This window comes from Mycetocola sp. CAN_C7, from assembly GCF_015752285.1.
Taxonomy (GTDB): Bacteria; Actinomycetota; Actinomycetes; order Actinomycetales; family Microbacteriaceae; genus Mycetocola_A.
In genome coordinates this window covers 626,040-681,653 of the sequence record NZ_JADOUY010000001.1, presented here as the reverse complement: position 1 = coordinate 681,653, position 55,614 = coordinate 626,040, and the positions used below count along the sequence as shown (strand labels likewise).

Sequence of the window (55,614 nt, the reverse complement as noted above, 5' to 3'; positions counted from 1 at the left end):
GAGGATGACGAGAAGAACCATCGACGCGGCACTCGCGTAGCCGATGTCACCGTTCTGGAATCCGGAACGGTAGATGTACTGCACGAGAAGGTTGTTCTCGGTGCCGGGTCCACCGTTGTTGAGGGCCTGGATCATCGCGAATTCCTTGATCGCTCCGAGTGTGGAGAGCAGGATGACGATGAACGAGGTCGGAGCGATGCTCGGGAGCGTGATGCTCTTGAACCGCTGCCACGAACCAGCGCCGTCGAGCTCGGCGGCCTCGTAGTACTCCTTCGGCACGTTCTTGATCGCGGCGATGAAGAGCAGCATGTTGAAAGCGGTTCCTGCCCATGCGCCCGCGAAGACGACGACGAGCAGCGACAGGTTGGGGTCGGACTGCCAGGGGATCCGTCCCCCGCCCGCGCTCTGCACGAGGAAGTTCACGAGACCGAAGTTCTCGCCGAACAACCAGCGCCAGATCACTCCGACGACGATGGGCGAGAGCAGCCACGGAATGAAGAAGATCACCCGTGCCGCTGTCTTGCCCTTGGTGAACTTGCTGACCAGCAGGCTCGCGATGGCGAGGGCCAGCACGTAGGTCAGCGGAACCGACATCGCAGCGTAGAAGAAGGTCCGGCTGAATGCGGCGAAGAAGTTGGAGTCGGCGAAGAGCTCCGTGTAGTTGGCCAGCCCGATGAAGTCGGGGTCGCCGATGCCGGTGTAGTCCGTGAACGAGTAGATGAGGCCGATCGCCCCAGGCCACACGAAGAACAGAGCGAACAGCACCACGTTCGCCGAGATGAGGATCAGCGGCGCGATGCGGTAGCGGTTGTGGCCGGATCGCCGCCGCCGGGGCGCCACGACTTTCGTCGGGGCGCCCACGGTCTGGCTCAACACGTGTTACTCGCCTCCGACCTGATCGTTGTATCCGGCGAGGATGTTCTCCAGCGTCGTCTCAGCATCCTGCTGGTCGTTGATGAAGGCGCCCATCTGGGTGACGGTCGGGTCTTCAGAGAGCGACTTGTCGTTGAGCGCCCAGCCGATCTGCGCGACGCCGAACGAGCTCGAGATGGGGTCGGCCAGCTCGATCTCCTGGTTGTAGAGCTCGAAGCCGGCGATCGCTGTCTCGGACTCGAACGGGTAGGTCACGTCGAGCCCGGTCTCCACAGGGAGGAATCCGTTGGTCTCGACGAGCACCGTGTAGTTCTCGGGCGTGTACATCCAGTCGAGGAAGTCGTATGCGGCTTCACCGCTGGCATCCGAGTTCTCGAAGGCGACGGCGAGTCCACCGAAGTTGAGGTCGGTTGCGTGCACCGGCTGCGCCGGCGACGGCACCGCTGCCCACTCGAAGTCAGTGATCGTGCTTGCGAAGTCGGCGATCTGCCAGACACCGGAGTAGTACGCGGCGACCTGTCCGCTCTTGAACAGAGCGTTGGGGTCTGCGCCGCTGGTCCAGACCGACTTCGGCATGGTGACGTCGTCGTTCATTTCCTTGAAGTACTCGTAGATTCCGACGGTCTCATCGTTGGTGGAGAAGACTCCCTCGTCGTTGGCCTGGATGGCGTTGCCGCCCATCTGGTACTGCAGTGCGCGCAGGCGAGACGGTGAGGCGTCGAATGTGAGGTTGTACTCAGCGCTCGTGGCTTCACGAACCTGGTCTGTCGCGTCGAGGAACTCGTCCCACGTCCAGGTTTCGTTCGGGTCGGTGGGGAACGACACACCGGCCTCGTCGAAGAGTGACTTGTTGATGAACATGCCGGATGCCGTGACGTCGGTCGGGATGGTGAGGACCTTGCCGTCGTCATCCTTCGCGACAACGCTCTCGTCGATGTTGTAGTCGGGGTTCGAGGCGATCCCGTCGAGGTCGACAAGAGCATCGGTCCAGATGGGGTCGAGAGCGGGAACACTCGCGATGTCCGGCAGCGAGTTTGCCTGGGCGGCGCTCCGCAACTTCGTGGCGTAGCCGTCGTACGGCAGGTTGACGACCTCGACCGCGACGCCGGTCTCTTCCTCGTACATCTCGACGAGCTTGTCGTAACCGGCCTGCTGCTCGGCGCTTGACGAGATCCACAGCGTGAGCTCGTCAGCGCTTCCTGCGTCTGCGCCGGAGCACCCGGCGAGGCTGACGATCGTTGCGGCACCGATGACCAGCGCTGACGCGCGCCGCACTCGACCGTTGTGACCTGGGAGTTTTTTCATCTTTGAGTCCTCCTGAAGCGGAACCGGCAATCATCATGACTGCTGGATAGGGCGCACGGTCCGTCGTGAGGAAGACTGCTCATCCTCGAAACGTCTATACGTCCTAACATTATTACAAGGCCTTCTCTCGAATCGCAAGCGATTTGGGAAAGCGTTCTCCATAGCCTAAAACAACGGATGTGACGGTTGGGCCGGGAGAGGGCCGGAATGTCGTGGGATTACGCCGGAGATACCCCGTACGGGGCTGGATCCATTCTCACAGTTCCGCCCGAACTGTAATATTGTTGTTACATACGGTCCAGCCGATTCAAGGGGGAAATGTGGCTCAAGCGGAACAGGCGCTGCCAGAAGAGCTGTTCCTCGACATCGACAGGTCGGGGCCGATACCGCTCTACTATCAGGTGGCCTCGAGCCTCGAACGCGCAATCACCGACGGAACACTCCCGCCGGGCTCGCGTCTCGAGAACGAGGTCGCGCTCGGTGAGCGCTTGGGCCTGTCACGCCCGACAATTCGTCGGGCCATCCAGGAACTCGTCGACAAGGGTCTTCTCGTCCGTCGCCGCGGGGTGGGAACCCAGGTGGTCCATGGCCGGGTCACTCGCAACGTCGAATTCACGAGCCTGTTCGAAGACCTCGAGCGGAGTGGCCAGTCGCCGCAGACCCAGTTGCTCTCGGCTGAGAAGCGCGTCGCCGACGAAGCCGCCGCTGAGCTCCTCGGCATCGAGGTCGGTAGCCCGACCCTCTTCATCCGTCGCCTGCGACTCGCCGACGGAGTTCCGCTGGCGCTGCTCGAGAACACGCTCCCGGAGCCGTTCGCGAACATCGACACCGACAGCCTCACCCGCCACGGCCTCTACAAGATCCTGCGCAGCAAGGGTGTCAACATGCGTGTCGCCAAGCAGACCATCGGCGCCCGCCAGGCGACTGCGGAGGAGGCCCGTCTGCTCGACATGCCGGAGCGCTCGGCGGTGCTGACGATGAATCGCACGGCATTCGACAACTCTGGCCGGGCCGTCGAATTCGGGCGGCACTGCTACCGCCCCGATCTCTACTCGTTCGAGATCACCCTCGTCGACCGCTGATCCTCCCAGTCGGGTGAGCGGTGGCGACCGCCGTCAGTTCGCCAGCGACCGCAGGTAGCTCATCGATGTCGCGACGTCGCCGATCGGGCCGCCGTCCTCTGCCGGCTGCTCGGTCAGGATGGTGTCCTGCTCGAGCACGTACCAGCCGTCGTAGCCGGCCTGGGTGAGCACGTCGACGATCGTCGCGAAGTCGACATCTCCGGTACCGAGCGGCACGTAGATGCCCTGTCTCACGGCATCCGTGTAGGAGATCTCGCCCGACCGCACCCGCTCGGCAATCGCCTTCGACACGTCCTTGGCGTGCACGTGGGTGATGCGCTCGGGGTGCTCACGCGCCAGCTCCACCGGGTCGGTACCGCCGATGAGAAGGTGCCCGGTGTCGAGGCACAGCGGAACCTTCGAGCCGGCGAGAACACGAGACACATCGTCGCGGGTCTCGACGAGGGTTCCGACGTGGGGGTGGAGGGTGGGGCGGATGCCACGGCTCACCGCGAGGTCGACCAGGCGATCGAGATTGGTGAACAGTGTCTGCCACTGCTCATCTGTGAGCGTGGGGCGGGCGTCATATCCGTCAGAACCTGTCGCTGCGGCAAGAACGAGGGTGTCGCCGCCGGCCGCTTCGAAGGCGTCGAGCTCTCGGCTGACTCCGGGAACCGGGTCATGGTCGGGGTCGTGCAGCAGCACGGGAACGAATGCTCCGACCGCCTGCAGACCGGCCTCGCGCAGCATCGCGCTGCGTTCGAGCGGCTCCTCGGGAAGCCAGCCCTGCGGGCCGAACTCGGTGGCACCGAGTCCCAGCTCGCGCATTTCGCGCAGAACGCGGTCTGGTGCCAGCTGGACGCCCCAGTCAGGCACCTCGCACACGCCCCAGCTGATCGGAGCTCCGGCGATCCTCATGAGCGTGCCCCCGCCCCGACGGTCGCGACATCGATGGCGACTCGAGCTCCCTGGGTGGCGCTCGCGGTCGCTGCATCGGCCAGCAGGAGTGCGGCGCGCCCGTCGGCGAGGCCGGGAAGAGGAGTAGTCCCGGCCGTGATCGACGTGATGAAGTGATCGAGCTCCGCTCGGTACGCGGCGGCGTATCTGGTGAGGAAGAAGTTCTGGAACTGGCGGCTCGTCGAGCCCGCCTGGGAGTTGAACACGACAGAGGTCTCGCGGTGGTTCGCGGTCTCGAGCGAACCCAGTGGTCCGAATGCCTCGAGCCGCTGGTCGTAGCCGGTTGCGCAGAAGCGGGAGTTCACGATGGTCGCGATCGCTCCGTCAGCCGTCCGGAGGGTCGTGACCGCTCCGTCGAAGTCGCCGAACTCTTCGAGGGCGGGGTCCGAGCGCTGGCCGAACGCTTCGACCTCGACGAAGTCGCCGAGCACAGCGCGCGCCAGGTCGAGGTCGTGGATCGCCATGTCACGGAAGATGCCACCGGACTGGGCGATGTACGACAGGGGCGGCCCGGCGGGGTCGCGGCTGATGATGGTGAGCTGACGCACCGGCCCGACCTCACCGTTTCTGGCCCGCTCGATCAGTTCGTTAACGCCGGGATCGAAGCGCCGGTTGAATCCGACCATGACCCGGTTGCCAGCTGCGCCCACGCTGGCGATGCACTCGTCGACACGTGCGAGGCTGAGGTCCACCGGCTTCTCGACGAGCACGGCTTTGCCCGCCGCAACAGCAGCGAGGATGTGCTCGACGTGGAACGGGGTGGGCGAACCGACGATGACCGCATCGATGCCGTCAGCGAAAGCATCCGCGATGTCTGTCGACGACCGGGCACCGAACGGCTCGGCGAGTCGATCGGCTGCACCGGGGACCGGGTCGACGACGACGCCGAGTCGTGCGCCGGGGTGGCCGGCGACGTTGGCGGCATGGACGTTGCCGATCCGGCCGGCGCCGATGAGGGCGAAGGTAAGCATGGGTGCCTTTCTGGGTGGAGCGACGAGGGTCAGCCGAGGAGGGGGCGTTGTTTGGCCCGCTGCTCGACATAGACGGATCGAGCCGCCTGGGTGCTGTCGAGTTCGGACACTTCGGCGACAGGAACATCCCACCAGCCGGCTCCGTCAGGACCGTAGAGCAGTGGGTCGGACTGCACATGGATCACCGTGGTGGTGGGTGATGCCTTCGCGCGGGTGACGGCGTCGAACAGTCGACCAGTGACATCCGGCCCCGGTTCCACATCGAGAACGTCGATGCCGTAGCTGCGGGCGTTGGCGGCGAGGTCGATCGGGAGGACGGTGTGCCCATCGAAGCTCTGCGTGTCGGGGTCGTATGAGCGGTATTTCGTTCCGAATCGTTCGGAGCCGACGGTTTCGGACAGGTGCCCGATCGACGCGAAGCCGTGGTTCTGGATGAGCACAACGATGATCTTGAGCCCCTCGGCCACAGCGGTGACGAGTTCGCTGTGCATCATCAGATACGAGCCGTCGCCCACCATCACGAGAACGTCGCGGTCGGGAGCCGCACGGCGAACACCCATCCCACCGGGGATTTCGTACCCCATGCATGAGTATGCGTACTCGACGTGATAGCCGAGGGCATCCCGCACCCGCCAGAGTTTGTGCAGGTCACCCGGGAGCGATCCCGCAGCCTGTACGACCACATCGCGCGGGTCGCTTGCGGCGTGCACCGCTCCGATGATCTCGGACTGCCCAGGAAGCTCGCGTCCTGTTGGGTGCAGGGCGGTGTCGACGACGGCATCCCATTCGGATGACCAGCGGCGCAGCTGGTCGGCGTATCCGTCCGAGATGCGGTGGCGACCGAGCGCGGCGGCCATGGCGTCGATCGTCTCGCGGGCGTCAGCGACCACCGGTAGCGCACTGCCGTGCTTGTAGGCATCGAACGGGGCGACGTTGACGTTGACGAAACGCACATCCGGGTTCTGGAACGCCGTGCGGCTCGCGGTGGTGAAGTCGCTGTAGCGGGTGCCGATTCCGATGATCAGGTCGGCCTGCTCGGCCGCATGGTTGGCCGCTGTTGTTCCTGTCGCTCCGACTCCACCCAGGTACTGGGCGTGATCCCAGGGCATCGCGCCCCCTCCGGCCTGGGTCGTTGCGACCGGGATGCCGGTGAGTTCCGCTAACAGACGGAGCTTGTCTTCTGCGGCGGAATACAGAACGCCGCCTCCGGCCACGATGAGCGGAGCCTTCGCGCCGAGGATCGCTGCCATCGCGCGATCGAGTGCCCCGCGTTCCGGGAGCGGGCGGCGCAGGTGCCATTCGCGGTCGGCGAGGAACTCGAGGGGGACGTCGAGCGCTTCGGCCTGAACATCTTCGGGCAGGGAGATCGTCACCGCACCGGTTTCAGCGGGGTCCGTGAGTACCCGCATCGCCGAGAGGGCGACCGAGTAGAGCTGCTCGGGCCGCTGAACGCGATCGAAGAAGCGCGAGAGCGGGCGGAATGCATCGTTCACGGTGAGACCGATGTCGTGCGGGAGCTCGAGTTGTTGCAGCACCGGGTCTGCGACGCGGGTCGCGAACGTGTCGCTCGGCAGTAGCAGGGCAGGCAGACGGTTGGTCGTCGCGAGGGCAGCGCCGGTGAGCATGTTGGTGGCGCCGGGCCCGACGGATGCCGCGCTGGCCATCGTTCCGAGACGGCGGCGCATGCGGGCGTAGCCGACGGACTGGTGCACCATGGCCTGTTCGTTTCGGGCCTGGTAATACGGCATCAGGCCGGGCTCCTGCGTGTTCAGCTGCTTGAGCGCCTGCCCGACCCCGGCGACGTTGCCGTGGCCGAAGATCCCGAAGGTTCCGGCGATGGTGCGTTCACGGTGGTCGCCGTCGACGGTCCACTGGTGGGCGAGAAACTCGATGAGCGCCTGGCTCACTGTCATGCGCTTCGTGGTCACTGCAGTCCTCCCGGTGCGGGTTCGGTTCGTTCGTACGGAAGCCGGGCATCGAACTCCTGCCCCTCCCAGGTGTCGCGGACCCAGCCGTGGGCGGGGTCGTCCGAGATGCTCCAGACCCGCTCGGGATCCGGACCGGCCATCACGTTGAGATAGTAGAGGTCGTACCCGGGCGCTGCGGCGCACGGGCCGTGCCAGCCGTGCGGAACCAGGCCGATGTCTCCTGTGCGAACCTCGGCGAGCGTGTCGATCGCGCCGGCATCCGACGAGTAAGCCCGCAGATAGCCGAAGGGGTCGGCGGACTCGGGTGCCTGCAGTCCGCGTGAGACCGCGGTCTCGAAGTAGTAGATCTCCTCGAGCCGTGACTCCTCGCCTGCGACGAGCGTGTCGTGTTTGTGCGGCGGGTACGACGACCAGTTCTCGGCGGGGGTGATGACCTCGCACACGATGAACCGGTCGGCGTCGAGGGCCTGAGGGGTCCCGAAGTTGTGCACCTGGCGACTGGACCGACCGGCCCCGCGCAGCTCGACCGGGACCTCGGGTCGACGGATGTGTCGAGCCGGCTTGGCTACGGTGGCCGGTGCTTCTGCGACGGCGACCCGCCCGACACCGCTGAGGACGGCTCGCGAGTCGACCGGGAGGTAGAGAACATCGGTGGGGCCATCGAACACCGATGCCCTGCCTTCGAGTTCGGTGACGATCTCAGGCGCGTCGGCCGTCGTCGAGTGGCTGACGGTGAACGACCCGGCGAGCGGAACGATCAGGCGCTCGACACCGGGCTCGCTGAGCAGGCGCTCGTCACCGGCAGCGAGCTCAGCCACCCGGATCCCCGTGTGGGTCCAGCCAGGAAGTGTGTCGTCGACCACGGACTCCCAGCCGTCGCGAGAGAGCGCACCTCTCGTAAAGAACCACTCATTGCGTTCCTGCACGCCAGCCTCCATCGGTCTCGTACCGTGCTCTAGTTCTGGGGGAACCCGAGGTTGATTCCACCATGGCTCGGGTCGAGCCAGCGCGACGTGACCGCCTTCTGCTGGGTGAAGAAGCGAACTCCCTCTGCTCCGTGCGCCTTGGTGTCGCCGAACAGGGAGTCCTTCCAGCCGCCGAAGCTGAAGGTGGCGACCGGAACGGGGATCGGAACGTTGATGCCGATCATGCCGACCTCGATCTCGTTCTGGAACCGGCGTGCGGCACCACCGTCGTTGGTGAAGATCGCGGTTCCGTTGCCGAAGGCGCCGGAGTTGATCAGCTCGACACCCGCGTCGTAGCTGGGCACCCGCACGACCGCGAGGACCGGACCGAAGATCTCCTCTGTGTATGCCTTCGATGTCGTCGGCACGTTGTCGAGCAGCGTTGGGCCGAGCCAGAATCCGTTCTCATTCCCGTCCACCGTGATACCCCGGCCGTCGACGACGATCGTCGCCCCGTCGGCCTGTGCGATTTCGATGTACGACGCCACCTTGTCGCGGTGCTGCTCGGTGATGAGCGGTCCCATGTCGCAGGAGCGGCGACCGTCGCCGATGGTGAGTGCCGACATCCGTTCGGTGATCTTCTCGATCAGCGGGTCGGCGACCGGTTCGACGGCGACCACGACCGAGATGGCCATGCACCGCTCACCGGCTGACCCGAAACCGGCGTTGATGGCGCTGTCTGCGACGAGGTCGAGGTCGGCGTCCGGGAGCACGAGCATGTGGTTCTTGGCCCCACCGAGTGCCTGGACGCGCTTGCCGTGTGAGGTTCCCGTCTCGTAGACGTAGCGGGCGATCGGGGTCGATCCGACGAAGGAAATGGCCTTCACATCCGGGTGGGTGAGGAGGCCGTCGACGGCCTCCTTGTCGCCGTGCAGCACGGTGAAGACACCATCTGGGAGTCCGGCTTCCTTCCACAGCTCGGCGAGCCAGAGAGCCGCAGACGGGTCCTTCTCGCTCGGTTTGAGGATGACGGTGTTACCGGCGGCGATGGCTATGGGGAAGAACCACATCGGCACCATGGCCGGAAAGTTGAACGGGCTGATGATGCCGACGACACCGAGGGGCTGGCGCAGGGAGTAGACGTCGATGCCGGTCGAGACCTGCTCGGAGTACTCGCCCTTGAGGTGGTGCGCGAGGCCGGTCGCGAACTCGACGACCTCCTGGCCACGGCTGATCTCGCCGAGGGCATCGGAGAGCACCTTGCCGTGCTCTGCCGTGATGATCTCGGCCAGTTCGCCCTTGCGTGAGTCGAGCAACTCGCGGAACCTGAAGAGCACCGCCTGGCGCCGGGTCAGTGACAGGTCGCGCCAGGCCGGGTATGCGGCCTTGGCCGAGGCGACGGCGGCGTCGATCGTGGCGGCGTTCGCGAGCGACACCTTTTTCGTGACCGCGCCGAGCGCTGGGTCGAAGACGGGCGCGGTGCGCTCGTTCGAACCGAGGTGTTCTGCACCAGCGATCCAGTGCGGAACGACGGGCAGGCTTGAGTTGGAGGTGTTCGTCATCTGAGCTGTTCTTTCGTTTCGGTTCTGGATCACTGAAGAGCGGGGGAGAGGGCGCGGCCGTGCACGAGCTGGGCAGCCTGGTCGACCGCGGATGCAACGTCGCCGTCCTGCGGGTACACGAGGGTGCGTCCGACGACGAGTCCGCGCACCCCGGGAAGGGCGAGCGCATGCTGCCACCTGGTGAATGTCGCATCCGGTGCGCCTTGCGGGTCGCCGCCGAGCAGCAGGGTCGGCATGGTGGTCGACGCCATCACGCGTTCCATCTCGTCGACGACCGGCAGTTTCATCCAGGTGTACGCAGATGAGTTGCCCAACCCGGATGCCACCGAAACCGACCGGATGACGGCCTGCGGGCTGAGGTCGTTGAGAACGCGGCCGTCGCGTCTGGCGCTGAGGAACGGCTCGAGCATGATCGGCACCTTGGCGAGCGCTGCCTCATCGACCGCCCGCGCGGTGGATTCGATCGTGGCGACCGAACCGGCATCCTCGAGATCGATGCGCAACAGCGTCTTGGCGAAGTCGAGGCCGTCGCGTTTGATCGCGTCGATGTCATAGGCGGTGAAACGGTCGTCCATCTCGAAGCTCGCGCCGCTCAGCCCGCCGCGGTTCATCGACCCGACGACGATCTTGTCGTCGAGCACCCCGAGCGTGGCGAGGTCGTCGACGATGTCCGGGGTGGCGAGCAGCCCGTCGACGCCGGGGCGGGACAGGGCGAGCGCGAGCCGGTCGAGCAGGTCATAGCGGTCGGCCATGGCCATCTGGTCGCTGCGCACTCCGAGGGCTCCCCGCGCCGGGTGGTCGGCCGCGATGATGAAGAGGCGTCCGTCTTCGGCGAGGAGCGAGTCCCGGCGCCGGCGGTTGCGGAGCGCGATGCGCACGTCTTCCGGTCGATGCGCCCTGGTGTCGCGCAACGCCTCGAACTGGCCCGCCGTGAGAAGGCGCCCGTCTCTAAGCTGTGACATTGGTGGTTCCCTGCAGTAGGTGTTCGACCTCGGCGGTCGTCGGCATTGCTGTGGAGCACTCGCGGCGTGATGCGACGAGAGCACCGGCGGCGTTGGCGAAGCTCAGGATGCGTTCCAGGTCCCAGCCCTCGACGAGGCCGTGGCACAGGGCGCCGCCGAAGCCGTCGCCTGCCCCCAGGCCGTTGATGACATCGATGGGGAACGGCGGAACTTCGACGGACTGGTCGCGGGTCTTGGCCAGCACGCCCTTTGGCCCCTGTTTCACGATCGCCAGGTCGAGCCCGCGGTCCAGCAGCGCGTCAGCGGCCCGGTGCGGGTCGCTCTCGCCGACGGCGACCTCACACTCTTCACGGTTGCCCACTGCGACAGTCACCTGGTCCAGCGCCAGCGAGACCTGCTCGCGGGCGTCCTCGACCGACGCCCAGAACATGGGTCGGTAGTCGAGGTCGAGGATCGTCAGCGGGCGTCGGGCGCGAGCGGCCCACGCGGAGTGATGCGCGCTGCGGCTGGGTTCCTCGGAGAGACCGGTGACCGTCGACCAGTAGATGGTCGCGTCGCGGATGGCATCCAGGTCGAGTGATTCCGACGTAATGGTCAGATCGGGGGCCTTGGGCTTGCGGTAGAAGTACAGCGGAAAATCGTCTGGAGGAAAGATCTCGCAGAAGGTCACCGGAGTGGGGAACTCGTCGTTCACGGCGACATACCGGTTGCTGACGCCAAGCCTGTCCAGTTCGCGTCGGACGTAGCGGCCGAACGGGTCGTCTCCCACGGCGGAGATCAGTGCGGCCGAACGTCCGTGCCTGGCGGCGGCCACGGTGACGTTGGCGGCACTTCCCCCGAGGTACTTGCCGAACGTGTCCACATCCTCGAGTCCGACACCGTCCTGCAGCGGATAGAGATCGACGCCGACGCGACCGATCGCGATCAGATCCTGACGTGCTTGGTGCTCATTCATGGGTCCCGAACCGAATCCTTCCAGCGGGTCCACCCCCGACATTGGAGTTAATGTTAGGACAATGCTACATGGATGATCCGACGGATTGCTACCGGCGCCGAGCTCGTCGGCCTCCGGCCTAAGGCCTTAGCGCGAAGACTCGAGAATGGCGCGAACGCCACCATGGACCTGAGACGCCTGCGGCGACTCGCCCATCGCAGCTGCCTGAGAAGCACCGTCAAGGAGCCACGACACCCACCTGGTGAGTTCGAGCGCCGGAACGTCCTCACGAATTTCTCCGCGCTGTTGACCCGTCTCGACGTTCCGGGCGAGAAACTCGGTCACCAGACCCGACTCTGTCTCGAGAGCTGCTGCGACCCGCGGTTCTGACTCAACTCCTGCGAGGCCGGCGACGAAGATGGGGTAAGAATCCTCTCCCATCTCGGCTGCGACGGCGGTCGCGTAGCTCATCACCGCCGCGAGCCCCGATGCCGCCTGCTCTGTGTTCGTCAGGTGGGTTCGAAGATCCTCACATCCCGATTCGAGAACAGCAACGAGCGCCTCGAGCTTGCTCCCGAAGTAGTGGAAGAACGTGCCCGAAGAGATGCCCGCTTCGCGACATATCCCTGCGGTGGTCGACCGCTGGTAGCCATGCGTCGCGAACTGTCCTGAGGCTGCTCTGACAATGGCCGAGCGCTTCGACTCGTATTTCTCGCGATCGACTGGACGGGACATGGCACCCAGCCTAGTGCTTTACTAGAGCACTTGCTCTAGAGTGGGTGCTCTATGAACGATGAGCACGGTTCCCATGCCCGAAGTCGTCGGCCCGGCGGTTCGGTCGCTCGGCGATCCCGGATGCTCGGAGTGATCGCGCTGGGGGGTATCGCCATCGCTTACTCGCCCATGTGGCTGCCGAGGTTGCGCGACATACTCGGTATCGACCTCGGGATGGCGGGTCCTGCGTCATCGATCTTCTGGAACGTGCTCGCGGCCGTCAGCCTCGTGGGCTACATGTTCCTCGTCGAACGCCGCCCACTGTCGTCCATCGGCCTGCGGAAGCCATGCGCAAAGGACGTGGAATGGGCTCTCTACCTGTTCGGCGCGTACATGGCATGGCAGTGGATCATCATCACGTTCTTCCCACCTGCTCCTGACCCGGGCACGGAGACCATCACCTCTCTGCCCCTCGCAGCAGTCCTCGGGATCATCGTTTCGGCGGCCGTATTCGAGGAGATCCTGTATCGGGGGTACCCGATCGAGCGCCTCAGCGAACTGACCGGGCGACGCTGGATCGCCTACGCGGTGACCGTCCCGCTGTTCGTCTCGCCGCACCTCGTGTTTTTCGGTCCTCAATGGCTGTGGACAGCAGGCGTCGGAACGATCGCCATCTACGTCCTCTATGCAAAGACCCGGAACCTGCCTGCCTGCATGCTCCTTCACCTGTGCGTCAACCTCCCGATCCTCATCCCGACCATCGCCCACCACATCAGCGCGACCAGCTGACATCGCGAACTCCAGATCAGCAGAGAGGTTCCTGGGTAAAGGCGGGCATCCGCGGCTCCCCGAAGGTGGGGTGCCCAAACCCCAGTTGAGGGGCTGGAAACTCGATCGACGACCGACAGAATCGAAGGATGTCCGATTCACAGCAGCCATACACCCCCCAGTCAGTCCCATCTTCGCCACCGGTAACCCCGCCGCCGGGATACGGATCCGAGCCGTCGCCGTACGGCCCTCCCGGCGCGTACCCGCCGTCGAACCAGTTCCCGCCGACGCCGCCGGCCAGGCCGGGAAACGGTCTGGGCATCGCAGCCCTGATCGTCGGAATCTTCGCGTTCATCGGCGCTTTCATCCCCTTTGTCAACTACGTTTCCGGCTTCCTCGCCGTGGTCGGCATCATTCTGGGCATCATCGCGATCACGCGCAAGAACAAGCCGAAGAAGGCCGGGGTCGCCGGCCTGATCGTCTCCGCCGTCGCACTCATCCTGTCGATCGTCCTCGCCTTTGCCTACACGGCCGGCTTCGTGGCAGCCGTCGATGAGGCGCTTCCTCAGTCGAGCATCCAGGAAACCGACGACGCAGCACCGGCCGAAGAAGCTGACGAAGCCGAGACCGAGGCATCCGCTGAGGTCGGCACGCGCGAGAACCCGGCACCGATCGGCACCACCGTCGAGATCACGACAGCGGGCGCACCGACCTACGAGGTGACGCTCGGCGCCCCGACGCTCGACGCAACGGATGTCATCCTCGCCGAGAACCAGTTCACCGAGGCGCCGCCGGAGGGCTTCCAGTACGCACTTCTGCCCGTGACGGTGACGTACACCGGCACGGAGACCGGTACACCCTGGATCGACCTGCAGATCACCTACGTTTCTGCCGCGGGCACGACCCACACCCAGTCCGATGCGCTCGCCGTCGCTCCGTCGCCGACGTTCATGGAGATCAACGAGCTCTACCCCGACGCGAGCGGTACGGGAAACATCGTCATCGCCATCCCCACAGCGGATGCCGCGGCGGGCTCCTGGACGGTTGAGCCGCTCTTCCTCGGCGACACGTTCTTCTTCGCCGCCGAGTAGTCACCCAGCGCCGCACGGCGCGTCATCGGACACAAATGGTCGTCGATCGCGTCGTTCGACGACCATTTGTGTCCCTTGAACAACCGCGCTCGGTTCCGCCCGCGCTCTACGCCCCAGCCAGCTGCTCTTCGACGACCTGCGGCGCAGCATCCGCCGCGAACGCCCCCCGGTATCGGGCCGCCGGATGCCGCTCGTTGAGTCGCGGCGACCCGAACAGCTTCTGCCTCAACGGGCCATCCGCATACGACGATTGCGCGAGCCCTCGCTCACGCAGCACCGGGAGCACCCGGTCGGCGAACTCCTCGAACGATCCGGGGATCACCCAGTTGATGACGTTGATGCCGTCGACCCCCGCGGCCTGCCAGACCTCGATCTGGTCGGCGATCGACTCGGGGGTTCCGACCAGCCGCGTGTTCCTCGCCTGCAGGATCCCGAGGTCACCGACGACCGGCTCCCGGTCGGTGATGTATCGCGACGTCCACTCGAGGAATCCGCGAGCGCCGTTCGTGTCGACATCCTTCAGCGGAGTCGACGGGTCGTACACCCGCCCGTCCTTGTCGACGACGGCCATGTGGGCGAGATACCCGTCGACGCTCACGTACTTTTCGTACTCGACAGCCTTGGCCCGTGCCTCTTCCTCGGTGTCGCCGATCACGAAGCTCAGCCCCTGGAAGAACTTGATGTCGTCAGCATTGCGACCGTACGAGACGGCGAGAGCCCGCGTCTCGGCGATCTGTTCGGCGGCGACGGCCGGACTCGGCGCGATAATGAACACGGCCTCAGCATTCCGGGCGGCGAATCCCCGACCGGATGCCGACGAGCCGGCCTGGTAGAGCACCGGGGTTCGCTGCGGTGACGGCGACGGAAGGTGCGGGCCCTCCACGCTGTACCGCTTGCCCCTGTGGTGGATCTTGTGGATCTTCGACGGATCCGAGAACGACGACCCTTTCTTGTCCTTGAGCAGAGCGCCCTCGTCCCACGACCCCTCCCACAGTTTGTAGGTCACGTCGACGTACTCCTCGGCCCACTCGTAGCGTTCGGTGTGGTCGGTGAGCTGCGACTGCCCGAAGTTGCGCGCGCCGTTGTTCTGCATGCCCGTGACGACGTTCCAGGCGATCCGGCCGTTCGAGATGTGGTCGAGGGTCGACACCTGGCGCGCGAAGTGGAACGGATGGCTCTGAACGACATTCGACGTCAGTGCGAGACCGATGTGCTCGGTGTTCACGGCCAGGGCGCTGAGCAGCACGGTCGGGTCGTTGCTGGGAATCTGCAATCCCTCGCGCGCGTAGACGTCGAAGTCGGCATCCGAATCCCCGTACAGCCCGCTGACGTCGGCGAAGAACATCGCATCGAACTTCGCCTCCTCGAGCAGCTTCGCCAGGTGGATCCAGGTCTGCACGTCGTTGAACTCGGTCTGCTGCGCATCAGGTCGGCGCCACTGTCCGTGATGGATGTGCGAACCGGTGTTCATCACGAACGCGTTGAAGTGAAGGGGCGTGGGCATGGTGATCTTCCGATCAGTCGAGAGTGGGCAATGACGAGACGAGCTGCTGCGTGTACGGATGCTGCGGGCGATTGAAGACGTCGTCGGCGGTTCCGCGTTCGACCACGGCGCCGTCCTTCATGACGAGCACCCGGTCGCTGATGTGGCTGATCACTCCCAGGTCGTGGGAGATGAACAGGTAGCTCAGGCCGATCTGCTTCTGCAGTTCGACGAGCAGGTCGAGGATCTGCGCCTGGATCGAGACGTCGAGCGCCGAGACGGCCTCGTCGAGCACGATCACCGACGGCGACGGCGCCAGCGCCCGGGCGATCGCCACCCGCTGCCGCTGCCCGCCCGAGAGCTGCAGCGGAAAGCGCGGCAGGATGTCATCCGTCAGCCCCACCTGCCGGATCAGTTCCCGCACCCGCGTCTTCTTCTCTGCGGTGCTGCGCGGCTCTTCGTCGGTGACGGCATCGAGCAGGATGCGCTCGGTGTTCCAGCGCGGATCGAACGAACTCAGCGGGTCCTGGTAGACCACCGAGATGCGTTTGCGGAGCGAGCGCCGCGAGGACTCGCGGATCGACGACCACTCACGGCCGAGCAGAGTGACCGACCCTTCGTCGGCATCCGTCAGTGCAAGGGCGATGCGCGCGGTCGTGCTCTTGCCCGATCCGGACTCGCCGACGATGCCGAGCGTCGTGCCCTGCTCGAGCTCGAACGACACGTCGTTCACCGCCGTCGAGAGGCTGCCGTCCGGCGACCGGAATCGTTTCACGAGGTTCTTCGCCTCGAGCACAGGTCCGGTATAGTCGGCGAACTCCTCAGCGAAACGCGCCGGGTGTGCTGTGGCGACGATGTCGAGTTGGGGTCCGAGCCGTCGCCCGCGAGTGTGTTCGCCTGGCACAGCCCCGATGAGGCTCTTCGTGTACTCGTGTTCCGGAGCGGTGAGAACCTGCTGGGCGGACCCGCTCTCGACGACAACGCCGCCCTTCATCACGAGGATGTGATCGGCGAGGTGCGCCACCACTGACAGGTCGTGGCTGATGAGGATGATCGAGACGCCGCGCCTCTTCGTGTCGGTGAGAAGAGAGAGCACCTGCGCCTGCACGGTGACATCGAGGGCTGTCGTCGGTTCGTCTGCGACGATGATCTCGGGGTCGAGGGCGAGAGCGGATGCGATGAGCGCACGCTGGCGAAGACCACCGGAGAGCTCGTCGGGACGTTGCCGCGCACGCAACGCGGGGAGGGGAACGCCGACCGAGTCGAGCAGTTCGATCACCTTGCGTTTGCGGCTCGCCCGATCGCCCCAGCCGTGCAGCTTGAGCGCCTCTTCGATCTCCTTGCCGACCGGGCGGAGCGGGTCGAGCGAGACGAGAGCATCCTGAAGGATGAAGCCGATCCGGCGCCCGCGGATCTCACGCCAACGCTTCGCCCCCACCGAGGTGAGGTCTTCACCGTCGAGACTGATCCTCGACGAGTCGACGGTGGCGTTCCGGCCGGTCAGCCCCACGATCGAGCGCGCGGTGACGCTCTTGCCCGAACCCGATTCACCGACGATCGCGATGCACTGGCCGCCGTGAAGGTCGAAGGAAACACCTCGAACGACCTCGTGGAACTCGCCGCCGCGGGTGAAGCCGACGTTCAGGTTGTGGACGGACAGGCGTGGCGCGTCCGTGTGCACTGAACCGGTGGCATCCGTTCGGTTGTTTGTGAGCAGGTCGGTCATTTTTCGCCCTTCTCGAGTGAAGCCTGGATGTGCTTACCGAGGGTGGTCGCCGCGATCGCCAGGGCCACGATGACGAGGCCGGGGATGACGGTGAGCCACGGCGCCTGCGTGATGTAGAGACGGCCGGCGTCGAGCAGGGCGCCCCACTCCGGCGACGGCGGTGCCACGCCGAGGCCGAGGAACGCGAGGCTCGATGCCCACACGATCGATTGGCCGACCGACAGCGCGATGATCGCCACGAGCGGCCGGATGGCATTCGGGATGATGTGGGAACGAAGGATGCGACCGCGACTGTGACCGAGAGCCGTCGCGGCTTCGACGTAACCGGAGTTCTTCGCGGTGAGGATCTGTCCGCGGATCATCCGGGCGTAGCCGGGAGACGTGCCCACGCCGACGGCGAAGACCTGAGAGAACGCGGATGGTCCGATCACGGCGACGAGGAGAAGCGCGAGCAGCAGAGTCGGGAAGGCGAAGAGCACCTCGATGACCCGGTTCACAGTTCCCGCAACGTACTTGCCGGCGAGAGCCGCGAGCGAGCCGAGGATCAGCGCAATGGTGAGGCTCGCCGCGGTCGCTCCGATGCCGATGAGCAGCGATTCGCGGGTGCCCCAGATGACGCGACTGTAGAGGTCACGGCCCGACTCGTCGGTGCCGAACCAGTGCGCCAGCGACGGCGGCTGAAGTGAGTTCGCAAGGTCGAGCGCGTAGGGGTCGTGGGTGGCGAGCACCTGCGGTGCGATCAACGCGACCACGAAGAAGAGCAGGGCGGCCAGGGCGGTGCCCAGCCCCCACGGCACCACAGATTTTTTGCGTGACCGCGCGGCCGGCGGAGTGACGGGAACTTTCTGTTGCAGGGTCATGAGTTCTTCAACCTCGGGTCGATGAGCACGTACACGAGGTCGACGATCAGGTTCGCGACGACGTAGAGGGCGGCGATGAGCACGACCACCCCGGTGACGATGGGGAGATCCTGGGTAGAGACCGCGGTGACGAGCACCCGGCCGATCCCGGCCCGGGAGAAGACCGTTTCGACGACGACGGCTCCGGAGATGGTGGCGCCGAGTGCCCAGCCTGAGAGGGTCACGGCGGGCAGCACCGAATGCCGTAGCACGTGGTGCAGCCGCACTCCGAGATCGCTCATTCCACGCATCCGTGCGGTGAGAACGAATGGCTGCTCGAGCGAGTTCTCGAACTCGGTGCGGGTGGCCTGGCTCATGAACCCGGCGAGTGGGATGGCGAGGGTGAGTGCCGGGAGAAGGAGCCCGGCCGGGCTCGAGCCGCTGATCACCGGGAACCAGCCGAGGCTCAGCGAGAAGACGAGCAGCAGCAGGATGGCGAGCCAGTAGTGCGGGAGTCCGGCTGTGGTCGTGTCGACGATGGCGCCGAACGAGCTGAGCTTCGGCCCACGCCCGGCGGTGAGGATGATCCAGACGACCATGATCAGCCACGACAGCCCGATGGCTGTGAGGGTCAGGACGAGTGTCGGGCCGATCTGCTCGAGAATGATCGTGGCCACCGGGCGGTACTGCTGGTATGACATTCCGAGGTTGCCGGTGAGCAGGGCCCGAATGTAATCGAAGTACTGCACGACGAGCGGGTTGAGCAGACCGTACTGCTCGTTGATCTGCGCGAGTTCCTCCGGAGTGCGCTGAATGGCCTGCCCGGCGCGGGTGTTGAGGATGACGGTGGCCCGATCCCCCGGCAGTGCCGCCTGGGCGAGGAACGCGGCAGTCGCGGCGCCCCACAACACGATCACCGCACCAACGAGTTTCTCGCCGATACGACGGGCGAGGAGCCGGTTGCGCGATGCCCGCCTGGCCGCCGACGCCTGAGCGTCAGCGGCCGCGGTGGTCGCGGCATCCGCCACGGGCTTATTCGACGAAGTAAGCGTCATGGAACACCGGTCCTCCCTGTGCGTTCTCCTGCCACACGCCCTTGAGGTACGGCGACACGGCGAGGCTCGACAGGCGGTCGTAGAGACCGATCGCCAGCGCGTGGTCGGCGATGTACTCCTGGGCTTCGGCGTAGAGCCCGTTCTGCTTGTCGATGTCAGGCTCGGAGTTGGCGGCGAGGATGAGGTCCTCGAGCACCGGGTCGTTGTAGAACGCCGAGTTGTTGAAGTTCGGGCTCTCCGGCAGGTTCTGGCGCCAATTGATGTGCAGGATGCCGGCGGTCACCGCGGTCCAGTAGCCTGCGGCGATGTCGCGTTCCTCCGGCGTCGAATACGCACCGGCGAAGAACTCGCTCTGCGGAACGGGGATGAGTTCGACCTTGAAGCCGGCTTCCTTCGCCTGCTCCTGCACACCCTGCAGGATGGATGCTCCCTCGGCGTTGACGATCGTCCCGGCGCCGTACGGCAGCACGACGTCGAGCGTCTCGCCGTCTTTCGTGCGGTACCCGTCAGCATCCGTTTCGGTCCAGCCGGCGGCGTCGAGCAGATCGTTGGCCTGATCGATGTCGTAACTGTAGGCATCCGCCGCTTTCTGGCTGTAGCCAGGAGTCGACTGGCTGACGCCGCCGTTGCCCTCGTAGGGGATGACGCCCTTGCCGATGGTCTCGACGAGGGTTTCGCGGTCGAGGCTGTACGCGAAGGCCTTGCGCACGTTCTCGTCGACGAACGGACCCTCGACGGTGTTGAAGCTCAACTGCTGGGGACGGCCTGGTGTCACATACTTGGCGAGCTCGAAGCCTTCGGACTCGAGACCGGCCCATTCGATTGCCGGAACGTCGTAGAGCGCGTCGACCTCGTCTGCGCGGAGTGCCGAGGTGCGGGTGGTTCCGTCGGCGACGAAACGCCAGTTGATCTGCTCGACGTTGGCCGGGCCCTCGTGCTTCGCGTTCGCTGGCCACGAAGTGTAATCGTCGTTGCGGGTGAGCACGATGTTCTCGCCGCGGTTCCATTCCTTCACGACGAAGGCGCCTGAGCCGATCGGGGCCTCGCAGTTCTCCTCGTCCGTGCGGGTCTCGAGCGCTTCCTTCGACTGGATGGCGAAGTAGCTCTGCGAGAGGTTGTCGGCGAGGCGCGGGTACGGGGCGGTCAGGTGCACGGCGAGGGTCTGCTCGTCGATCGCTTCAGCAGACTCGTAGTAGCCCTCGAGCCAGACCTGTGCCGTGGAATTGCCGCCCTCGAGCCAGTAGTCGAAGTTGTAGGCGACGGCCTCGGCGGTGAGCGGAGTGCCGTCGGTGAACTCGACGTCGTCCTTGAGGGTGAAGGTCCAGGTGAGTCCGTCGTCTGATGCGCTCCACTCGTCGGCGAGCCACGGCACCACTGTGCCGTCTTCGTCGAGGGAGGTGAGGTTGTCGAGCACCTGGTAGCTGAGGTACGCCTGCTCGATCCAGCCGCCGAAGACGCACGCCGGCTCCTGCTGGTGGGCGTACTCGATGGTGCCGCCGTCGACCCGCTTGGCATCGTCGGCTGGACCGCTCGCGCCGCCGGCGCATGCGGTCAGTGCCATCGTGGCGAGCACGCCTGCTGCGGCGACGGACAGAAGCTTTGCGGGGTTTCGTAACATGCGAAAACAGCTCTCGTGTGACAGGGAAAAGGCGCCGAATCTGCGGAATCGCGGCGATCACCGGTTGGTAGTGAGCGACTCTATGGGCGCACCGGATGCCGGCAACAGGGCGCAGGTCACACTTCGTAGCCTGAGCCGTAATGTGGCGTCACACGGGTCGCAGATGTGCCGCCGATCGCTCGCGGCCAGCCCGATCGCGCTCGTCGGCGACCGGGCTCGGACGGAAATGGTCGTTCGGGGCCTGCGACGACACAATGGGTCGTTGGACGCGCGCAACGACAGAAACGGTCACACATCCCGCGAAACCTCAGCCGTTTCTGTCGTCGCTCGCGCGGCATCCGGCCCCGTTGCGACCAAGCAAACGGATGCCACGGTTTCCGTCACCGCGAACGCAACGACCTCAGGGCGTCACCACTCGGCGTCGCCACCGACCCAACGCGTCGGCGGGTTGTGGCCTGCGCACAGCCACTCGATCTCGTCGGCCTTGATCCGCTCGCGGAGCAGCCGCTCGGTGGTGCGCGCCGTCGGCTTGTCGCTGATGAACGGCCGCATGACGAACTGCTTCATGTTGCCCTGCTTTGTGACGGTGACCGCGTCACCGGTGAAGAGAACGTCGTGCCATCGAAAGGCGACGTGACCGGGGGTATGTCCGGGCGCGGGAAAGGCGAGCAGGCCAGGGAAGATGTCGAGTGTTCCGGTGATCTCAACGACACCGACCGGGTACTCGGAGCGCGCGACGCGGTTGACGAAGCGTCGCACCAGAGTGGGCGGGGCAACGTCGCCGCGGAGGATGGCGGCATCCGCTGTGCTGATCCAGACCGGAACGTCGAGCGCACGCTGCAACTGCGCGACGACCTGGGCATGGTCGAAGTCATAGTGGGTGAGCAGGATGTCGGTGATCGAGCCGGTGCGTCGCTCGGCATCGCGGATTTCGACGATGAGACGGTCGTACCCGGAGGCCATGCCCGGGTCGATGACGGCAGTGCGGCCGTCACCGCTGACGACGTACCCGTTGGCACCCGTCGACTTCTCGAGCTGGAACACATTCTCGGCGATCTTGCGCATGGTGTGGCCTCTCTGCTGCCCGTGTAGTAGACCACGCCTGATGAGTGGCGGTCGAGGGCTTGCACTCGAGGCTCGAGCTCGGTGGTCCTCGTGCGAGCTGCCGCTACCGGTCCCGTCCTTCGGCGGCTTTTTCCGCGACAAGTGACGCTTCGATCCCGTCGAGGATGATGCCCAGCCCGAACGCGAACTCGTTGCCATACGCGTAACCAGGCTGCAGGATGAGTTCGGTCGCCATCCTCGCGAGATGTGGATTCGCGCCGGCCATCATCTCCTGTTGCGCGAGAACGTTCTCAGTCACGGCGCCGATATCCCCCGACTCATCCAGCGGCAGTGACGACTCCTGCAGGGCGAATCCGTGCACGTAGCTGTCGACCAGCGACATGGTGTGGGCCGCAAGCGGAATCGAGAATTCGGCGGCGACGAGGCATCCGATCGTGGCGTTCAGGTAGTGCAGAGTCGCCGGGGTGTTGCGCGCATCGATCTCGGAGATGGCCCACGGATGCCGCTTCAACACGCTTCGCGCCGATTCGGACCGCTCTCGCATCGCCGGCTTCCACTCGGCATCCGCAGCGGGAACGGCCATCTCGCTGACGACCAGTCCGACCATGCCGTCGAGCAGCTCGTCTTTGTTCTTCACGTGGTAATACAGCGACATCGCCTCGACGCCGAGTTCGCCTGCCAGTTTGCGCATGCTTAGCGACGCAATGCCGCCGGCGTCGGCGAGCGCCACCGCGACTCTGATCGCCCTCTCCTGCGTCACGGGTTCTCGGGTCGGCGACGTCGTCTTCGTCGTTACCGAACGTGTCACCACATCCTCCGCTCGTGCCTCGGGTCGATTACCGGTGGAACACTCTAGACAGTACCTTACGGCGTATGGTAGCTTCTCCGCATCACCTTACAGCGTATGGTGGTCACCACTTTCAAAGGAAACGATCATGACCGGCACGCTCATCACAGCCCACGACTGGACCCAGGCCGACATGCCAGACCTGACCGGCAAGACCATCGTCGTCACCGGCGGCAACAGCGGTATCGGTCTCGAAGCTGCCCGTGCCTTTGCCGCGCACGGCGGCCACGTCGTGCTCGCCGTGCGCAACGAGCAAAAGGGACAGGATGCCGCGGCCACGATTCCCGGTTCGACCGAGGTCCGGCACCTCGACCTGGCCGACCTGGTCTCGATCCACCGGTTCGCCTCGTCCTGGTCGGGCGAGATCCACATCCTCGTCAACAACGCCGGAGTCATGGTGCCACCCCTCACCCGCACAGCTGACGGCTTCGAGTTGCAATTCGGCACGAACCACCTCGGTCACTTCGCCCTCACGAACCTGCTTCTGCCGCAGATCACCGGCCGCGTCGTCACGGTCGCGAGCAGCGTGCACCGTTCGGGTCGGATCGATTTCGATGACCTCAACTTCGATTCCCGTCGCTACGGCGGCGGTTCGGCCGGTTACGCGCAGTCGAAGCTCGCGAACCTGCTGTTCACCCTCGAACTGCAACGGCGTCTGAGCGAAGCGGGGTCGAGCGTTCTCGCCACGGCGGCGCACCCCGGCATGGCGGCCACGAACCTCAACTCGAGTTCGACCAATGTGGCGCTCAAGGTCTTTGCCAGAATCGTCGTCGCCCTGTTCGCCCAGAAGGCGGTCGACGGTGCCGCCCCGACCCTGTTCGCCGCCACGGCACAGATGCCCGCCGCTGGCTACGCCGGGCCGAGCAAGCGTGGCGGGTTCGCCGGTTCGCCCGTGCTCGTCGACCGCTCAGCCGATGCCTCCGATCCGGTCGTGGCCGCTCGCCTCTGGACGGCATCCGAGGACCTCACCGGCATCAGATTTCCCTTGTAGCCGCCCAGACCGGGTTCTCGGCCGTCGTCTAGTGATCCTTCCGCGGGCGGCCGTCAGTGCGACCGAACGGGCTGCCGCAACACAGTTCTGAGCTTGCTCGGCTCGGTTCGACGAGGGTCGCTGAGGTAGATCTCGTGGTGGTCCCCAGCGAAGGTGAGCCCGTGAGCGGGCAGGTACTCGTGGTGGAGCCGGTCAAGGGTCGGAGCCTCATCGTCGTATGCACCGATGTGCAGGATCTGCACGCACGTGCCTTCGTCGAGTGTGAAGAGGCGCACGCGCTGCGCTGCGGCGACGCCCTTCGTCGTGGTCACCGTCGTGACGGCATCCGTCACCAGGTCGGTGGTGATCCAGTCGGGTTGGTTGATGAGAAGCGTCCAGTCCCACGCATCTTTGTCGCCGGTCGTGAATGCCATCATGTCGTCTGCACGCCAGAGGCCTTCGAGCGGGCCGACGACGAAATCGCGGCCGAGCTGTTTCTTGCTCGTGAACTTGACCGAGTACGCGACGGGGTAGAGGGCCTCGAGCGCCGCGGCGTACTCGGGCGAGGTATTCGGGTTGCCGTGCCCGTCGATCGCGAGGTACTGCATCCGTGGCACGTCGACGACCGTGAAGTCCTGCGCCGACGGGGCATAGAGCGCTTTGTGGGCCGTCTTGACGTCGTACTTCTCAGTGGTCATGTGGGAACCGCCTTCTCGGCTAGTCAGCTCAGCTGTAACTGACCGCGACCATCAGCGCTCCTGCGCCGATTTTGAGTACACCGTCGATGGCCCAGAAAAGCCGCAGGTCAAACGATGTTGCGCGCAGTCCGATCCAGGCGTTGACCATGCAGACGATCGCCAGCAGGGCGCAGATCGGACCGTGGCTGAGACCGAGGATGAGAAAGTGGGCGCCGACGATGAAGAGCATCCACATCCAGAACGGACGGGAGTCGATGTCTGGGAACTTTCGCACAACGACGCTGACGAGGTAGCCCTCCACGAGGAACGCGATGCCGAGAACCACCCATTGCCAGATCTCCGGCCGCACGCCGTCGTCGAAGATCAGCCGGGTTGCACCGCCGACCGCCATGATCAGGATGCCGACGGCGGCCCCCGCGATCAGCCAGGTGACCCGCCACTTGCGGCCACGGAACGAGCCGACGAGAATGCCGAACCCGATCGCGACGAGCAATGCGCCGCCGCCGCGCATCAAAGGGAAGAGTTCGGGCATGTCGGTGAAGAGGGTCACCCGCCTGAGTCTGTCAGCGACAGTGCGCGATCGGAAGAGTGCTGGCCCGCTCCCCTCCGGAGTCTTGTGGTCACTCCCACTGGGGCCTGCCTCGGGCATCCCGACCAATCTCCTCGCGAGTGGATGCTGTCGGCCGAGACACCTACGCCGCCCGCGAAGCCGCCACGTGCACGACCAATTCCTGCACATGTGGGGTGTCGTCTTTCTTCAGTTGACGGTCTGATTCGGAGCGCTTTTCGCGTTCATGTCGAGATCGGGGTGTTGAGCGGCAATGTGCCTGCGGATACCGCTTGGCCAATGTGGCCAACATTGACGCATCCCGCACAACCCGCAAGGCTGGACCTTCGCCATATGGGGGTAAACACACATGAACATGAGCCAGGCATTCAACATCTTCCCGATCATCTTCATCGGGGTGCTCGTTCTCATTGCGCTCGTTATCGTCTTCATCATCGTGTCCGCCGCGCGCAACGCCAAGAAGGTGAAAGACGCTGGCCACGACCCGTTCACCCTCCAGACTGACCTGGCCACCCGCGCCATGGACAGCGAGCTTCTTCGCCCCGCAGCCGCCTCTCGCACCACCGAAGAACGCCTCCGCGAACTCGAAACACTCCGTGCCGCCGGCTCCATCACCGCCGAGGAGCACGCCGCCGCCCGCGCCGACATCCTCCGCGGCATTTGACCATCCGCACGGTCAGGCCAGGCCGGGTCACAGCCCTCGCCCTGGCATCCGTTCTCGGGGTCTCGGGATGCTCCGCATCACCCGCACCGCCCCGCGCGACACCCACCTCATCACCGAGCGAGTCGGCGATCGCGCCAAATGTCGCCGCACTCGAGGCCGATCTCAGCGTCCTCGAAGACGAGTACGACGCGACGATCGGGCTCAGCGTGATCGACACCTCTGACGGCTCGACCCTCGGGCATCGCGCCGGCACCCGCTTCGGCTACGCGTCGACCATCAAGGTTCTGGCCGCAGCCGCCCTGCTCGACCAGACGACCCCGGCCGAGCTCGACCAGCTGATCACCTGGACCGAGACGGATGTCACGAACGCCGGCTACTCGCCCGTCACCGGCGAACACGTGGCAACGGGCCTGACTCTCGGCCAGCTGGCCGAGGCGACCGTGCGCACGAGCGACAACGCCGCCCTCAACCTGGTGCTCGGCCAGCTCGGCGGCCCGACCGGGCTCGACGGCATCCTCGAGGCCAACGGCGACGACGTGACCGACGTCGTGCACGAGGAGCCCGCCCTCAACATCCTCACACCCGGCGGCACAGCCGACACCTCCACCCCGCTCGCATTCAGCGGGATGCTCGCGAAGATCGTCTCCGGCGACTACCTCGACGAGTCCGACCAGGCGACTCTTCTCGACTGGATGAGCGGCAACGCCACCGGGAACGCCCTCATCCGCGCCGGTGCACCCGATGGGTGGGATGTGGACGACAAGTCCGGAGGCGCCGGTGCGATCCGCAACGACATCGCTGTCGTGACGCCGCCAGACGGCATCCCGGTGATTCTCACCATCTTCACGACGCGCAACGACCCGGCAGTCGAGTACGACGATGCGCTCGTTGCCGAGACGGCGAGGCTCGCGCTGGCGGCGATTGCCGAGGGGCGCTGACCTCGTCGGAGCGTCGAGGGATCTCGACAAGACCGATCACGGGGCGCGCCCGATCAGCGGAGAGCCCTCGATCAGCGTTGCTCTGGAATGTGCGACGGAGCCTCCGACCCGGCACCAGTGAAGTCGTCACACCTCACGAGCTGGGTGCCGATGCGCTCCAGCGTGCACGACAGAGACGGCGTCGATCCGTTCGCCGGCCGGCCCGGATCCTGCAGTGCCACCGCGGGGCTGACACCCGCGCCGAGAATGATGAGCGCCGCAGCGACGGATGCCGCGAAGCGAGTGATCGATCGTGCCTGAGTCATGAGATGCCTCCGAGCGAAGAAGTTGAGCGAGCGGCTGGGTACGGATGCCACATTCCTCGCCAACGACCTCCAGCCACACCCGGGAGGACCCCTCAGAAACCGTCGATATACCCTCAGACCCCCCTGCCGATCGCTCATCATCGGTGGCACACTGAGCCGCATGACCGCGCACCGGGGGGTGACCGGCCCCGTTCTCGTCGGTCGCGACCAGGAGCTGGGTCTTGTCGACGCGCTGATCGCCGGTGCGGCCGGAGGTGAATCGGCCACACTCCTCATCTCAGGCGAAGCCGGCATGGGAAAGACCGTCCTGGTGCAGGATGCCTGCACCCGCGTCACCGACGACACGGTCGTTCTGACGGGAGCGTGCCTTCCGATGGCCTCCGTCGCCGTGCCGTTTCTCCCGCTCCGGTCATCGCTCCGCGGAGCACCTCCGCTGCCGGGGCACCCCTTCCCCGACCTGTCGACGCCAGACGACACAGCCGTCGTTCGGTTCAACGACTGGCTCGACGATCTCTGCCGCAGCCGCCCCGTGGTGCTGGTCGTCGACGATCTCCACTGGGCCGATCGGAGCACCCTCGACCTGCTGATGTACGCCATCGCCGGGCCGGGCAACCGCCGACTGGCCGTCATCGGCACGATCAGGACTGAGTATCTCAGCGACGACCACCGCCTGTCCCGCTGGCTCGCAGACGTGCGCCGCCTGCCACACGTGAATGAACTCGAGCTCCACGCCCTCGACTCTTTCGCCACCGAGGCTCAAATCGCCGACCTCCTCGGCGGAGCTCCGCACCAGTCACTCGTCCACGACGTCTACGCCCACACCGACGGAAACCCCTACCTCACGCGTCTCGTCGTCGCCGGGCTGCCAGAGAACGCCCGCCACATCGCATCCGATCTTCCAGCTGACCTGCGCTCGGCGGTCCTGCAGTCGTGGCACCTGCTGAGTCCGCCGACCCGCGACCTGACCCGTATCCTCGCGATAAAGGGCGGCCCGGCCTCGGCTCACGAACTCGACGAGCTCATCGATGACCCGGCCGTGGCATCCCTTCTGGCCGAAGCCGTTCACGTCGGCCTTCTCGATGTGACAGGTGATCGGTACTGGTTCCACCACCCGCTCACCGCCGAAGTTCTCGAGCAGAGTCTCACCGTCGACCAGCGCCGAGACCAGCACGCCACGTTCGCGCGGCTTTACGAAGAGCAGGTGCCGGATGCCGCCACCGCCCCCCTCGAGATTCTCGTTGCGATCGCAGACCACCGGTTTCATGCCGCGCAGCCTGCTGAGGCCTACCGGTGGACCCTGCTCGCGTCGATGCGCGTGGCGGAACACGGGAGTTCGATGGAGCTGCTCCGGCTGCTGCAGAGAGCGATCCTTCTGCGAGACGAACTGTCCGACGCAGACGAAACCAGGAGCGAGCTCCTGCACGCGCTCCGCTCTGCCGCTTTCGATGCCGGCGCCCATGAGGTCGAGCTCTCGGCGATCGACGAGCTCCTCGCCGAGACCGATGAAACCACCCATCCTCTCCTCGCGGCCGAACTGATCCTGCGTCGCATGCACTTGCGATTCTCCACAGGCAGGAGCTTCCTGTCTGTCGACGACGCTCTCCATGCGCTCCGTCTCGCCTCAGCCGACGAACGGAGTTGGCAGTTCGCCTTCTCCCTCGCCGAATTCGCTCACGTCGGCTTCTGGCAGAATCACCCGGAAGCCGCCCCTTCTGCGGATCGCGCCCTCGCGCTCGCCCGGGCGTGCGGTCATCCACGGGCGCTCGCATACGCCCTCTGTGCCAAAGCGATGGTCGAGGTCAAGGATGGCCACGGTGCGCCGGCACTCGCACTCGCCAGCGAAGCCATCGCCCCTGCCATTGAGTCCGGCGACTATTGGGCGTTCACTCACGCCTCCCATTGGGAGTCGAATGCGATGGAGTACTGGGCGTCACGCACCTGCTCTGAACACCTGCGGATGCGCCGGGAACAGCTGGTCGAACTGGGGGCGCCACAAACGTATATCTCGTGGCTGTCGGCATCCGAGGCTTCGGGCTGGCTGGCCATCGGCGAGTGGCGAGAATGCCTGCAGCGTCTCCGTGTGGCGCTCGGATCAGACCCCGGGGCGTTCGCCGACGTCAACGCCCGGCTGACGGCGGCGCGACTCGCCGCTCTTCAAGGGCGCGCCCGTGACGCGCAGGCACACCTGGCCCGTGCCGATGAACTGTTCGCCGAGACCACGTCGTTTCTCACCTTCGAATTCGATGCCGTGAGAGCGGAAGTCTGCCTGGCTCTTGATGACCCGGTCGCCGCGTTCGACGCGGCCATGGCCGGCGTTCTCTCGCCAGGGATTCCACCCACGATGTGCGAATGGCTGGTCCCGCTGGCCGCGCGCTCCCTGACCGACCAGGCACAACGCGCAGAGAACTCACGAACGGATGCCGCCGGCATCCGTTACATGCTCGGCAAGCTCGGCGAAGATCACCCGCGCATCATCCGCGACTTCGGTGAATACACGGAACTGTCTGAGCGTCAGGTACTCGCGTTGCAAAATCTCTACGACGCGGAACTCGGCCGAGGGCTGCAGGAATCGACGAATGCCACGCAATGGTTGACGGCGGTTGAGCGATGTCGCGAGGCGGAATTGCCGTGGGAGGAGGCGTACTCGGCCTGGCGGGCGGCTGAGTCGTTGCTCACCCACGGAACCCGACATCGTGACCAGGCAGCCGCCGTGATGCGCGCCGGGGTCGAGCGCGCGGAGGAGTTGCAGGCGATTCCCGTGTTGTCTGCCCTTCGCAACCTGGCGAACAGCGCGCGGATCTCTCTCGCGCCGGTGCCGCACGCCTCGTCCGAGCATCCGGTTTTGCCTGGTCTGACCGCGCGGGAGCGAGAGATCCTCGGCCATCTCGTCGCCGGGCGCACCTACGGTCAGATCGCCCGGGCGCTGACGATCAGCGAGAAGACGGTGAGTTCGCATATCTCGAACATGCTGCGAAAGACCGGCGCGACGAATCGCGTGGACCTGTCGCGACTCGCGACGCAGGCGCAGCGGCATTCGTAGCGCTTGCGCCACCCCGCGTCAGGCGACCGGGTTACGCCGCCACCAGCACCCGCGCCCGCCCCACCGTCACGGCGAGCGCCGCGGCGGCGAGGCTCAACACGGCCACGATGACCACGCCGATCTCGAGTGCCAGCTGCAGACCGGATGCCGTCGCGAGCGCACCCAGGAACAGCGCGATCGCTCCCTGCAAGAAGTAGGCGACGAGGTAGACGCTCGAAATCGTTCCGGCGCGGTGATGCGAGGGCGCGGTTGCGTTGATGAGGCCGAGCCCACCGGAGAAGAGCGAGCTGTAGCCCACTCCGGTCACAACGCCTGCGGCGATGAACAGCAGGAGCGAGTGTTCCATCGACGCGAGCAGCAGCAGCCCGACTCCGAGCAGCGTCGCGACGCCACCGGCAACCACGATCACGTCAGACCGCCAGCGGCGCACAACGAGCGCGCTGGCTCCGATCACGACGGCGTTGAGCGAGATCACCGCACCGTTGACAAGCGCGTTATCCGAACCGATGAGCGCCTGCGCGATGTCGACGCCGAGCGACAGGATCAACGCGCCGAGCGCAAAAGCTCCAGACACGGCCGCTGCCGCAATCGCGAAGCTGCCCCGCAGCCCATGGGGAACAGCAAGCGGTGGCGGGCGCCACCGACCGGCGGCATCCGTTGCCGATCGCCGCGGCAAGAACCAGGCGAACACAGCGACCCCGGCAACAACGACAGACAGAACCCAGAAGTTGAGCTGCGTCGGGATCGGACCGTACTCGATGAGCACCCCGCCGACGAGCGTGGCGAGCGCAAGACCGGCGGCCGTCGACGCGGTCGTGATCGAACTCGCCCGCTTCTCCTGGCCTCGGGCGCTGAACTCCACCATCGCCGCGGTGGCCGGGCTCATCGACAGACCAACGCCGATGCCCATCAGCACACGGCCGGCGAAGATCCAGCCGACGTTCGGGGCGAGCGCAAAGAGCAGCACGCCGGCGAGTGAGGCCGCGAGACCGTAGAGGATGGCCCGCCTCCGCCCGATGTAGTCGGAGAGATTGCCGAACACCACGAGCACGACGACGAGCACCAGCGGATACACGGCGAAGACCGCCGTCGTCACGGCAGGGGTGAGGTTCCACTCAGAGGCGTACAGCGGGTAACTGACGGTCGGCGCCGCGCTCGTCCAGAGCGCGATCGCGACGACGGCCGCTGCGACCCAGAAGCTGGCCCGGCGCGAGAGTGCGTGCATAAGATTCTGCCTTCGAAAAGAATGTAACGGATGCGTCGTTACCAGAGTGTAACGCATGATGCGTTACACTCGAGTCATGGCATCCGATCTCCTCGACTTTCGCCTCGACGGCGGTGCGACCTGGCTCAACCTGCTCGCGACGCGCGGCAGGCCGTTCGCGGCGCATCCGATCGAGCGACTCACCGATGCCGCTCGTCTCGCCGAGTGGCTCGAGGCCGTCGACCTGAATCCCGCTGCCGCACCGACCGACGCAGATCTTGCCGCCACCCGTGCGCTCAGGGAAGCACTACGGGTGCTCGCGCTCGCCGTCACCTCGGACGACGCAGGCGGAGACGCGACGACTCTCGAGCGGTTCCTCACGCCGCCGCCGGCACCAACCGTCATCGACGGCGAACTTCGGATGCCGCAACCCGCCACCACCACGGACGCCCTGTCGCGCATCGCCTGGGAAGGCGCACTGCACCTCGCCGGCCCCGAGCGCCGGAACCTCCACGAGTGCGCGGCCGAGGGCTGCCGCTATGTGTTCGCCGACCCCAGTGGCCGCCGCCGCTACTGCCCGTCGGCTGCGTGCGCGACGCGCGAACGGGTGCGTGCGCACCGGGCGAGGCAGAAAGCATCCGTCACCGCGGCTGACTGATCGGGTCAGACCCGCCGCCCGCTGATCGGGTCTACCCGTCGTACGCGGCCCTCAGCCCGGCGATCTCGATCTTGGTCATGCCGAGCAGCGCCTGCATCACCCGGCCGGCCTTTTCGGGATCCGGGTCGCTCATCAGCTCGCCGAGCACCGGCGGAACGATCTGCCACGAGAGCCCGTACTTGTCTTTCAGCCAGCCGCACATGCTGGGCTCGCCGCCGCCGGCTGTGAGGGCATCCCAGAGTCGGTCGATCTCGCCTTGCTCGTCTGCGGCGAGCGCGAACGACGTCGCCTCGGTGAAGGTGACGTCGGGCCCGCCGTTGATCGCCCGGAATGCGAGGCCATCGAGCACGAAGTCGACAGCGATCGCGGTGCCCGCCGGGAAGGGCGCACCCTCGCCATAGCGCGAGACGTCACTGATCGCCGAGTTCTCGAACACCGACACGTAGAAGGTCGCGGCCTCCTCAGCCTCACTCTTGAACAACAGGCACGGGACGATCTTCTGCATGGTGCACTCCTTCGTGCGTCGTGTCTCTTCGATTTCCTGGGCGACGGATGCCAGCGGCATACGTCGCCATGCTACTCACGCCGGTCGGTGGCGTACAGGGCTCTGGTTCGCAGGAGATGGCACGGGTCTCGACAAGCTCGACCAGCGTGAGATGCGTCGGCGCGGGAGAAGGAGATATGCGCGAGATGAGGATGAGACGTGGGTCTCGGTCCTTATCTGGGGGCTTTCTCCTTGTCTCGGGTTGGTCGCGGCACCCGATTCGCAGGAGACGCCCCTAGACCGCCACCACGACCTTGCCGAGCGGCTGACCCGCGTGCAGGTACTCGATCGCCTCGCCGGCCTGCTCGAGCGGAAACACCCGGTCGACCGGAGGGGTGACGCGTCCGTCTGCCAGCAGCTCGCGCAGGGCTTCGAGAGCATCCTGGTCCTCAGACGACGTCAGTCCGATGATCCTCTGCGGCACGAACAGCGAGATGAGCGGCGCCGCGAGTGACCGACCGAACCCGCCGAGCAGTGCACCACCGCCCTCGCCGCCGACGATGACCAGCGTTCCCCGCCTGCGCATCACCCGCCGCAGCCGCGAGAGCGGGTTGCGCCCGGCGGTGTCGATCACCACGTCGTACGCGTCTGTGCCGACGGTGAAGTCCTCCTTCGTCCGGTCGATGACCCGGGATGCCCCGAGCGACGCGACGAAATCCACCTTGGCCGTGCTGCACACCCCGGTCACCTCTGCGCCGAGAGCCACGGCGATCTGCACCGCGAACGACCCGACACCACCGCCGGCCCCGAGCACGAGCACCTTCTCACCTGCCCGCACCCGACCGGCATCCCGCACCGCGTGCAGGGCGGTGCAACCGGAGACGGGCGAAACCGCCGCCTGCTCGAAACTGAGGTTCGTCGGCTTGAGCACGAGGCGTTCCTCGGGAACGCGAGTGAACTCGGCAAAGCTGCCCCGAAGCGTCGTGCCGAAGACCTCGTCGCCGACGGCGAACCGGGTCACACCGGTGCCGACCTCGGTGACTTCACCGGCGACATCCCGCCCGGCGACGCGCTGCCGTGGACCGCGCAGCCCGAAGAACAGTCGCAGCAGCAGGGGCTTCCCCGCCGTCGTATGCCAGACGCCCGCGTCGACTCCAGCCGCGCGCACTCGCACCATCACCTCGTGCTCGCTCACGACGGGTGGGTCGACGCGCTCGATGTGGAGCACATCGGCTCCTCCGTACCTGTTCTGCACCACTGCTCTCATGATCACTCCTCGGTGATTGTGGGTGCCTGGTACTGAAAGACCGCGTCGAGGGGCACCCCGAAGACTCGCGCGATTTCGAATGCCATCTCGAGCGACGGCGAGTACTTGCCCTGTTCGATGGCGATGATGGTCTGACGGGTGACACCGATGTGGTCGGCGAGTTCGGCCTGGGTCATCTCGCCGTTGTCGAATCGCAGGCGACGGATGTCATTCGTCACCCGCGTCGCCGCCTTCGACCTCACCATGTCGGAAGCCCCCTGCGGTAGGCGATGACCCGGGCGATCGAGCCCAGGAACGCCGACAGCACGAACGCGAGGTAGACGGCATTGGCGATCCAGAAGTACGGGGCCTCGACCATCGCGAGAATCAGGGCGGTGACGGCTCCGATCACCACGAACGACTGCCCGACCGAGTCACCGAACCGGGTGATCTCGCGGTCTCGTTGGTCCTTCTTGCCGGCGTCCTTCGGTGAGAACATCCCGGCGATGATCGTGAATACGATGCCGCCGACGATCCCCCCTCCGATCGTCCACAACATCGTGGTCACCCACGCAGTCTCGAGCAGCGGCACGGATGCCGCCTGCACGGCCACGATCGCGGCGTACGTCGCGTACCCCGCTATCGACACCACCAGCAGGACCCACGCGCTTTTCTCTTCGGATGACATCCGAACTCCTCGTCGTCGTGTGTAAAGAAAACCTTACATTCGCAATGTAAAGAAAACTTGACTTAGTGTCAAGGGGTATTGACTCGATCGGCGGTTGAATCGTGGGAATGTTCTCAGGGTGGGAACAACGACGAATGCCCGGGCGTCACACTGGGGGACGCGCGGTCGCCGCGCAGAAAGAAGGTCACATGCCTCGATTCATTCAGTACACCGAGTTCGGCGGACCAGATGTGCTTCAGCTCCTGACCGTCGACAAGCCGCAGGCGGGGCCGGGCGAGGTCGTCATCCGGGTCAAGGCCGCCGGGCTCAATCCCGTCGACTTCAAGATCTTCCGGGGCCCTGCCGCCGAGATCTACGGCGCCACCCTTCCGTCCGGCGTCGGCAACGACTTCTCCGGCATCATCGAGCAGGTCGGGGAGGGCGTGACCACCTGGGCTGTCGGAGACGAGGTGCTCGGCGGCGCGCGCAACCATGCACTTACGGACTTCATCGTGATGCCGGCCGACGGCATCCTCGTTCGCAAACCGGCCGGACTCTCGTTCGAGGTGGCCGCAGCGCTCACCGTCGTCGGGCGCACCGCCTGAACCACCGTCGAGCACTTCACACTGACGGATGCCGACACCGTGCTGATCAGCGCAGCCGCAGGTGGCGTCGGAGTGCTGGCGTCACAGCTCGCCGTGCGCACCGGCGCGACGGTCATCGGTACAGCAAGCCCCGCAAACCATGAGTTTCTGCGCTCGCTCGGTGTCACCCCCGTCGCACACGGCGATGGAATGGTCGAGCGCCTGCGCGAGGCCGCTCCTCGCGGTTACACCGCCGTCCTCGACAACCACGGGCCGGACACCATCGAGGCCGCGCTCGAACTCGGCGTTCCGATCGAGCGCATCAACACGATCGCCACGTACGGACCGGCAGACCGGGGCGCGAGCCACATCGGCGGTGCCCAGGCGAACAGCGACGACCTGTTGCACGTGGCCGAATTGCTGGCATCCGGCGAGCTACAGCTGCCGATCAGCGAGATCTACCCGCTCGAGCGGGCCGCCGAGGCTTACGAGCAGCTCGAAGAGGGCCACGTGCGCGGCAAGATCGTGCTCGTCACGGACTGAAACCTACCTCGCGAGTTGCTGGGTTTGCAGGGGTCGGGTCGCGCCCTGACCCCTGCAAACCCAGCAACTCGCGTAGAGGAGTCAGCCGAGGTGCGCGAGCGACGCCCGGAGCGCCTCCGCTGAACGGTGCAGCAGGTCGACCTCGACGTCGTCCATCGGAACAGTTAGAGTGCGCTCCACCCCGCGGGCGCCCACGATTGACGGAACGCTCAGCGCGACCCCGTCGATGCCGCGGTACCCGTGCAGCATGCTCGACACCGGCAGGATCGCCCGCTCGTTGCGCAGGACCGCCTCGACGATGCGTGCGCCCGAGAGTCCGATCGCGTAGTTCGTCGCGCCCTTGCCCTCGATGATCTTGTAGGCGGCGTGCACGACATCCGAGGTGAGTGATTCGAGCCGCTCCCGTGGAAAGAGCAACGTTCCTGCCTCGTCTGTCCAGTCCTTGAGCGGGGTCTGGCCGATCGTGGCATCCGACCACAGGGCGAACTCACTGTCGCCGTGCTCGCCCACGATGAGGGCGTGCACGTTCTGCGGGGCCACTCCGGCCGACTCCGCCAGCAACCAGCGGAGCCGTGCCGAATCGAGCACCGTCCCCGACGAGAACAGGCGGCCGGGCGGCAGGTCCACCAGGTCGTCTGCGATCGCGGTGAGCACGTCGCACGGGTTGGTGACGAGCACGAACACGGCATGCGGGGCGAGCTCGACCAGGCGCGGCAGCAGCTTCTCGAGGATGCGCGCATTCGTGCCGGCGAGGTCGAGGCGCGTCTGCCCCGGCTCCTGCTTTGCGCCCGCGGTGATGACGACGACATCCGAATCGGCAACGACCTCGATGTCGCCCCCGCCGGTGATGCGCGACGACCCGGTGAACGGCGTGCCGTGCGCGAGGTCGAGCACCTCGGCTTCAGCCCGCGACGCGTTGAGGTCGTAGAGCGTCACCTCGCGCGCCGAGTTGCGGATCAACGCCGCATACGCCAGCGACGATCCCACGCTTCCTGCACCGATGACCGACAGTTTCGTGTTGCGCACAGGACTCATGGCCCCATTATTGCGGTGCGCGACGCCGCGGGCATCCGTTGTGGTCGGATGCGTTCGCGCGCGAAGGCATCCGTTCCGGACGAGAGTTCCCGGCACACCGGATGCCCTCGACCGCTTCGGGTGCTTTCGGCCAGCGGATGCCGCACGCGGTCGACGGATGCCGACGGCCGCACGGTCCGCCGACGGCTAGCACGCGCCCAGCACGAGACAAGGTAGAAGGCCCCGGGTAAGGACGGAATGTGAGTTCCGATCCTTACCCGGGGCCGATGTCCTTGTCTCAGGAGAGTATCCGGGTGTTACTCCGCAGCGGCTGGAGCGGTAGCAGCTGCCGGAGCTGCACGAGCGTCGGTGCCGGCCGACCCCGCGGCATCCGTCGATGCACCGGCGGCAGCCGAGCGGCCGCCAACGAATCCGTTGAGCAGCGACGCGAGATCGATACCCGTGGAGTCCTTGAGCAGCTGGGTGACCTCGGTGACGTTGCCGACGACCTGCTTCGACAGGTGCGATGCCCCGTCGGTTGAGATGACCGTGAGGTTGTCGATCGCTCCGTACGGTGCGGCGAGCTGCTTGGCGATCTCGGGCAGGATCTCGATGGCACGCTGCTGCAGCAGTGCCTCGGACTCGTCCCGAAGCGCTGCGACGCGCAGCTCGGTGGCCCGGGCCTCAGCTTCACCCTTGGCGAAGATGGCGGCGGCCTCGGCCTCACCCTCAGCGCGGGTTGCCTCGGACTCGGCGATACGACGGTCACGGTCGGCCTTGGCCTCAGCGACGACCTGGGACGCGTGCGCCTCGGCGATCTGACGGATGCGGTACGACTCGGCATCCGCGGTCTTGCGCACGTCGGCGTTGAGCTGCTGCTCACGCAGGGCGGTCTCGCGCTGGGCGGTGACCTCGCGCTGCTGCAGGATGCCCTGCTGTGCGAACGCCTCGGCGAGCGGCTTCGCTGCCTCGGCTTCGGCGAGCGCCTTGTCGGTCTCGCTCTTGATCGACGCGTTCTTCAGCGACAGTTCACGGTTGGCGTCTGCGATCGCTTCAGCGGCCTCGATGCGGGCCTGCTCGGATGCCCGGGCAGACACCGATTCGGCGATCTCAGCGGCCTGGCGCACGCGAGCCTGCTCCGGACGACCGAGGTCGGTGATGTAGCCCTTGTCGTCGGCGATCTCCTTGATCTGGAACGTGTCGACGTCGAGACCCTGGTTGAGCAGCGAGGTCCGTGCTGCTTCGATGACCTGCTCGGCGAGGCCGGCCCGGTCGCGGATGATCTCCTCGACCGTGAGGTTACCGATCGATGAACGCAACGAACCCGAGAGCACCTCCTGGGTGAACGGTTCGATGTGCTGGTCCTGCCCGAGGAATCGCTGGGCGGCCGAACGGATGGCCCCATCGCTGTCGCCGACCTTGACGACGGCGACGGCCTCGATGCGGATCGTCACGCCGTTGCGCGTCTGCGCCACCACCTGGATGCCGATGGCGCGCGAGCGCAGCGACATCGAGAACTGCTTCTGCAGGAACGGGATGACGAAGACACCGCCACCCTGCACCACCTTCTGCCCCGTCAGATCGGTGATCGTGCGGCCGTCAGCCCCGACGGACTTGCGCGCACGACGACCGGTGACGATGATCGCTTCATCGGGCTGCGCGATCTTGTAGCGCCCCTGGATGAAGCCGATGATCACGAGCAGCAGGACGATCCCCACCACTACCGCGACGATGACCGGGCTGACGATGATTCCTAGCAGTTCCATGATTCCCCTCGTGCCGGCGGTCCTGTCGGCGCCCCCAGCCTATCGGTGGCACATTTCGAGGAGGGAAAGTCGGATGCCCCGCTTTCGGGAGGAAAAACCGCAGGTCCGTCTGCGTATAGACGTTGAACGTCCATTCTCGTCCCGACGTTCACCGGGAGGGCCTGCGGTCAGCGCCGAGGGTTCGGCGGCGCCTGCTGCACACCGATGAAGAACCAGGCGAGGGCCCCGAGGAACGGGGCGACGACGACGATGAGCACCCAGATCGCCTTGGCCGTCGCGTCGAGCAGCGAGCGGGAGATCTGCGTGAGTGCGATGATCCAGAGCGTGAGCGCCCCGGCGAAGATCGCCAGCCACAGCAGAACGAACAGAATGTGCCAGCCGCCGAGCCCCGTTGTCATGGCGCCACGTTAGCAGCAGGCGTCAGGCGGTGATGGTCATCTCCGCGACGAGACCGTCGTCGACCGTGAAGCTGAAATGACTTTGGCCATTGAATCCACCGCCACCGACGATCGTGGTCACGGTGGAGAAGACGCCGGTCGTGATCTCGGCGGCGACATCGAGGGTGACGTCGACGCCGATGAACTCGGCATCCGACCACGCCCTGATCGCGTCGCGGCCGGTGAAGACACGACCCCAGTCGTTGACGACGCCGTCGGGGGCGAAGGTATCGAGGAATCCGTCGGTGTCGCCGGAGTTCGCAGCGGCGATCAATCTCGCCACCGGCTCTGGAAGCGTGGAAGCCATGTCGGTTCCTCTCTCACGTGTTGCTGCCACTCACGTTAGACCTGAACGAGCATGCGGTAAATAGTGGTCTGAACCCCGCTACCCTGTTGCGGGGGTTGATGATGACTGGGGAACGAGACGGCACTCTGCTGGGGTCGATACGACGGGCGTTGGCGCTCGTGGACATCGTGGCGAATGCCAGCCGGCCGATGCCGGTGAAGGCTCTCGCGCAGGCATCGGGTCTCACTCTCGGCACGACGTACAACATCGTCCGTACCCTCATCCATGAGGGCTACCTCTGGAACGAAGCCGACGGGCTCGTGCTCGGCCGTCGGTTCCCGAGCCTCCGCGCACAGGAGGCAGACGGCGTGTTCCTCGCCCGCGTGCGCACGGCACTGCACCAGGTGACCGCCGACCTCGGAGCCACCGCGTATCTCTCGCGCTTCACCGACGGTGAGGTCCACCTCGTCGACATCGTCGATGCGGCAAACAGTCCGCGGGTCGAGGTGTGGGTCGGCGTCGACAACAGTGCACACGCCTCCGCGCTCGGCAAGCGCATCCTCGGCGAGCTCGATTCTGAGAATCGCCTCGAGTACCTGTCGCGGCATCCGCTCGACCAGCTCACCCCGAACACCATCCTCGACCAGCCCACCCTGCTGAGGCAGCTCGATGAACACACCCAGGTCTCCGTCGACCAGGAGGAGTACATGCTCGGCTTCAACTGCCTCGCCGTACCCGTGCGCGCGCCGGGCGTGGTCGCGTCCCTCGCCGTCTCTGCACTCGCCGATGACACACCGGACGACCTGCCCGCCGTACTCCAGCGTCTGAAGTCCTCTGCCGCGAGGCTGTCGCTCCAACTCGGGGCCGACCGCCTCGCGTGACCGTGTTTCAGTATCTGAAATCACCGCCCTAGCTACCCGCGATCTCCCCGGCTAGCGTCAAGTTGCAGCCTGTGCACATCGCGTTTACGCGGCGGCGCATTCGATGCGTCGGCGACCTGCACTGGCTCGCCTTTCCGGGGGGAATAAGAGGATGTCGCGATTGACGCACGCCGCGACATCGACCGGGGCGAGGGGGTGCCCACTGCGCGTGGGTGCCCCCTCATCCCGGCACGCGGATGCCGTCGACCCTGACAACAGGTGAGTCGGCACCGCGGCAGGCTGCTCGTAGAGGAACGGATGCTCCTCCGCGGCGCAGCACATCAGCGCGCCAGGATGTCGGCGAGTCCGTCTCAGCGCAGCAACGAGGCAGCGAGCTGCGTGAAGATGACGGTCAGCAGCGGGGGAGCGACCGCGATGGCCGTCACGCCGATCGCCGCGATCGAGCCGAGCGACCACAGGCTTCGTCTGGTGGCCGCCGTGCGTACTTCGTGGTCGATGTTCATGAACCGGGCCATGGCATCCGCGTTCGGGGCCGACGGAACGGTGCGCCAGGTTCCCGGATCGTCGATGACATCGACGACCCGCTCGACTTCGTCCGGGGTGAGAACGACGGGCCGTTTGAGCAGCCAGCGGCGCAGACGTCGCGCGTCGAGCACCGCGACGAGGTCCGGCCACTCCTTCACCACGATCGATGAGGCACCGTGGACAGCGACGACCGCTCGCGCCCGGCCGTCGAGGCCGAGCCGTTTGTGCACGAGCTTGGTCACCCGGGCGGCCTCGAACTCGGCGTTGCGGATGTGCGGCTGCCGCTGCCCCGAGACCATGAACGTGCGGTTGGCGACCCAGATCGGCTTGCCGCGATGGTGCTTCGTGTTGATGGTGAAGACCCCGCCGGGGCCGACGACGAGGTGATCGATGTCGGCTTCCTTCGTGCCGACGGGGAGCGCATGAAAGACGGTCCAACCAGCCGGAAGCGCGTCGAGCATCCGCCCGACGGCGAGCTCGCCCTGGGCACCGAGGTACCACGCCGTTCCGCTGCCGCTGAGAGGCGAACGGCCGAGCACGCGTGCGACGCGACTCCGCGGAACCAGGTGGGTCTGGTCGCCGATGAGTTCTTCGATCACGGACTGCGCGGCAAAGCGTTGACGCATGCTCGTTGCGGTGGCGGTCACGGGGCTCCTCTGTAACTTTTTTTCGACATTAGCGACCGTCCCGTGCGCGGTCGCCTCCCCAGAAAGGGCATGAGGATCCGTCGCTATTTCGAACGGATGCCGCGCAGCGCCACCAAGCGGAAACACGCGAGAACGCCCCGCAGAAGTGGACTCCTGCCGGGCGTTCTGGGGGTATTCAGACCGAGACGTCGCCGATCAGGTACACCCGCACGCCGAGCTCAGCGAACAGCGCCGCCTTGGCGATCAGCGCCCTGTCGGCCGACGCGGCATCGGGCGCGTAGACGACCTGCGCGTGGTTGGCCTTGTGGCGAGCCATGTACTGGTCGCGGGTCACACCGCGCAGCACGACGTGGGCGATCGGCCACTCCGGGTTCGTGGCCTGCTTGCGCCGTTCCGTCTCGGCTGCAGGCAGTTCGACGACGCTTGCACGTCCGATGTCGAGGTTGAGCACGCCGTCGGCGATGTAGACGCGGGACCAGACGATCTCGCCAGGCTTCGACACACCGTTGATGGTGCTGCCGCCAGCGGGGAAGAACACCGGGTCCTGCCGCCAGCCCTCGGCGTGATCGTATCCGCCGAGGTGCGACGCGGGTACGGATCCGGAGATCTCGTACACCCAGACGAATTCGCCGTCGAACTCCTCACCCCAGCGCACGTCGTGGAGGGTGTTGTCTGGCACGAGGCCCATCGCACGCCAGACCCGGTCGGTGATGAGAGCATCCACAGCGACGCCCTCGTCTGCCTCATTGAAGTGCGGGAATGCCTTGCCGTCGTGCAGCACACGTGAGCCGTCGCGGCTGGTGACCGGCGGGCGCTCGGTCGCGTTGAGCAGGCCCTCGGCCAGGTCGCTTGCGGGCACCAGGTCCTTCAGACCCTGCTGGTACTGGATGCCGACGGCATCCAACCCGAAGTCGTCGCTGATGCGCAGCGCGGCGATGTACATCTTGTACTGCCAGGTGAGCTGCTCTTCGGTGAGTTCGGTGGCGTCATCCGTGCCGACCCTGAAGGTCATGCCGGCCTTGATCAGCCACTCGCCGACGGCGGCGGCATCCGTTTCGCTGACGGTGAGCATCTCGGCGTAGAGGGCGCTCTGTGAGAGTCGCTCCTTGTAGATGCCGAGGGTGTTGAGCAGCTCGTCGTCGAAGATGGCGTTGTACATGCCCATGCAGCCCTCGTCGAAGACCCCGATGATGGCCTTTTCGGTTGTGAGCTGGCGGGCGAGGGCGACGCCGAGTTCCTTCTCAGGCGAGTCGGGCAGAGCGGGCAGCGGCCGCACGTGGGATGCGTCGTGGCTGATCGAGCCGGTCTCGACCCAGCTGCGGATGCCGTCGAGGAACCACTCGTCGGTGAAGTCGACGCTCCAGATCGTGGAGTAGTCGGTGCCCATCTTGGTCAGGCCGGCGTTGAGGCCGAGCAGGCCGACGAGTCCGGGCCAGTCTGGAGCGAAGTTCGCGACGGTGAGGATGGGGCCGCGGTGGGTGCGCAGGCCGGCGAGCACGTGGTGGCTGTACTGCCACACGGCCTCAGCGACGATGAGCGGTGCGGTCGGCGGGATGTTCCGGAAGACGTCGAGTCCCATCCGCTGACTACGGATGAAGCCGTGGCCAAGCTCGGGGTCGATCGGGTTGCCGCGCTGCACGGTCCAGCCGATGCCGGCGAACGCCTTCTCGAGGTCGCGTTCCATCGCCTCCTGCACGGGCCAGCCGGCCGTGTTGGCCGACTCGCGGAGGTCTCCGCTCGAGATGAGGTAGGCGGTCTTCGGTTCGGCGACCGCCTCTGCTGACGTGGCCGGAAGGCTGTAGGTGGACATCATTGGCTCCTTGGACGTACGAAAGACGGTCTCTCTCAGAGTCTCAGAAATCGATTTCATGCGCAAGCGGTCGAGGCTCGGGCGGGGCTCGCTGGGCCGTGGCATCCGGTGTTCTGCCGCAAATTCAGGAGATTCTGCCGACACGCCGCGGTGAGAGCGCTCCCGAACGGCGTGTCGCACACGATCTCCTGAATTTGGAGTCTTCTCCTGAATTTGGAGTCCGCCAGATTGCGCGCCGGACGGATGCCGCGGGTCAGTCCGCGTCTCGGGTCGCGGCAGTCGTTGCGGCGGTCAGCACCCCGGGCAGCACGACGGTGCGGGCAGGTTCGGTCGCGCCATCGATCCGCGAGACGAGCATCGACACCGCCGTGGTGCCGAGGTCGTGCGTCGGCAGATGCACGAGGGTGATCAGCCCGGGCGAGAGGGTGGTGAACGGCAGGCCTCCGATCACGCCGACCCCGAACGCCGGCGGAGTGAGCCCTCGCTCGTTCAGCACCTGCAGCGCGCCGACCCCCATGAGGTTGTTCGTGGCGACGACGGCATCCGGTGCGTCGGGCAGGTCCAGTAACTCGGCCATCGCTGCCCGCCCGCCGTCGACGCGGTGGTTCGCGATCTTCAGGTACGGATCCGCGTCGTACGCACCGCGCGACTCGACCGTCTCGCGCCAGCCGCCGGCCCGTTCGATGGCTGTGACGACCGATTCGGGGCCGGCGATGCAGGCGATGCGCGTGTAGCCGGCATCGAAGAGCGATCCGGTGACGGATGCCCCGGCCGGCCGGTTGTCGATCATCACGTGATCGACATCGAACGCGGTGGTGCGGTCGACGGTGACCACCGGACGCCCCTGGCCGACCATGATGCTGAGATCGCTCGAGTCCGACGCGGGAACGAGCACGACCCCTGCCATGTTCTCCGAGATCGCGATCTGCAGGTATCGGGCTTCCTTCACCGGGTCGTCATCGGTGTTGCAGAGCACGACCGAGTACCCGGACGACTGCGCTCGATCCTCGACCCCACGGGCCAGCGCCGTGAAGAACGGGTTCTGGATGTCGGGGATGATCAGGGCGATGACCTCGGAACTCTGCCGGCGCAACGTGCGGGCTGTGCGGTTCGGAGTGAACGACAGGCTCGCGGCGGCATCGCGGACCCGCTGGGCACGATCATCCGACACGGTCCGACCGTTGAACACACGCGAGACCGTCGCCGGTGAGACACCGGCCAGGGCGGCGACGTCGTAGATCGTGGCCATCGTGCCCTCTCGTCGGGCCGGCGGGAGAACCGGTGCGTTCTTACGCTAGCGCCCGTCGTGGCCGGAAGGGCGGCATCCGTTCTCCCGACTTCATCACTCGACGAAGCGGATGCCGTTCTGCAGCCGGGTGCGCAGGTCGAAGAGTTCGTTGCCGCCGGCGCGTGACAGGTCGGGGAGCCCGGCACGGAGAAAGCCCGGGAGGAACGACTCACGAATCGCGAGCGTCACGGCGCCACGGCTGCTGCCGAGTTGCACGTACGGCGCCTCGAGTGCGGCGTCAGGCAGCACGATGGCGAGTCCGGTGAACTTCACCCGGAGCGCCCGGCTGAGCACTTTGGCTCGTGCAGAGAGTTCGTGCATCGGGCGGTCGCCGCCCAGCGCTTCGCCGATGAGCTCGCCGCGTTTGACCTTGACGGCATCGCCGTAGTCCTCGGAGAGGAGCGCGAAGAGGCCGGTGGGGCCGAGCACGATGTGGTCGATCTTCTCGTCGGGTGCCCCGGTGGCGACGTCGTGCCAGATCGTGAAGCCCAGCCCGAGCTCGGCAAGGTTCTTGGCGGTGGCTTCTTCGGCGAGCGCGTCTGCGAGCAGGTGCCTGAGTTCGCGCGGCGCCGTGCGCACGAGGGTCGGATCATACGGGTCGGCGTCGACGCCGCGGCCCGCCCACTCCCGCATGAGGCGCAGGTAGCGTTCGCGACGCCAGCCACCCGGATGCCCGTACGAGCGCGATCGGGGCCGGGAGTCGGTCTTCGGCTTCGACGCGGATGCCGCCCACGTGTGTTGTTCAGGAGCGGGCTCCCCGGCGGAGCGGCCACGGTCGTATGCGGCCCGGCCCTCGGCGGTTCCGATGCGTTCCCAGGCCAGTTGCACCGCGGTGAATCGGGCGGCGTTTCCCCCGGTGTCCGGGTGTGTCTCACGCATGAGCCGACGGTAGGCGCGGCGGAGGTCGTCCTGGCCGGCCGACGGGCTCACGCCGAGCACCTCGTATGGCGTCGCCGAGATCGGGCTGTCTGGCATCCGCTCGCTTTCGGGTTGGAAGTTACTGCAGTATCCGACGATACCGAGGAAATCTGGGAGGCTGCGGCGACCCGGCGCTCCTGTGCCCTGGCTCTTCAGCCCCGCTTCAGCGCCCAACAGGCAGAATGGCGGGGGAGGTGATCGGCATGCGAATTCTCGTAGTCGAAGACGAGGCGCGGTTGGCCGACGGCCTGCGCCGCGGGCTCGAGGCCGAGGGCTTCGCTGTCGACGTCGCCCCGAGCGGAACCGACGGGCTCTGGCTCGCACGGGAGAACCAGTACTCCGTCATCCTGCTCGACATCATGCTGCCGGGCATGAGCGGGTACCGCGTCTGTGAGACCCTGCGTGCGGAAAAGAACTGGACGCCCATCCTCATGCTCACCGCAAAGGATGGGGAGTGGGACCAGGTCGAAGCGCTCGACACCGGCGCAGACGACTACCTCACCAAGCCGTTCTCGTTCGCGATCCTGCTGGCTCGGGTGCGTGCACTGCTCCGCCGTGGTGCTGCCGAGCGCCCGGTCGTGCTCGAGGCGGGGGATATCCGCGTCGACCCTGCATCGCGCAAGGTCTGGCGAGGTGACACGCCGATCGACCTCACCTCGCGGGAGTTCGCCGTGCTCGAGTTCCTCATCCGCAACCTCGGCACGGTCGTCTCCAAACGCGCCGTGCTCGACGCCGTGTGGGACTTCGATTTCGAGGGCGACCCCAACATCGTCGAGGTGTACGTGCGGCACTTGCGCAACAAACTCGACCGTCCGTTCGGTCGTGAGGCGATCGAGACCCTCAGGGGCGCCGGCTACCGATTGGCAGCCAACGGTGGCTGACGAGCACATGCAGAAGCAGGGCATCACTCACCGGTCGATCCGCGTTCGGATCGTGCTCGCCGCGACCGCCGTCGTCGCCGTCGCACTGCTGCTCGGAACGGTCGGGTTCGTCGTTCTGCTGCAGGGCGCCCTCCGCGACGGCGTGCGCGACACCGCCGAACAGAGCCTGACAGACCTCGTCAGCCGGGTCGAGGCATCCGGCCTCGATTCCGTGTCTGAGGATGCCGCTCCGCCTGTTGTGCCGGACCCCGACGACGATGACGACGATGATTCGGATGACGACGATGACGACGACCCGGTCACCCAGACCACGGAGGAGTTCCTCTCGAACTACGACGATGACGAGGCGTTCTTCCAGGTGATCGACGAAGCGGGAACGGTCGTCGCCTCGAGCGAAAATGCGGCCTCGATCGGCGCCGTCGTCACCCCACCAGGCGGTGAATCCCGCGCCGCGACTCTTCCTGGCGAGGCCGGCGAGTTCGTCACCGTCGCAGCCACCTCCGGCGACCTCACCATCGTCACCGGTCGCAGCGTCGCCAGCGTGGGCGAAACCACCGGCACCGTCACCCGCCTGCTCGCCATCGCGCTGCCGATCCTGCTGCTCTTCGTCGCGGTCACCACCTGGATCGTCGTCGCCCGCGCTTTGCGTCCGGTCGAACGGATGCGCCGCGAAGTCGACGACGTCACTGCGGCCAATCTGGACCGCCGCATCGCAGACACCGGGTCCCGCGACGAGATCGGCCGCCTCGCCACCACCATGAACCGCATGCTCGACCGCCTCGACGCCTCGCAGAAGACGCAGAGGCGGTTCATCTCGGATGCCTCGCACGAGCTGCGTTCCCCGCTCGCGTCGATGCGGCAGTACGCCGAGGTCGCTCAGGCGCACCCGGCTCGCGTGAGCGCTGGCGAACTCTCCGCCGTCGTGCTCGACGAGGGCGCGAGGCTCGAACGCCTCGTACAGGGGATGCTCGTGCTGGCGAAGGCGGACGAGCGCACCCTCGCGCCCACCCGCACCGCAGTGGACCTCGACGACCTGGTGCTCGCTGAAGCACGCCGCCTGAAAGACACCACCTCGCTGTCGATCGACGTCTCCCAGGTCGGTCCGGCGCGGGTGGAAGGCGACCTCGGACTGCTCGGCCAGGTGCTGCGAAACCTCGCAGACAACGCCTCCCGTCACGCCGCCGATCGGGTGGCCTTCGAGCTGACCGAGACCGGCGGGCAGGTGCTGCTCGCCGTCTCTGACGACGGCAACGGCATCCCGGAGGACGCCCGCGAGAAGATCTTCGAACGTTTCGTGCGACTCGACGAGGCTCGCGCCCGCGAGTTCGGTGGAAGCGGGCTCGGCCTGGCCATCGTGCGCGAGATCGCTGCCGCACACGGCGGGTCTGTGATCGCCACCGCGGGCGGACTGGGTGGTGCGCGTTTCGAGTTGCGCCTGCCGGCATCCGACCCTTCCTGAAATTTCGTTCAGCAAGCTTCAGTTTGGCTTCAGCGACCTCCGGGCACAGTGGAACAAACGCCACAAGGAGGCTCTCGTGAAGAAGAAAACCATTTGGATCAGCTCGGCTGTCGCAGCCGTTCTCGTACTCGGCGGAGCCGGTGTGGCTGTCGCCTCGACCGACGCTTTCGACGGAGACGACACGCTCACCGGCTCGACGCTCGAGCAGGCATCGAAGGCCGCTCTCGCCGAGGTCGGCGACGGACGTGTGACCGACTCCGAAGCGGATGACGACGGTTACGAGATCGAGGTCACCCGTGAGAACGGAACCGACGTCGACGTCACGCTCAACTCGGCATTCGAGGTCGTGCGGGTCGACACCGACAACGACGGAACAGACGACCGCGACGACGACAGCCGGGACGACCGGGACGATGACGCCGATGACCGCAACGGCGCGACCGCTACGCCCCTGACCGACGACGAGAAGCTCAGCGCAACGGAAGCGGCTCTCGCCGAGGTTCCCGGAACGGTGACCGACATCGACCGCAGCGACGACTCCGACCATGCCTGGGAGGTCGACGTCACGCGTGACGACGGCACCCGCGCCGAGGTCGAGCTCGACGAGAAGTTCGTCGTGGTTCACGTCGACGAAAACGGCGACGACGACAACACCGACGACAACAACACCGACGACAACGGGACCGACGACAACGACGACTGATCTCCGTGACGAGGGGCCGGGTGCGCATCGCACCCGGCCCCTTTTCTCGTTGATCCGCCGTTCTGGCCGCCATCTGCATACCTCGCGGTCTACGGCAAGGGGGTTCTCGCCGCCGCGTGCGCGGCCCTAGCCTCGAGCTCATGAGCGATGAGACCGTGAATCCCGCAGGAACAGTCCCCAGTGGCGACCCCGTGACGCACCCGTCAACCGACGGCGACCTCTCCGACGTCGAACAAACGGGCAAGGACCGCTCCTACAGCCCGTCCAGCGGTCAGGAGACCGAGCAACTGCAGAACTCTCCCGACTCGGCCGCGCTCGATGATGACGACATCGACGCAGACGATGTGAACCTGCTGCCGGGAACCGGCGGACCAGACGACGTCGGAGACATCGATGTCGACCCGGGCGAGATCGACCTCAGCGGAAACGCCGGGCGCTAGCCGAGCCGACTGAATACCGCGCGTCAGTCCTCGCGCTGGTACACGTCAGGGATGCCGTCGCGATCGGCATCCGCTCTCTCTTCGTCTTCGATCCGGCGGTAGCGTCGGTTCCGGCTGACGAGCACGACGGATGCCAGAACAGCGGCGATGACGGATGCGAGCAGGATGCCGACCTTGGCGTGGTCGTCTTCGATCGCTCCGAGGCCGAAGCTCAGTTCGGCGACGAGGAGCGAAACGGTGAAGCCGATTCCGGCGAGCAGTCCGATGCCGATGAGGTCGACCCAGCGGAGCGATGGGTCGAGGTTCGCCTTCGTGAAGCGGCTCATCAGCCAGGTCGTAGTGACGATACCGACCGGCTTGCCGAGCACCAGCGCGATGATGATGCCCAGGGTGACGGGGTCGGTGAGTGCCGAGACGAAGCCGTCCCAGCCGCCGATCGCCACGCCGGCCGAGAAGAAGGCGAAAACAGGAACAGCGAACCCGGCCGAAATCGGGCGGAACCGGTGTTCGAAGGTTTCGGCGAGCCCTGGCCCGGCCGAGGGCCCGCCGCTGGCCTGGCTCCTGATGACGGGAACGGCGAAGCCGAGCACCACGCCAGCGATGGTCGCGTGTATGCCGGACGCGTGCAGAAGACCCCACGCGACCAAACCGAGCGGGAGCAGGATCAGCCAGGCCGCCCACTGGTGCACGCCGAAGAACCGGCGGAACCGGTGCGCGAGGAACGCGAACACAGCGACCGGGACGAGGAACAACAGCAGCGGTGCAACGGCGATGTCCGTGGTGTAGAACACGGCGATGATCGCGATCGCGATGAGGTCGTCGACGACGGCGAGGGTGAGCAGGAAGATCCGCAGCGCGCTCGGAAGGTGGGAACCGATGATCGCGAGAACGGCGACAGCGAAGGCGATGTCCGTCGCGGTGGGAATGGCCCAGCCGCGGAGGGAGGCCGGGTTTCCGGCGTTGATGGCGACATAGATCAGCGCGGGCACGACGACGCCGCCGACAGCGGCCGCGACGGGGATGATCGCCTTGCTGAACTGGCTGAGATCCCCGGCGATGAACTCACGCTTCAGTTCGAGTCCGACGAGGAAGAAGAAGATGGCGAGCAGCCCGTCTGCGGCCCACGCACCCAGGCTCAACTCGAGGTGCCACGGTTCGTAACCGATCCGGAAGTCGCGCAACGCGAAGTAGCTGTCAGCGGCCGGGGAATTCGCCCAGATGACAGCGACGAGAGCCGCGACGACGAGGAGAAGTCCTCCGACGGTCTCCTTGCGCAGGATCGTGCCGATCCTGAGCGATTCGGAGTAGCTGCCCCGGCCGAGGATCGAACGTGACGGGCTGGACTCGGGTGACGCGGCCATAGGGCTCCTTGCTGATGGTTCGACGAATGATCTTGCCGACCAGACTTCCCGGCGCACCTGCGTCCATTCTACCGTGAGACGAGTGCCCGGATCTCGGTGAGCGCGGTTGCCGACTCGGCGAGCGCGGCGGTGCCACCCCGCAGGCTGAGCTCGGCCAGAGCAGCGTAGACGGCGGTCTTTTCACCCTCCGCTTCGGCCCGGTCGGCGGCGGAGGTCAGGTGGCTGCTGAACAGCACGCAGTCCCGGTGCTCACCGAGGGTGTCCTGAACGCGTTCTCCTGCCGTGGCGGTGGCGCGAGCCCGTCGGGACTCGATGGCGGACGCGGCCTCTGCGGCATACCGCAACCGTCTCCCTGCTCGACGGACCGCGTGCAGCCGCGACTCGAGGTCGTCGTGTGCCGCGCTGACGGCATCCGCCCGCTTCGCGACCCGCCGGGTCTCGCTGGCGAGCACCTTCTGGATGACCTTTCTGGCCGGCTTCGATGCACGCGGGCTCAGCGGCGGATGCGCCACGAATGCGTCGAGATCGTCGAGCAGCCGATAGTACTCCGTCGCCGAGAGCACCTCGCGGAGCCGATCATGAGCGGTGACGTAGCGGCTGCGGGCGGCGTCGACGAGGCGGGAACGGGCATCCGTGTCTGCAGTGCCGAGCTCGTCGAGCAGCGCCTCGGCCCTCAGCCGCTGCACCTCGAGGTCGCGCGCATCGCCGAGGACGTTCCCGAGAGTACTCAGCCGTTCGCGCAGGTCGTCGGTCGAGTCGCCGTCGAACAGTGAGCGATAGGCGGCGAGGACGCTGCGGAGCCGGCGGACGATCGTGCGCATTCGGTGCACGGCGTCATCGGCGTCGGCACGTGAGTCAGGGTCGGCCAGTTTCAGGGCGTCGACGAGGTCGCCGATCACCGGAATCAGAACAGCGGATGCCGTGACCGGTCCGGCGTGGTTGGCGACGGTCGCGGGAGCGGGCGCACCGGGCACCTCGGTCAGCGAGTCGACGCCGAGGGCACGGGCCACCTTCGCGACGCTCGAGGACGGACGGGCTCCGGCCGGCGCGATCAGTGCTTCGATCGCGTCGAGCAGAGCGGTGCGTCCCTCTTCGGTGTCCGGGGCCGAGTCGAGCAGTTCCACCTCCCACTCCCGCCAGCTGCGCTCGCCACCACGGCGCACATCGGATGCCGTCACCTCGTCGTCGGCGATCTCGACGACACCGTTGCCGTCTGCATCGAGCAGGTGGATCGCCGTTCTCCGCGTCGAGATGCGGGCCAGCGGAGTCAGTTTTCGGTCGCGTACCCACGCGCGCACAGGCTCGAGAATCTCATCCGGCACAGACCCGGTGTCGTCTCCGAGCGGCCAGTGCAGTTCGGTGCGGCCCTCCGCGGCCGGCTTCTTGATGTGCCAGCCCGCATCACCGCCGCCGGTGCGCCGACGCACGACGATGCGTCGCACCGCGAGATCGAGGGCATCCGTGTCGTAGTAGACGGCCTCGAGCTGCACCGGCTCCCGGGACTCGACGGATGCCACACCGTCGACAGCGGCGAGGTCAGGAACGCTCGCCCCCTCCACCACGTCGTACTTGCGCTCGATCTCGCTCTGGGAATGGCTGGGCTGGGCGGCGGTCGTCATGGTTCCTGTCTACCGTGTCGCGGCATGCGCGGCCACCTGCCGGCGCTCATGCTGCACTTTTGTGTCCATGCTGCAGTTGCAACTGCAGCAGCGACACGAAAGTGCAGCACTCGCGAGGCGAGCTGTCGCCGCCCCCTTCTCACCGCTCGAACCCGACCGGATCGATGAGCATTCCGACCTCGGAACGCACCCACCACTCACCGGTGTCCCGCCGCTCGGCCCGGGTCGAGTAACGGTACCGGAAGGCGCGGGCGCGGATCCAGAGCGGCGGAGCATCCTGGAACGGATTGAACCGGAGCAACCGCAGAATGCGCTCATCGCCGTCGAGCAGTCGGTAGATCAGCATCTGGAACCAGCGCGTGTCTGGCGACCCCAGCGCGAGAAACCACATCAGCCAGTCCAGTCGCAGGTGGTACGGAGCGACCTGCGGCGGCATCCGTTTCGGGTCGCCCGGTTTGCCCCTGAACTCATACGGCAACCACTCACTGTCCGGCCCTGGTCGCCGATCGGCACAGCCCTCCACGATCACCTCGATGCGCACCTTCGTCACTGTTCCGAAAGCGCCGTAGGCGTTGACGAGGTGGTACCGATTGAAGCTCGCGTTCATGAGCTGGTGCCGGGCGAAGAGGTTGCGGAGCGGCAGCCAGCTGAGCACGATCAGCAACACGGATGCCGCTCCCACCACGATCACCCACCACAGCGGTGGCGCCGGATAGTCCGTGACCACGATGAGGCCGGGAAACACAGCCGCGAGTGTCGCGTCATCAATAGCGCAGAAGGCGAGCACGATGGTGATCCAGTTGAGCCAGGCGAAGTTGCCGGTGAGCACCAGCCAGAACTGGGTGAGGATGACGATGCCCGCAGCGACGGATGCCACGGGCTGCGGAGCGAACAAAAAGAATGGCACTACGAGCTGCGCGAAATGGCTGCCGAGCACCTCGCCCCGGTGGAACCACCGCGGAAGGTGATGCACGAACCAGCTGACCGGGTTCGGCATCGGCTGGGTTTCGTGGTGATACATCAGCGCGGTGAGGTCGCGCCACTCCCGGCCGCCGCGCATCTTGATCATGCCGGCGCCGAATTCGAGCCGGAACACGAGCCAGCGCAGGAACAGGATCACCAGCAGCGGCGGTGCGACCTGGTTCGAGCCGAGAAACGCGACGATGAACCCGGCCTCGAGGAGCAGGCTCTCCCAGCCGAAGCCGTAGAACGTCTGCCCGATGTTGACGATCGACAGGTAGGCGGCCCACAGGGCAAGGAACGCCAGCATCGGCAGCCATGGTGGCCCCGCCTGAGGCAGTCCGACGATGAGCGTCGCCGCGAGCCCGGCGCCGCCCGAGGCGACCGCGAGCAACAGGCCGTCGCTGTACCGCCAGTGGAACACGCTCGGAAACTGCCGAAAAGTGACGCGGCGAAGAAACCACGGTGCCGGCAGCAGGCCACGCTCGCCCAGCAGCGCCGGGAACTGGTAGGCCGCAGACACGAAGGCGATGAGGTACAGAGCCGCGATGCCGCGCTGCAGGACCTGACGGGCAATCTCATAATCCGCGGCGGCGAACCACTCCATGTCACTGCCGACGTTAGACCTGCTCCGGCTGACGATCAACGGGGAAGTCCGGGTGCTTCCTCGCACGGACCGCTCAGCGATGCCAGTATCTGGTAAGAGATTCGGCCGGAACGGCCGTGAGGAAAGGACAGGTCATGGCACGACTGAGCAAAGCGGAGAAGGTCGCGAAAGAAGCACTGAAGAACGCCCGCGAGGCCATCAAGGGCGCGGTCAAGGCGGCGAAGAAGGCGAACAAAGGAGCCCGCAAGGATGCCGCCTCGCTGAACGGCGAGCTCGACAAGGGTCTGAAGACCGGCTCGAGTCGCAAGGCCTCGAAGAACGCGTCGGGCTCGAAGAGCGACAAGGCGTCCAAGAAAGACAAACCGGACTCGGCTTCGCAGCCGTCACAAGCAGCCAGGCCCGTTGCGCCGTCGAAGCCGTCGAAGACCGCGAAGCCGGCGGCCCCGTCGAAGCCGGCGGCTCCCGCGAAACCGGCAGCCCAGGCACGGCGCAGTCCGGCCGAACCCACCATCGTCGAACTCCGCAGGCAAGCCAGGGATGCCGGCCACTCCGGCTACTCCCGGCTGAACAAGGCTGACCTCCAGAAGCTTCTCGCCGGCGAGCGCTAGCCGACCAGCCGAGCAGCATGTCAAGCGGTTGAGAACCGCCGATGCCGCGGCGTACGGTTCAGCACAGACCCGGTTCAGCACAGTCGCGTGCCTCACCACCACGGCGCGCTCAGACCAGAACGAGGAGCCCCACACATGACGTCCAGCGATGAGTCCACCACGCCCCCCACCCACGCTGTCCCCACCGGCACGTTCATTCCGGCCGATGACGCGGACATGAAGACGATCGCGGCCCTGATCAAGGCGGCTCGGATCGCTCTCGTCACCACGGTCACTGCCACCGGCCACCTCCACAGTCGGCCGCTCGCCGTTCAGGAGACGGACTTCGACGGTGACCTCTGGTTCTTCACCCAGGACCCCAGCTCGAAGGTCGATGACATCCGTGGGCACGACCAGGTCAACGCGGCGTTCGAATCCGGCAAGGGGTATCTCTCGATCGCCGGCCGGGCGACGGTGGTGCACGACCGGGAGAAGGTCGACGAACTGTGGACGCCGATGGTCGAGGCCTGGTTCCCCGACGGCAAGGACGATCCGACTGTCGCCCTCATCCGTGTCGATGCTGAATCCGCCGAATACTGGGCGTCGACCGAGCCGGGAGTTGTCACCGCCTTCAAGATCGCCAAGGCAGTCGTCACGCGCTCCGAGCCGGATGTCGGCGAGAACAAGTCGGTGGATCTCTAGCCGCTCAGAGCTCGAGGTAGTCTTCGGGCGCCATCCAACGCACTCCGCGCTTGTGGCTGAGTACCTGTGCCCGGACCTGCACGCCTTCGCTGAGGCAGGCCTTCTGGAGTTCCCTCGCCCAGGCGCGTTCGGTCGAGGTGAGCTGTTCGCCGGCGTAGCGCTCCCACACGAAGATCACCCGCGCTGCGCCCGCGACCTCGACGATCTCACTCACCCGAGCGGCGAACACAGCGGCGTTGCCTTCGCCAGGGAAGGGTGGATAGTCGGCCATCGGCAGGATCAGCGGAATCTGCACGTCGTCCTCGTCAAGGAACAGCATCCAGACCTGCCGCCGGCATGCACGGCCGACGATCGCCCGCACACGTTGTTCAATGAGCTCGTCTGTGACGAGCGGTTCGTTCTCGGCCGTTTCGGCGCTGATGTCAGTCATGCCACCCATGGTGACCATCGCCGCGGCCCCGGTGCCGCGGCGTCCGTCATCTGTGGAGAAACGGATGCCTGTGGACAACGCGGTGAGCGCAGAATCCGCTTGAATGGGAAGCATGAGTTCACAGATTCCTGAACACCTGACACATTTGGTCACCGATCCGAACTTCGGCAGCCTCGCAACCGTGCGCCCGGACGGCACCGCCCAGGTGAACCCGATGTGGTTCGAGTTCGACGGCGAGCACCTGCTCTTCACCCACACGACGAAGCGGGCGAAGTATCGCAACCTGCAGAAGAACCCGTCGATGGCGTTCTCGATCTTCGACCCGGCGAAACCGCTCAGCTACATCGAGGTGCGCGGCTCCCTGACCGACGTGCGCGAGGACCCGACCGGCGCCTTCTATGTGCGGCTCGGCAAGCGGTACGGCAATGCCACCCAGGAGGCTCCACCGGACAGCCCCGACCGGGTGATCCTCGTCATGTCGATCGACAAGGTGCTCGGCCGCTAGAACGAGAACGGCCCCACCGGAGCGACGAATCACTCGAGCGGGGCCGTGTCAGGATCGGCAAGGCTACGGGGTCTGACCCTCGTGCTCGCCCTCTGAGATCTCTTCGACGAGCTTCGCGTTGAACGCAAGCAGGTCGTCAGGGGTCCTGCTCGAGACGAGCCCGCTGTCGACGATGACTTCTTCGTCGACCCAGTTGGCACCGGCGTTGAGAAGGTCGGTCTTGAGGCTCGGGTAGCTCGTCAGCTCGCGACCACGAACGACGTCGGCTTCGATGAGCAGCCAGGCGCCGTGGCAGATGACGCCGACCGGCTTGTGGTCCTGGAAGAAAGCGTGGGCGAACGCCACCGCGTCCGCGCTCATGCGCAGGTGGTCGGCGTTCACGACGCCACCAGGCAGCACGAGTGCGTCGAAGTTGTTCGACGTGGCTTCAGCAGCGCGAACGTCTGCCTCTTGCGTGTGCCCGTTCTTGCCGGTGAGCGTTCCGAGTTCGGGGGAGACGAGGACGGCGCTCGCGCCGGCATCCGTCACCGCCTGCCAGGGGCTCGTGAGTTCTGA

56 protein-coding genes (2 of these 56 running past the window's edge) are annotated in these 55,614 nt (G+C 66.2%); 18 read left to right on the top strand and 38 right to left on the bottom strand.

All coding sequences use genetic code 11. From position 1 onward, the window contains the following. Both IWX78_RS03280 and IWX78_RS03275 read right to left on the bottom strand, forming a co-directional pair. Positions 1-876, bottom strand: partial view of a carbohydrate ABC transporter permease gene (locus IWX78_RS03280; RefSeq protein ID WP_196831941.1) — the 5' portion only. It extends 54 nt beyond the left edge of the window; only the first 876 of its 930 coding nucleotides appear in the window; its start codon is at positions 874-876; its stop codon lies beyond the left edge, outside the window. A gap of 3 nt (positions 877-879) precedes the next feature. Further along, on the bottom strand, positions 880-2,178 hold the full coding sequence (locus IWX78_RS03275; RefSeq protein ID WP_196831939.1) for an ABC transporter substrate-binding protein: 1,299 nt from the start codon (positions 2,176-2,178) through the stop codon (positions 880-882). A 320-nt stretch (positions 2,179-2,498) separates the two neighbouring features. Between IWX78_RS03275 and IWX78_RS03270 the strand changes: the two genes are divergently transcribed. Then, positions 2,499-3,260 (top strand): GntR family transcriptional regulator, encoded by a 762-nt coding sequence (locus IWX78_RS03270; protein ID WP_196831937.1) that lies wholly within the window; start codon positions 2,499-2,501, stop codon positions 3,258-3,260. Positions 3,261-3,293: 33 nt separating this feature from the next. Here the strand turns inward: IWX78_RS03270 and IWX78_RS03265 are convergent, their stop codons facing one another. The 8 genes from IWX78_RS03265 to IWX78_RS03230 form a co-directional block, all read right to left on the bottom strand. Beyond that, the gene (locus IWX78_RS03265; RefSeq protein WP_196831935.1) at positions 3,294-4,157 is read right to left on the bottom strand and encodes a TIM barrel protein; all 864 of its coding nucleotides are present in this window, start codon (positions 4,155-4,157) and stop codon (positions 3,294-3,296) included. Continuing rightward, positions 4,154-5,167 carry a Gfo/Idh/MocA family protein gene (locus IWX78_RS03260; RefSeq protein ID WP_196831933.1) on the bottom strand — a complete coding sequence of 338 codons (1,014 nt, stop codon included), beginning with the start codon at positions 5,165-5,167 and terminating at the stop codon, positions 4,154-4,156. Before IWX78_RS03260 ends, IWX78_RS03265 begins: the two co-directional genes overlap by 4 nt. Positions 5,168-5,196: 29 nt before the next feature. Then, positions 5,197-7,080, bottom strand: a complete 1,884-nt coding sequence (gene iolD, locus IWX78_RS03255; RefSeq protein ID WP_196832113.1) for a 3D-(3,5/4)-trihydroxycyclohexane-1,2-dione acylhydrolase (decyclizing) — start codon at positions 7,078-7,080, stop codon at positions 5,197-5,199. Between the two features lie 11 nt (positions 7,081-7,091). Next, entirely contained in the window at positions 7,092-8,021 is a 930-nt protein-coding gene (iolB, locus tag IWX78_RS03250; RefSeq protein ID WP_334684526.1) for a 5-deoxy-glucuronate isomerase, read from the bottom strand. 29 nt (positions 8,022-8,050) lie between these two features. After that, positions 8,051-9,562 (bottom strand): CoA-acylating methylmalonate-semialdehyde dehydrogenase, encoded by a 1,512-nt coding sequence (locus IWX78_RS03245; protein WP_196831930.1) that lies wholly within the window; start codon positions 9,560-9,562, stop codon positions 8,051-8,053. A 29-nt stretch (positions 9,563-9,591) separates the two neighbouring features. Then, the gene (locus IWX78_RS03240; protein WP_196831928.1) at positions 9,592-10,524 is read right to left on the bottom strand and encodes a Cgl0159 family (beta/alpha)8-fold protein; all 933 of its coding nucleotides are present in this window, start codon (positions 10,522-10,524) and stop codon (positions 9,592-9,594) included. Beyond that, a complete protein-coding gene (iolC, locus tag IWX78_RS03235) occupies positions 10,511-11,479 on the bottom strand; it encodes a 5-dehydro-2-deoxygluconokinase (protein WP_196831926.1) in 969 nt (322 codons plus the stop codon). Before iolC ends, IWX78_RS03240 begins: the two co-directional genes overlap by 14 nt. A gap of 126 nt (positions 11,480-11,605) precedes the next feature. Continuing rightward, positions 11,606-12,193: a TetR/AcrR family transcriptional regulator gene (locus IWX78_RS03230; RefSeq protein ID WP_196831925.1), complete on the bottom strand. Its 588-nt coding sequence runs from the start codon at positions 12,191-12,193 to the stop codon at positions 11,606-11,608. 51 nt (positions 12,194-12,244) lie between these two features. Here IWX78_RS03230 and IWX78_RS03225 point away from each other — a divergent pair, with 51 nt between their 5' ends. Together IWX78_RS03225 and IWX78_RS03220 are read left to right on the top strand one after the other, a co-directional pair. Next, positions 12,245-12,961, top strand: coding sequence for a CPBP family intramembrane glutamic endopeptidase (locus IWX78_RS03225; RefSeq protein ID WP_196831924.1), 717 nt, complete (start codon positions 12,245-12,247; stop codon positions 12,959-12,961). Positions 12,962-13,089: 128 nt separating this feature from the next. Beyond that, on the top strand, positions 13,090-14,031 hold the full coding sequence (locus IWX78_RS03220; RefSeq protein WP_196831923.1) for a DUF308 domain-containing protein: 942 nt from the start codon (positions 13,090-13,092) through the stop codon (positions 14,029-14,031). Between the two features lie 106 nt (positions 14,032-14,137). Here the strand turns inward: IWX78_RS03220 and IWX78_RS03215 are convergent, their stop codons facing one another. The 7 genes from IWX78_RS03215 to IWX78_RS03185 all read right to left on the bottom strand — a co-directional run bounded on the left by IWX78_RS03215 (position 14,138) and on the right by IWX78_RS03185 (position 22,625). Then, positions 14,138-15,535: an LLM class flavin-dependent oxidoreductase gene (locus IWX78_RS03215; protein WP_196831922.1), complete on the bottom strand. Its 1,398-nt coding sequence runs from the start codon at positions 15,533-15,535 to the stop codon at positions 14,138-14,140. Between the two features lie 13 nt (positions 15,536-15,548). After that, positions 15,549-17,240 carry a dipeptide ABC transporter ATP-binding protein gene (locus IWX78_RS03210; RefSeq protein ID WP_196831921.1) on the bottom strand — a complete coding sequence of 564 codons (1,692 nt, stop codon included), beginning with the start codon at positions 17,238-17,240 and terminating at the stop codon, positions 15,549-15,551. After that, positions 17,237-18,100, bottom strand: coding sequence for an ABC transporter permease (locus IWX78_RS03205; RefSeq protein WP_196831920.1), 864 nt, complete (start codon positions 18,098-18,100; stop codon positions 17,237-17,239). The genes IWX78_RS03210 and IWX78_RS03205 overlap by 4 nt, the downstream gene beginning before the upstream one ends. Next, positions 18,097-19,134, bottom strand: a complete 1,038-nt coding sequence (locus IWX78_RS03200) for an ABC transporter permease (RefSeq protein WP_196831919.1) — start codon at positions 19,132-19,134, stop codon at positions 18,097-18,099. Before IWX78_RS03200 ends, IWX78_RS03205 begins: the two co-directional genes overlap by 4 nt. Next, positions 19,112-20,752 carry an ABC transporter substrate-binding protein gene (locus tag IWX78_RS03195; RefSeq protein WP_196831918.1) on the bottom strand — a complete coding sequence of 547 codons (1,641 nt, stop codon included), beginning with the start codon at positions 20,750-20,752 and terminating at the stop codon, positions 19,112-19,114. The genes IWX78_RS03200 and IWX78_RS03195 overlap by 23 nt, the downstream gene beginning before the upstream one ends. A 408-nt stretch (positions 20,753-21,160) precedes the next feature. Beyond that, a complete protein-coding gene (locus tag IWX78_RS03190) occupies positions 21,161-21,817 on the bottom strand; it encodes an MBL fold metallo-hydrolase (protein ID WP_196831917.1) in 657 nt (218 codons plus the stop codon). Between the two features lie 103 nt (positions 21,818-21,920). After that, positions 21,921-22,625, bottom strand: coding sequence for a TetR/AcrR family transcriptional regulator C-terminal domain-containing protein (locus IWX78_RS03185; protein ID WP_196831916.1), 705 nt, complete (start codon positions 22,623-22,625; stop codon positions 21,921-21,923). A 127-nt stretch (positions 22,626-22,752) separates the two neighbouring features. Here IWX78_RS03185 and IWX78_RS03180 point away from each other — a divergent pair, with 127 nt between their 5' ends. Further along, positions 22,753-23,655 (top strand): oxidoreductase, encoded by a 903-nt coding sequence (locus tag IWX78_RS03180; protein ID WP_196831915.1) that lies wholly within the window; start codon positions 22,753-22,755, stop codon positions 23,653-23,655. Positions 23,656-23,708: 53 nt separating this feature from the next. Here IWX78_RS03180 and IWX78_RS03175 read toward each other — a convergent pair whose 3' ends face one another. Beyond that, complete coding sequence (locus IWX78_RS03175) at positions 23,709-24,332, bottom strand: GyrI-like domain-containing protein (RefSeq protein ID WP_196831914.1); 624 nt, start codon at positions 24,330-24,332, stop codon at positions 23,709-23,711. A 28-nt stretch (positions 24,333-24,360) separates the two neighbouring features. Then, positions 24,361-24,882, bottom strand: a complete 522-nt coding sequence (locus tag IWX78_RS03170; protein ID WP_196831913.1) for a DUF6609 family protein — start codon at positions 24,880-24,882, stop codon at positions 24,361-24,363. Positions 24,883-25,249: 367 nt separating this feature from the next. On the opposite strand from IWX78_RS03170, the gene IWX78_RS03165 reads away from it, so the two are divergent. Beyond that, on the top strand, positions 25,250-25,564 hold the full coding sequence (locus IWX78_RS03165; RefSeq protein WP_196831912.1) for an SHOCT domain-containing protein: 315 nt from the start codon (positions 25,250-25,252) through the stop codon (positions 25,562-25,564). Next, complete coding sequence (gene bla / locus IWX78_RS03160) at positions 25,561-26,502, top strand: class A beta-lactamase (protein ID WP_196831911.1); 942 nt, start codon at positions 25,561-25,563, stop codon at positions 26,500-26,502. The genes IWX78_RS03165 and bla overlap by 4 nt, the downstream gene beginning before the upstream one ends. 71 nt (positions 26,503-26,573) lie before the next feature. On the opposite strand, the gene IWX78_RS03155 is transcribed toward bla, so the two are convergent. After that, positions 26,574-26,807: a hypothetical protein gene (locus IWX78_RS03155; protein ID WP_196831910.1), complete on the bottom strand. Its 234-nt coding sequence runs from the start codon at positions 26,805-26,807 to the stop codon at positions 26,574-26,576. Between the two features lie 160 nt (positions 26,808-26,967). On the opposite strand from IWX78_RS03155, the gene IWX78_RS03150 reads away from it, so the two are divergent. Beyond that, positions 26,968-29,847: a helix-turn-helix transcriptional regulator gene (locus IWX78_RS03150; protein ID WP_196831909.1), complete on the top strand. Its 2,880-nt coding sequence runs from the start codon at positions 26,968-26,970 to the stop codon at positions 29,845-29,847. 31 nt (positions 29,848-29,878) lie between these two features. Here the strand turns inward: IWX78_RS03150 and IWX78_RS03145 are convergent, their stop codons facing one another. Beyond that, on the bottom strand, positions 29,879-31,072 hold the full coding sequence (locus tag IWX78_RS03145; protein ID WP_196831908.1) for an MFS transporter: 1,194 nt from the start codon (positions 31,070-31,072) through the stop codon (positions 29,879-29,881). A 76-nt stretch (positions 31,073-31,148) separates the two neighbouring features. On the opposite strand from IWX78_RS03145, the gene IWX78_RS03140 reads away from it, so the two are divergent. Further along, positions 31,149-31,709, top strand: a complete 561-nt coding sequence (locus IWX78_RS03140; RefSeq protein ID WP_196831907.1) for a CGNR zinc finger domain-containing protein — start codon at positions 31,149-31,151, stop codon at positions 31,707-31,709. 31 nt (positions 31,710-31,740) lie between these two features. Here IWX78_RS03140 and IWX78_RS03135 read toward each other — a convergent pair whose 3' ends face one another. The 4 genes from IWX78_RS03135 to IWX78_RS03120 form a co-directional block, all read right to left on the bottom strand. Further along, positions 31,741-32,214 (bottom strand): VOC family protein, encoded by a 474-nt coding sequence (locus IWX78_RS03135; protein WP_196831906.1) that lies wholly within the window; start codon positions 32,212-32,214, stop codon positions 31,741-31,743. A gap of 274 nt (positions 32,215-32,488) precedes the next feature. Beyond that, on the bottom strand, positions 32,489-33,460 hold the full coding sequence (locus IWX78_RS03130; protein WP_196831905.1) for an NAD(P)-dependent alcohol dehydrogenase: 972 nt from the start codon (positions 33,458-33,460) through the stop codon (positions 32,489-32,491). Positions 33,461-33,462: 2 nt separating this feature from the next. Then, on the bottom strand, positions 33,463-33,705 hold the full coding sequence (locus tag IWX78_RS03125; protein WP_196831904.1) for a helix-turn-helix transcriptional regulator: 243 nt from the start codon (positions 33,703-33,705) through the stop codon (positions 33,463-33,465). Further along, positions 33,699-34,127, bottom strand: coding sequence for a hypothetical protein (locus tag IWX78_RS03120; RefSeq protein WP_196831903.1), 429 nt, complete (start codon positions 34,125-34,127; stop codon positions 33,699-33,701). The genes IWX78_RS03125 and IWX78_RS03120 overlap by 7 nt, the downstream gene beginning before the upstream one ends. A gap of 188 nt (positions 34,128-34,315) precedes the next feature. Here IWX78_RS03120 and IWX78_RS16330 point away from each other — a divergent pair, with 188 nt between their 5' ends. Both IWX78_RS16330 and IWX78_RS16325 read left to right on the top strand, forming a co-directional pair. Then, positions 34,316-34,711 (top strand): alcohol dehydrogenase catalytic domain-containing protein, encoded by a 396-nt coding sequence (locus IWX78_RS16330; protein WP_334684525.1) that lies wholly within the window; start codon positions 34,316-34,318, stop codon positions 34,709-34,711. 39 nt (positions 34,712-34,750) lie between these two features. Continuing rightward, positions 34,751-35,233, top strand: coding sequence for a zinc-binding dehydrogenase (locus IWX78_RS16325; protein WP_334684524.1), 483 nt, complete (start codon positions 34,751-34,753; stop codon positions 35,231-35,233). A gap of 81 nt (positions 35,234-35,314) precedes the next feature. Here IWX78_RS16325 and IWX78_RS03110 read toward each other — a convergent pair whose 3' ends face one another. From IWX78_RS03110 to IWX78_RS03095, 4 genes are all read right to left on the bottom strand, one after another. Further along, positions 35,315-36,268 (bottom strand): L-lactate dehydrogenase, encoded by a 954-nt coding sequence (locus IWX78_RS03110; protein WP_196831902.1) that lies wholly within the window; start codon positions 36,266-36,268, stop codon positions 35,315-35,317. A 296-nt stretch (positions 36,269-36,564) separates the two neighbouring features. Then, positions 36,565-38,013 carry a flotillin family protein gene (locus IWX78_RS03105; RefSeq protein ID WP_196831901.1) on the bottom strand — a complete coding sequence of 483 codons (1,449 nt, stop codon included), beginning with the start codon at positions 38,011-38,013 and terminating at the stop codon, positions 36,565-36,567. Positions 38,014-38,180: 167 nt separating this feature from the next. After that, positions 38,181-38,411, bottom strand: coding sequence for a PLD nuclease N-terminal domain-containing protein (locus IWX78_RS03100; RefSeq protein WP_196831900.1), 231 nt, complete (start codon positions 38,409-38,411; stop codon positions 38,181-38,183). 22 nt (positions 38,412-38,433) lie between these two features. Continuing rightward, entirely contained in the window at positions 38,434-38,757 is a 324-nt protein-coding gene (locus IWX78_RS03095; RefSeq protein ID WP_196831899.1) for a nuclear transport factor 2 family protein, read from the bottom strand. 98 nt (positions 38,758-38,855) lie between these two features. On the opposite strand from IWX78_RS03095, the gene IWX78_RS03090 reads away from it, so the two are divergent. Next, on the top strand, positions 38,856-39,617 hold the full coding sequence (locus IWX78_RS03090; RefSeq protein ID WP_196831898.1) for an IclR family transcriptional regulator: 762 nt from the start codon (positions 38,856-38,858) through the stop codon (positions 39,615-39,617). Positions 39,618-39,967: 350 nt separating this feature from the next. Here the strand turns inward: IWX78_RS03090 and IWX78_RS03085 are convergent, their stop codons facing one another. The 4 genes from IWX78_RS03085 to IWX78_RS03070 form a co-directional block, all read right to left on the bottom strand. Beyond that, the gene (locus IWX78_RS03085; RefSeq protein WP_196831897.1) at positions 39,968-40,789 is read right to left on the bottom strand and encodes a nuclease-related domain-containing protein; all 822 of its coding nucleotides are present in this window, start codon (positions 40,787-40,789) and stop codon (positions 39,968-39,970) included. A gap of 175 nt (positions 40,790-40,964) precedes the next feature. Then, positions 40,965-42,602, bottom strand: a complete 1,638-nt coding sequence (locus IWX78_RS03080) for a fucose isomerase (protein ID WP_334684523.1) — start codon at positions 42,600-42,602, stop codon at positions 40,965-40,967. 250 nt (positions 42,603-42,852) lie between these two features. Then, a complete protein-coding gene (locus tag IWX78_RS03075; protein WP_196831896.1) occupies positions 42,853-43,848 on the bottom strand; it encodes a LacI family DNA-binding transcriptional regulator in 996 nt (331 codons plus the stop codon). Between the two features lie 93 nt (positions 43,849-43,941). After that, positions 43,942-44,862, bottom strand: a complete 921-nt coding sequence (locus tag IWX78_RS03070) for a J domain-containing protein (protein ID WP_196831895.1) — start codon at positions 44,860-44,862, stop codon at positions 43,942-43,944. Positions 44,863-45,008: 146 nt separating this feature from the next. Here IWX78_RS03070 and IWX78_RS03065 point away from each other — a divergent pair, with 146 nt between their 5' ends. The 4 genes from IWX78_RS03065 (at position 45,009) to IWX78_RS03050 (ending at position 48,288) form a co-directional block, all read left to right on the top strand. Next, a complete protein-coding gene (locus tag IWX78_RS03065; protein WP_196831894.1) occupies positions 45,009-45,686 on the top strand; it encodes a response regulator transcription factor in 678 nt (225 codons plus the stop codon). Next, on the top strand, positions 45,679-47,145 hold the full coding sequence (locus tag IWX78_RS03060; RefSeq protein ID WP_334684522.1) for a sensor histidine kinase: 1,467 nt from the start codon (positions 45,679-45,681) through the stop codon (positions 47,143-47,145). The genes IWX78_RS03065 and IWX78_RS03060 overlap by 8 nt, the downstream gene beginning before the upstream one ends. Positions 47,146-47,221: 76 nt before the next feature. Beyond that, entirely contained in the window at positions 47,222-47,848 is a 627-nt protein-coding gene (locus IWX78_RS03055) for a PepSY domain-containing protein (protein WP_196831893.1), read from the top strand. A gap of 140 nt (positions 47,849-47,988) precedes the next feature. After that, a complete protein-coding gene (locus IWX78_RS03050; protein ID WP_196831892.1) occupies positions 47,989-48,288 on the top strand; it encodes a hypothetical protein in 300 nt (99 codons plus the stop codon). 23 nt (positions 48,289-48,311) lie between these two features. On the opposite strand, the gene nhaA is transcribed toward IWX78_RS03050, so the two are convergent. The 3 genes from nhaA to IWX78_RS03035 form a co-directional block, all read right to left on the bottom strand. Further along, positions 48,312-49,649, bottom strand: coding sequence for a Na+/H+ antiporter NhaA (nhaA, locus tag IWX78_RS03045; protein ID WP_196831891.1), 1,338 nt, complete (start codon positions 49,647-49,649; stop codon positions 48,312-48,314). Positions 49,650-49,717: 68 nt separating this feature from the next. Continuing rightward, a complete protein-coding gene (locus tag IWX78_RS03040) occupies positions 49,718-51,268 on the bottom strand; it encodes a CYTH and CHAD domain-containing protein (RefSeq protein WP_196831890.1) in 1,551 nt (516 codons plus the stop codon). 139 nt (positions 51,269-51,407) lie between these two features. Continuing rightward, on the bottom strand, positions 51,408-52,835 hold the full coding sequence (locus tag IWX78_RS03035) for a lipase maturation factor family protein (protein WP_196831889.1): 1,428 nt from the start codon (positions 52,833-52,835) through the stop codon (positions 51,408-51,410). A 134-nt stretch (positions 52,836-52,969) separates the two neighbouring features. Between IWX78_RS03035 and IWX78_RS03030 the strand changes: the two genes are divergently transcribed. Together IWX78_RS03030 and IWX78_RS03025 are read left to right on the top strand one after the other, a co-directional pair. Beyond that, positions 52,970-53,443, top strand: a complete 474-nt coding sequence (locus tag IWX78_RS03030) for a hypothetical protein (protein ID WP_196831888.1) — start codon at positions 52,970-52,972, stop codon at positions 53,441-53,443. 135 nt (positions 53,444-53,578) lie between these two features. Then, positions 53,579-54,124, top strand: coding sequence for a pyridoxamine 5'-phosphate oxidase family protein (locus tag IWX78_RS03025; RefSeq protein ID WP_196831887.1), 546 nt, complete (start codon positions 53,579-53,581; stop codon positions 54,122-54,124). A gap of 4 nt (positions 54,125-54,128) precedes the next feature. Here IWX78_RS03025 and IWX78_RS03020 read toward each other — a convergent pair whose 3' ends face one another. Then, a complete protein-coding gene (locus tag IWX78_RS03020) occupies positions 54,129-54,668 on the bottom strand; it encodes a hypothetical protein (protein WP_196831886.1) in 540 nt (179 codons plus the stop codon). On the opposite strand from IWX78_RS03020, the gene IWX78_RS03015 reads away from it, so the two are divergent. Continuing rightward, a complete protein-coding gene (locus tag IWX78_RS03015; RefSeq protein WP_334684521.1) occupies positions 54,667-55,059 on the top strand; it encodes a PPOX class F420-dependent oxidoreductase in 393 nt (130 codons plus the stop codon). The genes IWX78_RS03020 and IWX78_RS03015 overlap by 2 nt on opposite strands. Before the next feature lie 63 nt (positions 55,060-55,122). Here the strand turns inward: IWX78_RS03015 and IWX78_RS03010 are convergent, their stop codons facing one another. Then, positions 55,123-55,614, bottom strand: partial view of a type 1 glutamine amidotransferase domain-containing protein gene (locus IWX78_RS03010; RefSeq protein WP_196831884.1) — the 3' portion only. 60 nt of this gene lie beyond the right edge of the window; 492 of the gene's 552 nt are visible here — the last part of the coding sequence; its start codon lies off the right edge, out of view; it ends in the stop codon at positions 55,123-55,125.

What these genes read in the sequence shown, in the direction of transcription:
- IWX78_RS03245 (WP_196831930.1), bottom strand. Translation starts at nt 9,562, where the DNA reads ATGACGAACACCTCCAACTCAAGCCTGCCCGTCGTTCCGCACTGGATC.
- IWX78_RS03030 (WP_196831888.1), top strand. Translation starts at nt 52,970, where the DNA reads ATGGCACGACTGAGCAAAGCGGAGAAGGTCGCGAAAGAAGCACTGAAG.
- IWX78_RS03155 (WP_196831910.1), bottom strand. Translation starts at nt 26,807, where the DNA reads ATGACTCAGGCACGATCGATCACTCGCTTCGCGGCATCCGTCGCTGCG.
- IWX78_RS03110 (WP_196831902.1), bottom strand. Translation starts at nt 36,268, where the DNA reads ATGAGTCCTGTGCGCAACACGAAACTGTCGGTCATCGGTGCAGGAAGC.
- IWX78_RS03240 (WP_196831928.1), bottom strand. Translation starts at nt 10,524, where the DNA reads ATGTCACAGCTTAGAGACGGGCGCCTTCTCACGGCGGGCCAGTTCGAG.
- IWX78_RS03175 (WP_196831914.1), bottom strand. Translation starts at nt 24,332, where the DNA reads ATGACCACTGAGAAGTACGACGTCAAGACGGCCCACAAAGCGCTCTAT.
- IWX78_RS03040 (WP_196831890.1), bottom strand. Translation starts at nt 51,268, where the DNA reads ATGACGACCGCCGCCCAGCCCAGCCATTCCCAGAGCGAGATCGAGCGC.
- IWX78_RS03065 (WP_196831894.1), top strand. Translation starts at nt 45,009, where the DNA reads ATGCGAATTCTCGTAGTCGAAGACGAGGCGCGGTTGGCCGACGGCCTG.
- IWX78_RS03050 (WP_196831892.1), top strand. Translation starts at nt 47,989, where the DNA reads ATGAGCGATGAGACCGTGAATCCCGCAGGAACAGTCCCCAGTGGCGAC.
- IWX78_RS03180 (WP_196831915.1), top strand. Translation starts at nt 22,753, where the DNA reads ATGACCGGCACGCTCATCACAGCCCACGACTGGACCCAGGCCGACATG.
- nhaA (WP_196831891.1), bottom strand. Translation starts at nt 49,649, where the DNA reads ATGGCCGCGTCACCCGAGTCCAGCCCGTCACGTTCGATCCTCGGCCGG.
- IWX78_RS03135 (WP_196831906.1), bottom strand. Translation starts at nt 32,214, where the DNA reads ATGCAGAAGATCGTCCCGTGCCTGTTGTTCAAGAGTGAGGCTGAGGAG.
- IWX78_RS03265 (WP_196831935.1), bottom strand. Translation starts at nt 4,157, where the DNA reads ATGAGGATCGCCGGAGCTCCGATCAGCTGGGGCGTGTGCGAGGTGCCT.
- IWX78_RS03205 (WP_196831920.1), bottom strand. Translation starts at nt 18,100, where the DNA reads ATGACCCTGCAACAGAAAGTTCCCGTCACTCCGCCGGCCGCGCGGTCA.
- iolC (WP_196831926.1), bottom strand. Translation starts at nt 11,479, where the DNA reads ATGAATGAGCACCAAGCACGTCAGGATCTGATCGCGATCGGTCGCGTC.
- IWX78_RS03125 (WP_196831904.1), bottom strand. Translation starts at nt 33,705, where the DNA reads ATGGTGAGGTCGAAGGCGGCGACGCGGGTGACGAATGACATCCGTCGC.
- IWX78_RS03020 (WP_196831886.1), bottom strand. Translation starts at nt 54,668, where the DNA reads ATGCTTCCCATTCAAGCGGATTCTGCGCTCACCGCGTTGTCCACAGGC.
- IWX78_RS03070 (WP_196831895.1), bottom strand. Translation starts at nt 44,862, where the DNA reads ATGCCAGACAGCCCGATCTCGGCGACGCCATACGAGGTGCTCGGCGTG.
- IWX78_RS03100 (WP_196831900.1), bottom strand. Translation starts at nt 38,411, where the DNA reads ATGACAACGGGGCTCGGCGGCTGGCACATTCTGTTCGTTCTGCTGTGG.
- IWX78_RS03090 (WP_196831898.1), top strand. Translation starts at nt 38,856, where the DNA reads ATGATGACTGGGGAACGAGACGGCACTCTGCTGGGGTCGATACGACGG.
- IWX78_RS03025 (WP_196831887.1), top strand. Translation starts at nt 53,579, where the DNA reads ATGACGTCCAGCGATGAGTCCACCACGCCCCCCACCCACGCTGTCCCC.
- IWX78_RS03225 (WP_196831924.1), top strand. Translation starts at nt 12,245, where the DNA reads ATGAACGATGAGCACGGTTCCCATGCCCGAAGTCGTCGGCCCGGCGGT.
- IWX78_RS03015 (WP_334684521.1), top strand. Translation starts at nt 54,667, where the DNA reads ATGAGTTCACAGATTCCTGAACACCTGACACATTTGGTCACCGATCCG.
- IWX78_RS03190 (WP_196831917.1), bottom strand. Translation starts at nt 21,817, where the DNA reads ATGCGCAAGATCGCCGAGAATGTGTTCCAGCTCGAGAAGTCGACGGGT.
- IWX78_RS16330 (WP_334684525.1), top strand. Translation starts at nt 34,316, where the DNA reads ATGCCTCGATTCATTCAGTACACCGAGTTCGGCGGACCAGATGTGCTT.
- IWX78_RS03150 (WP_196831909.1), top strand. Translation starts at nt 26,968, where the DNA reads ATGACCGCGCACCGGGGGGTGACCGGCCCCGTTCTCGTCGGTCGCGAC.
- IWX78_RS03210 (WP_196831921.1), bottom strand. Translation starts at nt 17,240, where the DNA reads ATGACCGACCTGCTCACAAACAACCGAACGGATGCCACCGGTTCAGTG.
- IWX78_RS03200 (WP_196831919.1), bottom strand. Translation starts at nt 19,134, where the DNA reads ATGACGCTTACTTCGTCGAATAAGCCCGTGGCGGATGCCGCGACCACC.
- IWX78_RS03035 (WP_196831889.1), bottom strand. Translation starts at nt 52,835, where the DNA reads ATGGAGTGGTTCGCCGCCGCGGATTATGAGATTGCCCGTCAGGTCCTG.
- IWX78_RS03195 (WP_196831918.1), bottom strand. Translation starts at nt 20,752, where the DNA reads ATGTTACGAAACCCCGCAAAGCTTCTGTCCGTCGCCGCAGCAGGCGTG.
- IWX78_RS03120 (WP_196831903.1), bottom strand. Translation starts at nt 34,127, where the DNA reads ATGTCATCCGAAGAGAAAAGCGCGTGGGTCCTGCTGGTGGTGTCGATA.
- IWX78_RS03165 (WP_196831912.1), top strand. Translation starts at nt 25,250, where the DNA reads ATGAACATGAGCCAGGCATTCAACATCTTCCCGATCATCTTCATCGGG.
- IWX78_RS03095 (WP_196831899.1), bottom strand. Translation starts at nt 38,757, where the DNA reads ATGGCTTCCACGCTTCCAGAGCCGGTGGCGAGATTGATCGCCGCTGCG.
- iolD (WP_196832113.1), bottom strand. Translation starts at nt 7,080, where the DNA reads ATGACAGTGAGCCAGGCGCTCATCGAGTTTCTCGCCCACCAGTGGACC.
- IWX78_RS03220 (WP_196831923.1), top strand. Translation starts at nt 13,090, where the DNA reads ATGTCCGATTCACAGCAGCCATACACCCCCCAGTCAGTCCCATCTTCG.
- IWX78_RS03215 (WP_196831922.1), bottom strand. Translation starts at nt 15,535, where the DNA reads ATGCCCACGCCCCTTCACTTCAACGCGTTCGTGATGAACACCGGTTCG.
- IWX78_RS03230 (WP_196831925.1), bottom strand. Translation starts at nt 12,193, where the DNA reads ATGTCCCGTCCAGTCGATCGCGAGAAATACGAGTCGAAGCGCTCGGCC.
- IWX78_RS03145 (WP_196831908.1), bottom strand. Translation starts at nt 31,072, where the DNA reads ATGCACGCACTCTCGCGCCGGGCCAGCTTCTGGGTCGCAGCGGCCGTC.
- IWX78_RS03080 (WP_334684523.1), bottom strand. Translation starts at nt 42,602, where the DNA reads ATGATGTCCACCTACAGCCTTCCGGCCACGTCAGCAGAGGCGGTCGCC.
- IWX78_RS03130 (WP_196831905.1), bottom strand. Translation starts at nt 33,460, where the DNA reads ATGAGAGCAGTGGTGCAGAACAGGTACGGAGGAGCCGATGTGCTCCAC.
- IWX78_RS03140 (WP_196831907.1), top strand. Translation starts at nt 31,149, where the DNA reads ATGGCATCCGATCTCCTCGACTTTCGCCTCGACGGCGGTGCGACCTGG.
- IWX78_RS03105 (WP_196831901.1), bottom strand. Translation starts at nt 38,013, where the DNA reads ATGGAACTGCTAGGAATCATCGTCAGCCCGGTCATCGTCGCGGTAGTG.
- IWX78_RS03260 (WP_196831933.1), bottom strand. Translation starts at nt 5,167, where the DNA reads ATGCTTACCTTCGCCCTCATCGGCGCCGGCCGGATCGGCAACGTCCAT.
- IWX78_RS03275 (WP_196831939.1), bottom strand. Translation starts at nt 2,178, where the DNA reads ATGAAAAAACTCCCAGGTCACAACGGTCGAGTGCGGCGCGCGTCAGCG.
- IWX78_RS03075 (WP_196831896.1), bottom strand. Translation starts at nt 43,848, where the DNA reads ATGGCCACGATCTACGACGTCGCCGCCCTGGCCGGTGTCTCACCGGCG.